Source organism: Pseudomonas sp. Ag1 (assembly GCF_000278565.1).
Taxonomy (GTDB): domain Bacteria; phylum Pseudomonadota; class Gammaproteobacteria; order Pseudomonadales; family Pseudomonadaceae; genus Aquipseudomonas.
In genome coordinates this window covers 113,575-168,154 of record NZ_AKVH01000101.1, presented here as the reverse complement: position 1 = coordinate 168,154, position 54,580 = coordinate 113,575, and the positions used below count along the sequence as shown (strand labels likewise).

At 61.6% G+C, this 54,580-nt stretch carries 50 protein-coding genes (1 of these 50 cut by a window edge); 21 read left to right on the top strand and 29 right to left on the bottom strand.

The genetic code is table 11. The annotated features are described in order from the left end of the window. Positions 1-188: 188 nt before the first annotated feature. The 7 genes from A462_RS14110 to A462_RS14140 all read left to right on the top strand — a co-directional run bounded on the left by A462_RS14110 (position 189) and on the right by A462_RS14140 (position 6,203). A complete protein-coding gene (locus tag A462_RS14110; RefSeq protein ID WP_003211820.1) occupies positions 189-770 on the top strand; it encodes an alpha/beta hydrolase in 582 nt (193 codons plus the stop codon). A gap of 48 nt (positions 771-818) precedes the next feature. Beyond that, a complete protein-coding gene (locus A462_RS14115; protein ID WP_003211821.1) occupies positions 819-1,739 on the top strand; it encodes a sigma 54-interacting transcriptional regulator in 921 nt (306 codons plus the stop codon). Between the two features lie 232 nt (positions 1,740-1,971). Beyond that, positions 1,972-2,754 (top strand): MetQ/NlpA family ABC transporter substrate-binding protein, encoded by a 783-nt coding sequence (locus tag A462_RS14120; protein WP_003211822.1) that lies wholly within the window; start codon positions 1,972-1,974, stop codon positions 2,752-2,754. 498 nt (positions 2,755-3,252) lie between these two features. Next, positions 3,253-3,918 (top strand): amino acid ABC transporter permease, encoded by a 666-nt coding sequence (locus A462_RS14125; protein ID WP_003211825.1) that lies wholly within the window; start codon positions 3,253-3,255, stop codon positions 3,916-3,918. After that, on the top strand, positions 3,899-4,558 hold the full coding sequence (locus A462_RS14130; protein WP_008435829.1) for an amino acid ABC transporter permease: 660 nt from the start codon (positions 3,899-3,901) through the stop codon (positions 4,556-4,558). The genes A462_RS14125 and A462_RS14130 overlap by 20 nt, the downstream gene beginning before the upstream one ends. After that, a complete protein-coding gene (locus tag A462_RS14135; RefSeq protein WP_003211829.1) occupies positions 4,555-5,331 on the top strand; it encodes an amino acid ABC transporter ATP-binding protein in 777 nt (258 codons plus the stop codon). Before A462_RS14130 ends, A462_RS14135 begins: the two co-directional genes overlap by 4 nt. Beyond that, entirely contained in the window at positions 5,328-6,203 is an 876-nt protein-coding gene (locus A462_RS14140; RefSeq protein WP_008435828.1) for a transporter substrate-binding domain-containing protein, read from the top strand. The genes A462_RS14135 and A462_RS14140 overlap by 4 nt, the downstream gene beginning before the upstream one ends. A 117-nt stretch (positions 6,204-6,320) precedes the next feature. Here the strand turns inward: A462_RS14140 and A462_RS14145 are convergent, their stop codons facing one another. Then, the gene (locus tag A462_RS14145) at positions 6,321-7,481 is read right to left on the bottom strand and encodes an AAA family ATPase (RefSeq protein ID WP_008435827.1); all 1,161 of its coding nucleotides are present in this window, start codon (positions 7,479-7,481) and stop codon (positions 6,321-6,323) included. A 165-nt stretch (positions 7,482-7,646) separates the two neighbouring features. Here A462_RS14145 and A462_RS14150 point away from each other — a divergent pair, with 165 nt between their 5' ends. The 4 genes from A462_RS14150 to A462_RS14165 all read left to right on the top strand — a co-directional run bounded on the left by A462_RS14150 (position 7,647) and on the right by A462_RS14165 (position 15,172). After that, positions 7,647-8,750, top strand: a complete 1,104-nt coding sequence (locus tag A462_RS14150) for an efflux RND transporter periplasmic adaptor subunit (RefSeq protein ID WP_003211832.1) — start codon at positions 7,647-7,649, stop codon at positions 8,748-8,750. Then, positions 8,747-9,817: an efflux RND transporter periplasmic adaptor subunit gene (locus tag A462_RS14155; protein ID WP_008435826.1), complete on the top strand. Its 1,071-nt coding sequence runs from the start codon at positions 8,747-8,749 to the stop codon at positions 9,815-9,817. The genes A462_RS14150 and A462_RS14155 overlap by 4 nt, the downstream gene beginning before the upstream one ends. After that, positions 9,814-12,867, top strand: coding sequence for an efflux RND transporter permease subunit (locus A462_RS14160; RefSeq protein WP_003211834.1), 3,054 nt, complete (start codon positions 9,814-9,816; stop codon positions 12,865-12,867). The genes A462_RS14155 and A462_RS14160 overlap by 4 nt, the downstream gene beginning before the upstream one ends. Before the next feature lie 121 nt (positions 12,868-12,988). Then, positions 12,989-15,172: a glycoside hydrolase gene (locus A462_RS14165; protein ID WP_008435825.1), complete on the top strand. Its 2,184-nt coding sequence runs from the start codon at positions 12,989-12,991 to the stop codon at positions 15,170-15,172. 94 nt (positions 15,173-15,266) lie between these two features. Here A462_RS14165 and A462_RS14170 read toward each other — a convergent pair whose 3' ends face one another. The 12 genes from A462_RS14170 to A462_RS14225 form a co-directional block, all read right to left on the bottom strand. After that, positions 15,267-15,893, bottom strand: a complete 627-nt coding sequence (locus tag A462_RS14170; protein ID WP_008435824.1) for a class I SAM-dependent methyltransferase — start codon at positions 15,891-15,893, stop codon at positions 15,267-15,269. A gap of 39 nt (positions 15,894-15,932) precedes the next feature. Continuing rightward, positions 15,933-16,577 (bottom strand): methionine ABC transporter permease, encoded by a 645-nt coding sequence (locus A462_RS14175; RefSeq protein ID WP_003211840.1) that lies wholly within the window; start codon positions 16,575-16,577, stop codon positions 15,933-15,935. Further along, entirely contained in the window at positions 16,567-17,685 is a 1,119-nt protein-coding gene (locus tag A462_RS14180) for a methionine ABC transporter ATP-binding protein (protein WP_008435822.1), read from the bottom strand. Before A462_RS14180 ends, A462_RS14175 begins: the two co-directional genes overlap by 11 nt. Continuing rightward, the gene (locus A462_RS14185; protein WP_003211844.1) at positions 17,682-18,497 is read right to left on the bottom strand and encodes a MetQ/NlpA family ABC transporter substrate-binding protein; all 816 of its coding nucleotides are present in this window, start codon (positions 18,495-18,497) and stop codon (positions 17,682-17,684) included. Before A462_RS14185 ends, A462_RS14180 begins: the two co-directional genes overlap by 4 nt. A gap of 143 nt (positions 18,498-18,640) precedes the next feature. Beyond that, the gene (locus tag A462_RS14190) at positions 18,641-19,993 is read right to left on the bottom strand and encodes an LLM class flavin-dependent oxidoreductase (protein WP_008435821.1); all 1,353 of its coding nucleotides are present in this window, start codon (positions 19,991-19,993) and stop codon (positions 18,641-18,643) included. Continuing rightward, complete coding sequence (locus tag A462_RS14195) at positions 19,993-21,186, bottom strand: SfnB family sulfur acquisition oxidoreductase (protein WP_008435819.1); 1,194 nt, start codon at positions 21,184-21,186, stop codon at positions 19,993-19,995. The genes A462_RS14190 and A462_RS14195 overlap by 1 nt, the downstream gene beginning before the upstream one ends. Positions 21,187-21,211: 25 nt before the next feature. Then, positions 21,212-22,453, bottom strand: a complete 1,242-nt coding sequence (locus A462_RS14200; RefSeq protein WP_008435817.1) for an SfnB family sulfur acquisition oxidoreductase — start codon at positions 22,451-22,453, stop codon at positions 21,212-21,214. 184 nt (positions 22,454-22,637) lie between these two features. Then, a complete protein-coding gene (locus A462_RS14205; RefSeq protein WP_003211852.1) occupies positions 22,638-23,423 on the bottom strand; it encodes a hypothetical protein in 786 nt (261 codons plus the stop codon). A gap of 337 nt (positions 23,424-23,760) precedes the next feature. Further along, positions 23,761-24,507 carry an L-cystine ABC transporter ATP-binding protein TcyN gene (gene tcyN / locus A462_RS14210; protein WP_008435814.1) on the bottom strand — a complete coding sequence of 249 codons (747 nt, stop codon included), beginning with the start codon at positions 24,505-24,507 and terminating at the stop codon, positions 23,761-23,763. A 3-nt stretch (positions 24,508-24,510) separates the two neighbouring features. Then, positions 24,511-25,176: a cystine ABC transporter permease gene (gene tcyL / locus A462_RS14215; RefSeq protein WP_003211857.1), complete on the bottom strand. Its 666-nt coding sequence runs from the start codon at positions 25,174-25,176 to the stop codon at positions 24,511-24,513. Beyond that, positions 25,176-25,970 (bottom strand): cystine ABC transporter substrate-binding protein, encoded by a 795-nt coding sequence (tcyJ, locus tag A462_RS14220; protein WP_003211859.1) that lies wholly within the window; start codon positions 25,968-25,970, stop codon positions 25,176-25,178. The genes tcyL and tcyJ overlap by 1 nt, the downstream gene beginning before the upstream one ends. Positions 25,971-26,201: 231 nt before the next feature. Further along, positions 26,202-27,194 (bottom strand): D-cysteine desulfhydrase, encoded by a 993-nt coding sequence (locus tag A462_RS14225; protein ID WP_008435811.1) that lies wholly within the window; start codon positions 27,192-27,194, stop codon positions 26,202-26,204. 166 nt (positions 27,195-27,360) lie between these two features. On the opposite strand from A462_RS14225, the gene epsC reads away from it, so the two are divergent. Continuing rightward, a complete protein-coding gene (gene epsC, locus A462_RS14230; protein ID WP_008435810.1) occupies positions 27,361-28,287 on the top strand; it encodes a serine O-acetyltransferase EpsC in 927 nt (308 codons plus the stop codon). Between the two features lie 449 nt (positions 28,288-28,736). Beyond that, positions 28,737-30,698 (top strand): choline transporter BetT, encoded by a 1,962-nt coding sequence (gene betT, locus A462_RS14235; protein ID WP_177325575.1) that lies wholly within the window; start codon positions 28,737-28,739, stop codon positions 30,696-30,698. A gap of 3 nt (positions 30,699-30,701) precedes the next feature. Here the strand turns inward: betT and A462_RS14240 are convergent, their stop codons facing one another. Further along, positions 30,702-30,950 (bottom strand): hypothetical protein, encoded by a 249-nt coding sequence (locus tag A462_RS14240; RefSeq protein ID WP_008435808.1) that lies wholly within the window; start codon positions 30,948-30,950, stop codon positions 30,702-30,704. A gap of 177 nt (positions 30,951-31,127) precedes the next feature. Further along, positions 31,128-31,859 carry an SDR family oxidoreductase gene (locus A462_RS14245; protein WP_008435807.1) on the bottom strand — a complete coding sequence of 244 codons (732 nt, stop codon included), beginning with the start codon at positions 31,857-31,859 and terminating at the stop codon, positions 31,128-31,130. 119 nt (positions 31,860-31,978) lie between these two features. On the opposite strand from A462_RS14245, the gene A462_RS14250 reads away from it, so the two are divergent. From A462_RS14250 to mgrA, 3 genes are all read left to right on the top strand, one after another. Beyond that, positions 31,979-32,869 carry a LysR family transcriptional regulator gene (locus A462_RS14250; RefSeq protein WP_008435806.1) on the top strand — a complete coding sequence of 297 codons (891 nt, stop codon included), beginning with the start codon at positions 31,979-31,981 and terminating at the stop codon, positions 32,867-32,869. Between the two features lie 161 nt (positions 32,870-33,030). Then, entirely contained in the window at positions 33,031-34,359 is a 1,329-nt protein-coding gene (locus A462_RS14255; RefSeq protein ID WP_008435805.1) for an OprD family outer membrane porin, read from the top strand. A 109-nt stretch (positions 34,360-34,468) separates the two neighbouring features. Then, positions 34,469-35,506 carry an L-glyceraldehyde 3-phosphate reductase gene (mgrA, locus tag A462_RS14260; RefSeq protein WP_003211877.1) on the top strand — a complete coding sequence of 346 codons (1,038 nt, stop codon included), beginning with the start codon at positions 34,469-34,471 and terminating at the stop codon, positions 35,504-35,506. Between the two features lie 147 nt (positions 35,507-35,653). Here mgrA and tauD read toward each other — a convergent pair whose 3' ends face one another. From tauD to A462_RS14295, 7 genes are all read right to left on the bottom strand, one after another. After that, complete coding sequence (gene tauD, locus A462_RS14265) at positions 35,654-36,490, bottom strand: taurine dioxygenase (RefSeq protein ID WP_008435804.1); 837 nt, start codon at positions 36,488-36,490, stop codon at positions 35,654-35,656. Between the two features lie 21 nt (positions 36,491-36,511). Continuing rightward, positions 36,512-37,348: a taurine ABC transporter permease TauC gene (tauC, locus tag A462_RS14270; RefSeq protein ID WP_003213163.1), complete on the bottom strand. Its 837-nt coding sequence runs from the start codon at positions 37,346-37,348 to the stop codon at positions 36,512-36,514. Continuing rightward, positions 37,345-38,124, bottom strand: a complete 780-nt coding sequence (gene tauB / locus A462_RS14275; protein ID WP_023659332.1) for a taurine ABC transporter ATP-binding subunit — start codon at positions 38,122-38,124, stop codon at positions 37,345-37,347. The genes tauC and tauB overlap by 4 nt, the downstream gene beginning before the upstream one ends. An 18-nt stretch (positions 38,125-38,142) precedes the next feature. Next, positions 38,143-39,120, bottom strand: a complete 978-nt coding sequence (gene tauA, locus A462_RS14280; RefSeq protein ID WP_003213167.1) for a taurine ABC transporter substrate-binding protein — start codon at positions 39,118-39,120, stop codon at positions 38,143-38,145. 246 nt (positions 39,121-39,366) lie between these two features. Further along, positions 39,367-40,950 (bottom strand): glutamate--cysteine ligase, encoded by a 1,584-nt coding sequence (gene gshA / locus A462_RS14285; RefSeq protein ID WP_008435798.1) that lies wholly within the window; start codon positions 40,948-40,950, stop codon positions 39,367-39,369. A gap of 214 nt (positions 40,951-41,164) precedes the next feature. Beyond that, entirely contained in the window at positions 41,165-41,548 is a 384-nt protein-coding gene (locus A462_RS14290) for a PaaI family thioesterase (protein ID WP_008435797.1), read from the bottom strand. Continuing rightward, positions 41,548-43,872, bottom strand: coding sequence for a Tex family protein (locus A462_RS14295; RefSeq protein ID WP_008435796.1), 2,325 nt, complete (start codon positions 43,870-43,872; stop codon positions 41,548-41,550). Before A462_RS14295 ends, A462_RS14290 begins: the two co-directional genes overlap by 1 nt. Before the next feature lie 357 nt (positions 43,873-44,229). Between A462_RS14295 and ompR the strand changes: the two genes are divergently transcribed. After that, positions 44,230-44,970, top strand: a complete 741-nt coding sequence (gene ompR / locus A462_RS14300; RefSeq protein WP_003213175.1) for an osmolarity response regulator transcription factor OmpR — start codon at positions 44,230-44,232, stop codon at positions 44,968-44,970. 116 nt (positions 44,971-45,086) lie between these two features. Further along, a complete protein-coding gene (locus A462_RS14305) occupies positions 45,087-46,400 on the top strand; it encodes an ATP-binding protein (RefSeq protein ID WP_003213176.1) in 1,314 nt (437 codons plus the stop codon). 124 nt (positions 46,401-46,524) lie between these two features. On the opposite strand, the gene rimK is transcribed toward A462_RS14305, so the two are convergent. Genes rimK through rimA form a run of 3 tightly spaced genes read right to left on the bottom strand, consistent with a single transcriptional unit; the run spans position 46,525 to position 48,705 of the window. Further along, on the bottom strand, positions 46,525-47,430 hold the full coding sequence (rimK, locus tag A462_RS14310) for a 30S ribosomal protein S6--L-glutamate ligase (RefSeq protein WP_003213178.1): 906 nt from the start codon (positions 47,428-47,430) through the stop codon (positions 46,525-46,527). Beyond that, entirely contained in the window at positions 47,427-47,909 is a 483-nt protein-coding gene (gene rimB, locus A462_RS14315) for a retropepsin-like aspartic endopeptidase RimB (RefSeq protein WP_003213181.1), read from the bottom strand. The genes rimK and rimB overlap by 4 nt, the downstream gene beginning before the upstream one ends. A gap of 16 nt (positions 47,910-47,925) precedes the next feature. Then, entirely contained in the window at positions 47,926-48,705 is a 780-nt protein-coding gene (rimA, locus tag A462_RS14320) for a S6 modification regulatory phosphodiesterase RimA (protein WP_003213183.1), read from the bottom strand. Positions 48,706-48,821: 116 nt separating this feature from the next. Here rimA and A462_RS14325 point away from each other — a divergent pair, with 116 nt between their 5' ends. Continuing rightward, complete coding sequence (locus A462_RS14325) at positions 48,822-49,229, top strand: RNA-binding S4 domain-containing protein (protein WP_003213184.1); 408 nt, start codon at positions 48,822-48,824, stop codon at positions 49,227-49,229. A gap of 42 nt (positions 49,230-49,271) precedes the next feature. Here A462_RS14325 and A462_RS14330 read toward each other — a convergent pair whose 3' ends face one another. Then, entirely contained in the window at positions 49,272-50,072 is an 801-nt protein-coding gene (locus A462_RS14330) for a phosphatase PAP2 family protein (RefSeq protein WP_008435795.1), read from the bottom strand. A 125-nt stretch (positions 50,073-50,197) separates the two neighbouring features. Here A462_RS14330 and hslO point away from each other — a divergent pair, with 125 nt between their 5' ends. Together hslO and A462_RS14340 are read left to right on the top strand one after the other, a co-directional pair. Then, positions 50,198-51,100 (top strand): Hsp33 family molecular chaperone HslO, encoded by a 903-nt coding sequence (hslO, locus tag A462_RS14335; RefSeq protein ID WP_003213189.1) that lies wholly within the window; start codon positions 50,198-50,200, stop codon positions 51,098-51,100. A gap of 179 nt (positions 51,101-51,279) precedes the next feature. After that, entirely contained in the window at positions 51,280-52,821 is a 1,542-nt protein-coding gene (locus A462_RS14340; RefSeq protein ID WP_003213191.1) for a phosphoenolpyruvate carboxykinase, read from the top strand. 57 nt (positions 52,822-52,878) lie between these two features. Here the strand turns inward: A462_RS14340 and A462_RS14345 are convergent, their stop codons facing one another. The 3 genes from A462_RS14345 to A462_RS34280 form a co-directional block, all read right to left on the bottom strand. Beyond that, a complete protein-coding gene (locus A462_RS14345) occupies positions 52,879-53,730 on the bottom strand; it encodes a DMT family transporter (protein WP_008435784.1) in 852 nt (283 codons plus the stop codon). A 114-nt stretch (positions 53,731-53,844) separates the two neighbouring features. Further along, entirely contained in the window at positions 53,845-54,222 is a 378-nt protein-coding gene (locus A462_RS14350) for a DUF1493 family protein (protein ID WP_008435783.1), read from the bottom strand. Positions 54,223-54,390: 168 nt separating this feature from the next. Continuing rightward, positions 54,391-54,580: the 3' portion of a hypothetical protein gene (locus A462_RS34280; RefSeq protein ID WP_102650689.1), read on the bottom strand. 5 nt of this gene lie beyond the right edge of the window; the window shows 190 of its 195 coding nt (coding positions 6-195); its start codon lies off the right edge, out of view; it ends in the stop codon at positions 54,391-54,393.

Sequence of the window (54,580 nt, the reverse complement as noted above, 5' to 3'; positions counted from 1 at the left end):
TACCGAGTTGTCTGCATCGCAGGCAAGCCAGCTCCCACAGAAAAGCAGCTCTGCTTTCGCTCTGGTTTTTGATTTGGCTTTTAACACTCGATTTTTGGTTATTAATAAATAGCTTCTTATTCCTTAACGAATATATACCCCGTGCCTATACTGACCCACAACGTTAAACGCTGCAGGAGGGCACACCCATGCACAGCGAGTCGATTCGTTATCTGATCGTGCCGGGCTGGCAAGGATCGCCAGAAGATCATTGGCAAAGTCATTGGCAGAACAGCCTGCCCAACAGCGCGCGCGTGGAGCAGGCCGACTGGCTCACCCCACGCCGCGAAGACTGGGTGGCAGCCCTGGCCGAAGCCATCGCCGCCGACAGCACCCCGGTGATTTTGATCGCCCACAGCCTGGGCTGCATCACCGTCGCCCATTGGGCGGCCACCGCACCGGTGCAATTCCTGCGTCAGGTACGCGGCGCCCTGCTGGTGGCCCCGGCCGATGTCGAACGCCCTGCCTGCGCACCCGCCCTGCGTAACTTTGCGCCAATCCCCAGCCACCTGTTGCCCTTCCCAAGCCAGGTCGTCAGCTCCGACAACGACAGCGCCGTCAGCGCCACCCGCGCCTTGGAACTGGCACGTAACTGGGGCGCCGAAGCGGGAATTCTCGCGGGCGCCGGGCACATCAACGTGAAGTCCGGCCATCAACGCTGGGAACAGGGTTTCGCCTACCTCTATCGTCTGCAAAATCGCCTGGAACATCACTCCCGGCGCCGTGCATAAAATTTTTTAAACGCCCCTTCCCCTTCGTGGATGGGGCGGGAGCCTGCCATGAGCCTGCATGAAACCTTCGGTCAGCCCCTGCTGACCTTCCCCGACGCCGAAAAAAGCCCCCTGAGCATTCGTGCCAAGGCGCTGGTGTTTGTCGACCCGCGTTCGCGGCAACTGCGCGAAGACCTCGAAAACCTCGCCCCCCGTGCCTTGCCCGTGTTGATCCGCGGCGAAACCGGCAGCGGCAAGGAGTTGCTCGCCCGGCATATCCACCGTGGCAGCGACCGCACCGGCCTGTTTGTCTCGGTGAATTGCGGCGCCATCAGCCCGACATACGCCGACGCCGAACTGTTCGGCTACGCCGCAGGCAGCCACAGCGGCGCAGCCAGCAGCCGCGCCGGCTGGTTTGGCTCGGCCAACGGCGGCACGTTGTACCTGGATGAAATCGGCGACTTGCCGCTGCCAATCCAGGTCAAGCTGCTGGCGGCGCTGGAAAACCACGAAGTCACTCGCGTCGGCGCCCATCAGCCAAGCCCGGTGGATGTGCGGCTGGTGGCGGCCACCAGCATCGACCTCGCCCAGGCCGTGGCGGCCGGCAAGTTTCATGAGCGCCTGTTCCATTACCTCAGCGAAGGCCAACTGGAGCTGCCCGCACTGCGCGAGCGGGTGGGCGACATCCTGTCACTGGCCGAATATTTCCTCGGCATCTACAGCCAGCGCCTCGACCTGCCGGTGCCGCTGATCAGCGACGAAGCCCAGCGCGTGCTGGAGCATCACAGCTGGCCGGGCAACACCCGGGAGTTGGAGAACGTGATTCACTTTGCCTTGCTGGTCAGCAGTGGCGACGAGATTCTGCCTGAGCATTTGAACCTGCCCGTGGCGGGTTCGCCTGTGGAGCAGGTGCGGCGAATTCTTGGCCACGCCAGCGCCGCCGAGGTTGAAGCCCTGAAAAGCTATCTGAAAGAACACGCTGTTTTGTAGGAGCCCGGCTTGCCGGCGATGGCGTCCTCAGGAGCATCGCAAGGCTCAAGACCGCCATCGCCGGTAAGCCGGGCTCCTGCATGAACAAAATGGAATATCAAAGTGAATAAAAAGTATTGTTCTGGAATAAAAAACCTCGGTATTGTCCGCTCCACGCCGCGATAGCACTTCGCTGGCATCCACTAAAAAAGCGGCCGTCCCAGACGACCCGGATTTTCGATAAGGACACTGCATGAAAAAGGTTCTGTTGTTTACCGCACTGGCGGCTGCCCTGACCGCAAGCTTCGCCCAGGCCAACGAGAAACTGGTGGTAGCCGCTACCCCGATCCCGCACGCCGAGATCCTTGAGCTGGTCAAGCCGACCCTGGCCAAAGAAGGCGTGGACCTGGAAATCAAAGTCTTCACCGACTACGTACAACCGAACGTACAGGTGGCCGAGAAGCGTCTGGACGCCAACTACTTCCAGACCCTGCCGTACCTGGAAAACTTCAACAAGGGTAAAGGCACCAACCTGGTCACCGTAGTGGGTGTGCACGTTGAACCCTTCGGCGGCTACTCGAAAAAGATCAAAAACATCTCTGAGCTCAAAGATGGCGCCACCGTGGCGATCCCGAACGAAGGCAGCAACTCCGGCCGTGCCCTGCTGCTGCTGCAAAAGGCTGGCGTGATCACTCTGAAAGACCCGACCAACGCCCTGGCCACGCCGAAAGACATCGCCAGCAACCCGAAACACCTGAAATTCAAAGAGCTGGAATCGGCGCTGCTGCCACGCGTCCTGGACCAGGTTGACCTGGACCTGATCAACACCAACTACGCCCTGGAAGCCGGCCTGAACCCGGCCAAGGACGCGTTGATCATCGAAGACGCCAAGTCGCCGTACGTGAACTTCCTGGTTGCCCGCCCGGACAACAAGGACAGCGACGCGATCCAGAAGCTGGCCAAAGCCCTGACCAGCCCTGAAGTGAAAGCTTTCATCGAGAAGAAATACAACGGCGCGGTCGTGCCGGCGTTCTGATCGAACCCAAAAACCTCCTTCAAGGTTTAAACGCCGACGGCTTCTACAGCGTCGGCGTTTTTTATGGCTGGAACACAATCGAAATGTGGGAGCGAGCAAGCCCGCTCCCACATTTGGGACTGTGTCAGCTCAGATATTTCGACTGTTAATGGCCCTGCGTAGCGCCACCAGCCACTTCACCAGTTCCTGCGGATCAATCGGTTTTGCCTCGTTCATCGCTCATTCCCTCGCCTGTTGGTTGGCCGTCAGTCTGGCCACGCGCTGCCTATCCCTGAAGTGCAGCTCCGATAAAAAGACCCTTCCTACTTCCCCGGGAACAGTAGCTGTCATCCATCTGCACCGCGAATCCGCAGGTTATCTATTTGGGTGATATCAATATGCTATTTCGGTATTTAAATTTTGCTTTTTATACCTTTAAAGTCGGCGTTACCCGGCGTTACCCACGCTGGACCGGACCGCACCAACGCCGCTTTACCCCTGCGGCGTCAGGGATTTCAGATGACCTTCGATTACGCATTTATCCTCAGCACGCTGCCGGCGTTTCTCAAGGCCGTGGGCGTTACCCTGCAAGTCGGCCTGATCGCCATTGGCACCTCCATGCTGGTGGCCTTGATCAACGCCGCGCTGCTGGTGTTTCGCACGCCCTACGTGTGGCGCCTGGTGGCGCTGTACGTGGAGTTGGCGCGCAACACACCGCTGCTGATCCAACTGTTTTTCGTCTATTTCGCGTTGCCGGCCCTGGGGCTGAATATCTCCGGGTTCTGGGCGGCAATCATCACCATGACCTTTCTCGGCGGCGCCTACCTCACGGAAGTGTTGCGCGCCGGTGTCGAGGCGGTGCCGCTGGCACAGATCGAATCGGGCAAGTCCATCGGGCTGTCCCACTGGCAACTGCTGCGCCATGTGATCCTGCCCCAGGCCGGGATCCTCAGCCTGCCGGCGCTGTTTGCGAACTTTATTTTCCTGCTCAAGGAAACCACGATCGTGTCGGCGGTGGCGGTGCCGGAGATTCTCTACACCACCAAAAGCTATATCGCCCTCTACTACAAAACCTACGAAATGCTCGCGGTGCTCACGTTGATCTGCGTGCTGTTATTCCTGCCGCTGTCGCTGCTGCTCAGCCGCCTTGAAAGGAGGCTCCAGCATGGCCAGTTCGGGTCTTGAATTACTCTGGGTGTCCTTGCCGCAACTGGGCAAGGGCGCGGCGCAAACCCTGTCGATCTCGTTCTTGAGCATCGCCTTCAGCACCGTCGGCGGCGTGGTGTATGGCGTACTGCGCACGTTGAATTCGAAAGCGATCAACCTGGTGCTGCGGATTTACCTGGAGCTGTTCCGCGCCATTCCGGTGTTGGTGTGGTTGTACTTGCTGTTCTTCGGCCTGCCGATTTTCTTTGGCCTGAGCATTCCGAGCTTCTGGTGCGCCGTGCTGGTGTTGTCGCTGTGGGGTGCCAGTGAAGTCGGCGAAGTGGTGCGCGGTGCGTTGCATTCGTTGCCCCGTGGCCAGCGTGAAGCCGGCCTGTCGATTGGCCTGTCGGACCCGCAACTGTACGGCTACGTGCTGTTGCCCCAGGCCCTGAAACGCATGACCCCGCCGACCATCAACGTCTACACCCGCATCATCAAGACCAGCTCCCTGGCGGTGCTGATCGGTGTGGTGGACGTGATCAAGGTCGGCCAGCAAATCATCGAGCGCACCTACGAGTCGGTGTTGATCTACGGCGCGCTGTTCCTGTTTTTCTTCTTTATCTGCTACCCGTTGTCGGCCGCCTCCAAGGTGCTGGAACGGCGCTGGGCCCAAGCATGAGCGCATTGATCGAGTTCCAGGGTTTCAACAAGTTTTTCGGCGACCAGCAGGTGCTCGACGGCATCGACCTGAGTGTGCAAAGCGGCGAAGTGGTGGTGATCCTCGGCCCCAGCGGTTGCGGCAAAAGCACCTTGCTGCGGTGCCTCAATGGCCTGGAAGTGGCCCACAGCGGCAGCCTGCGTTTTGCCGGCAAGGAGCTGCTGGACAAGGCCACCGACTGGCGCCAGGTGCGCCAGGACGTGGGCATGGTGTTCCAGAGTTATCACCTGTTCCCGCACATGAGCGTGCTCGACAACCTCCTGCTCGGCCCGCTGAAAGTGCAAAAACGCGAACCCCGCGAAGCCCGGGCCCAGGCTGAAAAACTGCTGGAACGGGTGGGCCTCTCCGACAAACGCGACGCCTACCCGCGCCAGCTGTCGGGCGGCCAGCAGCAACGCATCGCCATCGTCCGCTCGTTGTGCATGAACCCGCAGGTCATGCTGTTTGACGAAGTCACCGCCGCCCTCGACCCGGAGATGGTCAAGGAAGTACTGGAAGTGATCCAGGGCCTGGCCCGGGACGGCATGACGCTGCTGATCGTCACCCATGAAATGGCCTTCGCCCGCGCCGTCGCCGACCGCGTGGTGTTCATGGAGGCCGGCCGCATCCTCGAACAAAACACCCCCGAGGCATTCTTTACGAACCCGCAAACCGCACGCGCGCAGCAGTTCCTGGAGAAGTTCTCCTTCGTTTCAACACTGCCCAAAAGAACCAAGGAACTGGAGCTGTCATGAAAACTGCCAAGTTGTTATTCCCCCTGTTCGGCCTCGCTTTGCTGGCCGGCTGCAATAAATCCGAAGAGCCCGCCAAGACGGCTGCCGCTGCCACCCCGGCACCCGCTGCGGTGAGCTACATCGACAAGATCAAGGCGCGGGACAAGCTGATCGTCGGCGTATTCACCGACAAGCCGCCGTTTGGTTTCGTGGATGAGTCCGGCCGTTATGTCGGCTTCGATACCGACATCGGCCGCCGTTTCGCCAAGGACCTGCTGGGCGACGAGAACAAGGTTGAATTCGTCGCCGTAGAGCCGGCGAGCCGCATTCCGTTCCTGCAAAGCGACAAGGTCGACCTGATCCTCGCCAACATGACGGTGACGCCGGAGCGCAAGGAAGCGGTGGACTTCACCAACCCGAACCTGAAAGTCGCGGTGCAGGCCCTGGTGCCGCAGGACAGCTCGGTGAAGAGCCTGGACGACCTGGCGACCCGCACCACCATCGTCACCACCGGCACCACCGCGGATATCTGGCTGACCAAGAACCACCCGGACTGGAAACTGCTGAAGTTCGAGAAAAATTCCGAGTCGCTGCAAGCGTTGTCGGCGGGCCGTGGTGATGCCTATGCCCAGGACAACCTGGTGTTGTTCAGCTGGGCCAAGCAGAACCCGGGCTATCGCGTGCTGGAGCAGAAACTGGGGGATGAAGCGCCGATTGCGCCGGCGGTGAAGAAGGGCAACATCGAATTGCGGGATTGGGTGAATGCCGAGCTGGCGAAGTTGGGCGAAGAGAAGTATCTGCTCAAGCTGTATGACCAGTATGTTCGCAAGGAACTGAGCGATGACACCAAGCCGGAAAGCGTGATTGTTGAAGGCGGGAAGTGGCAGGGTTGACCCGTCAATGATCGTTCCCACGCTCCGCGTGGGAATGCCGCCTTGGACGCTCCGCGTCTGCTGCTGGGACGCGGAGCGTCCCGTGATGCGTTCCCACGCAGAGCGTGGGAACGATCATCAGCTGGGCCAATGCCACGCCGGCTCATCCAGCACCCGCTGCCCCACCACCTGCGTCTGCCCCATCACCTTCTCCAGCACGATCGAATTACACCCTTCATCCTGCTGCAACGCCGCAATCAAGCGGCTGGCATGGGACACCACCCACACCTGACACTGCTGCGACACCTGAATGATCAGCCGCGCCAACGCCGGCAAAAGATCCGGGTGCAAGCTGGTTTCCGGTTCGTTCAATACCATCATCGTCGGTGGCCTCGGCGTCAGCAGCGCCGCCACCAGCAGCAAGTAGCGCAAGGTCCCGTCCGACAACTCTGCTGCCGACAAGGGCCGCAGCAACCCTTCCTGATAAAACTCGATGGCAAAACGGCCGCCCTGCAATGGCTCGATATTCAACCGCGCGCCGGGAAACGCATCGCTGATCGCCCGCTGCAAGGCGTCCGGGTCGCCAATCTCGCGAATGGTCTGCAACGCCGCTGCCAAATCCCGACCGTCGTGATGCAACACCGGCGTACGCGTGCCCAGTTGCGGCTGGCGCACCGGGGCGTCGACGTCGCTGCGAAAGTGGTCATAAAAGCGCCAGCCGCGAATGCTTTCGCGCAGCAGCAACACCTCCGGCGAACCCCGCAGGCTGCCGACCTGATCGAACAGGCTGTGGTAGTTCGGCGTGTGCTGGGCCAGTACATCCCAGGCGCGGCCATCGCGGGCACGTACCATCGGGCCGGAGCGCTGCACCAGCAGGCTCGCCGGACGGTACACGTGGCCGGCCCAGATGCATTCTTTCTTGATCTCCGGGTCCAGGGAAAAATAGGACAAGGTCTTCTCGGGCAACCCCAGGGAAATCGCATAGCTGAAATCCTCTGCGGCAAACCCCAGGCGCAGGCGTTTGGCGCCCTGGCGCGCGATGGGCTCTACCGGGACTTCACCACTGAGCATGCGCCGACTGATGCTTTCCGGCCCGGCCCAGAAGGTCGAATCCAGCCCGCCTTCACGGGCCAGTGCGTTGATTACGCCGCCCTGGGCCGTCTCCGCCAGTAGCCGCAGGGCGCGGTACAGGTTGGACTTGCCGCTGCCATTGGGACCGGTGATCAGGTTCAACCGATCCAGCGGCACCACCAATTTGTTGATCGAGCGGTAATTGGCCACCGCGAGGGTTTTGAGCATGAGAGGATGTTCGCGATTATGTGGATCCGCATATTACCTGCGTCGGCTGGCGGAGATGTGTCGCGAGCGTCCTGATTTCCTGTAAGTCAATGCCTACGACGCGGAACCCTGAACTACGCTAACAGTCGCATAATCACCGACGCGTCAATCAAGCAAGGAGCCTGCATGGGCGGTCCCAAACTCACATTTATCCTCGGCCTTGGCCTGCTGGCGCTGCTGAGCGGTTGCGGCCAGGAAAAAGCCGAACCCAAGGAACATTCCCGGGTGTTTGTGCAGACGGTGAAGTCCACCGACTTTGCCGCCGCCGTGACTTTGACCGGCGATATCCAGGCGCGGGTGCAGACCGATCTGTCGTTCCGCGTCGGCGGCAAGATCATCCAGCGCATGGTGGATGTCGGCGACCGCGTCAGCGCCAAGCAGGTGCTGGCCAAGCTCGATCCGAAAGATTTGCAGACCAACGTCGACTCCGCCCAGGCCCAGGTGGTCGCCGAGCAGGCGCGGGTCAAGCAGACCGCCGCCGCGTTTGTGCGCCAGGAAAAACTCTTGCCCAAGGGCTACACCAGCCGCAGCGAATACGACTCCGCCCAGGCCGCGTTGCGCAGCAGCCAGAGCGCGCTGACCGCGGCCCAGGCGCAGTTGGCCAATGCCCGCGAGCAGTTGGGCTACACCTCGCTGGTCGCCGACGCGCCGGGCATCATCACCGCCCGCCAGGCCGAGGTGGGCCAGGTGGTGCAGGCCACCGTGCCGATTTTCAGCCTGGCCCGGGATGGCGAGCGCGACGCGGTGTTCAACGTCTATGAGTCACTGCTGGTAGAGCCGCCGCCGGACAAACCGATTACCGTCAGCCTGCTGGAAAACCCGCAGATCACCGCCGTGGGCAAGGTGCGCGAAGTCACCCCGGCCGTTGCCGCCAATACCGGCACGGTGCAAGTCAAAATCGCCCTCGACGCACTGCCCAAGGGCATGCAACTGGGTTCGGTGGTCAGCGCCACCGCCAACGGGCCGGCCAAGGCCAGCATCGAATTGCCGTGGGCTGCCTTGACCAAAGACATCAGTGCGCCGGCTGTCTGGCTGGTGGACGACGACGGCAAGGCGCAACTGCACAAGGTCACGGTCGCGCGTTACCTGACCGGCAAGGTGATCATCAGCGACGGCCTCAAGGGTGGCGAAAAAGTCGTGGTGGCCGGCGGGCAATTGCTGCACCCCGGCATGATCGTGGAAATCGCCCAGCCGCCGGATCAGGCCCAGGCCCAGGGAGTGCAGCCATGAAGCAGTTGACGTGTGTGCTCGCCGCCAGCCTGCTGTTGATGGCGTGTTCCAAGGAAGAACCGGCACCGGAACCGGTGCGCCCGGTGCTGTCGATTGAAGTGAAAGCCGAGGACCAGGAAAACCTCGGCCGCTTCGCCGGCACGATCCAGGCCCGCTACGAAAGCAATCTCGGTTTCCGTGTGCCAGGCCGTATCGCCCGGCGCGCGGTCGACGTGGGCGCTGAAGTGCAGCAGGGCGCGTTGTTGGCCGTGCTCGACCCCACCGATCAACAGAACCAGTTGCGCGCCGCCCAGGGCGACCTGGCCCGGGTCCAGGCACAGTGGATCAACGCCCAGGCCAATGCCCGCCGCCAGCAGGAACTGTTCAGCCGTGGCGTCGGCGCCCAGGCCCAACTGGACATCGCCCAGACCGACTTGAAAACCACCCAGGCTTCCCTGGATCAGGCCAGGGCCTCGGTCAACCAGGCCAAGGACCAGCTCAACTACGCCGAACTGCGCACCGACCATGCAGGCATCGTCACCGCCTGGAATGCCGAGGCCGGCCAGGTGGTCAGCGCCGGGCAGCAAGTGGTGACCCTGGCACGACCGGACATCAAGGAAGCCGTCATCGACTTGCCCGCCGGCCTCGCCGAGCGCCTGCCGCCGGATGTGGTGTTCCTGGTCGCCGGGCAGATGGACCCCACGGTCAGCACCACCGCCACCGTGCGCGAGATCGAACCCCAGGCCCAAAGCGCCACGCGCACCCGTCGCGCCCGCCTGACCCTGGCCGAAACGCCGCCCGCGTTTCGCCTCGGCACCGCCATCAGCGTGACCCTGAGTTCAGCCATCGCGCCGCGTATCGAACTGCCCCTCAGCGCCTTGCAGGAAGCCGACGGCAAGACCCGCATCTGGGTCATCGACACCCAAAGCCAGACCGTACAGCCCCGTGACGTCAGCATCGTCAGCCGTGACGCCGACAGCGCCTTGCTCAACGCCGGCGTCAAACCCGGCGAGCGGGTGGTGAGTGCCGGCGTGAACAGCCTGAAGCCCGGGCAAAAAGTCAAAATCGACGAGGACAGCCCGCGATGAAAGGGAGCTTCAACTTATCCGACTGGGCCCTCAAGCATCAGTCCTTCGTCTGGTACCTGATGTTCGTCGCGCTGCTGATGGGCGTGTTCTCGTACATGAACCTCGGTCGCGAGGAAGACCCGTCGTTCACCATCAAGACCATGGTGATCCAGACCCGCTGGCCGGGCGCGACCCAGGAAGAAACCCTCAAGCAGGTCACCGACCGCATCGAGAAAAAACTCGAAGAGCTGGACTCCCTCGACTACGTGAAGAGCTACACCCGGCCCGGCGAGTCCACGGTGTTCGTGTTCCTGCGGGACACCACCAGCGCCAAGGACATCCCGCAAATCTGGTACCAGGTCCGCAAGAAGATCGACGATATTCGCGGCAGCTTCCCCCAAGGCTTGCAGGGGCCGGCGTTCAACGACGAGTTCGGGGATGTGTTCGGCTCGGTGTACGCGTTTACCGCCGACGGCCTGTCGATGCGCCAGCTGCGCGATTACGTGGAGCAGGTGCGCGCCGAAATTCGTTCGGTACCGGGGCTGGGCAAGGTCGAGATGATCGGCCAGCAGGACGAAGTGATTTACCTGAATTTCTCCACTCGCAAACTCGCAGCGCTGGGGATCGATCAGCGCCAGGTGGTGCAGAGCCTGCAATCGCAGAACGCCGTGACCCCGGCTGGGGTGATCGAGGCCGGGCCGGAGCGGATTTCGGTGCGCACCTCCGGGCAGTTCGCCTCGGAGAAGGACCTGGCCAACGTCAACCTGCGGCTCAATGACCGTTTCTATCGGCTGGCCGACGTGGCGGAAATCACCCGTGGCTATGTCGACCCGTCGACGCCGATGTTCCGCTTCAACGGCAAACCCGCCATCGGCTTGGCCATCGCCATGCAGAAGGGCGGCAACATCCAGGATTTCGGCAAGGCCCTGCACAAACGCATGGACGACCTGACCGCCGACCTGCCGGTGGGTGTGGGCGTGCACAAGGTTTCCGACCAGGCCGAAGTGGTGGAGGAGGCCGTTGGCGGCTTTACCAGCGCGTTGTTCGAGGCGGTGATCATCGTGCTGGTGGTGAGCTTTATCAGCCTCGGCGTGCGTGCCGGGTTGGTGGTGGCGTGCTCGATCCCGCTGGTGCTGGCGCTGGTGTTCGTGTTCATGGAGTACAGCGGCATCACCATGCAGCGGGTGTCGCTGGGCGCGTTGATCATCGCCCTCGGCCTGTTGGTGGACGACGCGATGATCACCGTGGAGATGATGATCACGCGCCTGGAAAAAGGCGAGACCAAGGAGCAGGCGGCGACGTTCGCCTACACCTCCACCGCGTTCCCGATGTTGACCGGCACGCTGGTGACCGTCGCCGGGTTTGTGCCGATTGGCCTCAACGCCAGTTCGGCGGGGGAGTACACCTTCACGCTGTTCGCGGTGATTGCCGTGGCGATGCTGGTGTCGTGGGTGGTCGCGGTATTGTTCGCGCCGGTGCTGGGCGTGCACATCCTCAGCAGCAAGGTAAAACCCCACAATGCCGAGCCCGGCCGGGTGGGCCGGGCGTTCAATGGCGGCATGCTCTGGGCCATGCGCAATCGCTGGTGGGCCATCGGCATTACGGTGCTGTTGTTTGTGGCGTCGGTGTTTTCCATGCAGTTTGTGCAGAACCAGTTTTTCCCGTCCTCGGACCGTCCGGAAATTCTCGTCGACCTCAACCTGCCGCAAAACGCCTCGATCAACGAGACCCGCAAGGCCGTCGACCGTCTTGAGGCGATCATCAAGGACGACCCGGACATCGCCCGCTGGAGCACCTACATCGGCCAGGGCGCGATCCGTTTCTACCTGCCGCTGGACCAGCAACTGGAGAACCCGTACTACGCGCAACTGGTGATCGTCAGCAAGGGCCTGGAAGAGCGCGGCGCCTTGATTGCGCGCCTGCAAAAACGCCTGCGGGAAGATTTTGTCGGCGTGGGCAGCTTCGTGCAGCCACTGGAAATGGGCCCGCCGGTGGGGCGTCCGATCCAGTACCGGGTGTCTGGCAAGGACATCGACCAGGTGCGCAAACACGCGATCGAACTGGCGACCATGCTTGATAAAAATACCCACATGGGCGAGATCATCTACGACTGGAACGAGCCTGGCAAAGTCCTGCGGGTGGACATCGCCCAGGACAAGGCGCGGCAACTGGGGCTGTCGTCGGAAGACGTGGCGCAGTTGATGAACAGCGTGGTCAGCGGTGCGTCGGTGACCCAGGTGCATGACGATATCTACCTGATCAACGTGGTCGGCCGCGCCGAAGATGCCGAACGCGGTACGCCGGAAACCTTGCAGAACCTGCAGATCGTCACGCCCAACGGCACCTCGATTCCGCTGCTGGCGTTTGCCACCGTGCGTTATGAGCTGGAACAGCCGTTGGTATGGCGTCGCGACCGCAAGCCGACCATCACCATCAAGGCGGCGGTGCGCGACGACATGCAGCCGACCGACCTGGTGAAACAGCTCAAGCCGGACATCGACAAGTTCAGTGCTGGGTTGCCGGTGGGCTACAAGGTCGCCACCGGCGGCACCGTGGAAGAAAGCGGCAAGGCCCAGGGCCCGATTGCCAGGGTAGTGCCGTTGATGTTGTTCCTGATGGCGACCTTCCTGATGATCCAGCTGCACAGCGTGCAGAAGATGTTCCTGGTGGCCAGCGTGGCGCCGCTGGGGCTGATTGGCGTGGTGTTGGCGCTGATTCCCACGGGCACGCCCATGGGCTTTGTGGCGATTCTCGGGATCCTTGCGCTGATCGGCATCATCATCCGTAACTCGGTGATCCTGGTGACGCAGATCGACGCCTACGAGCGCGACGGCTACACGCCGTGGGACGCGGTGGTGGAAGCCACCGAACACCGGCGCCGGCCGATCCTGCTGACCGCAGCAGCGGCCAGCCTGGGCATGATCCCTATCGCCCGTGAAGTGTTCTGGGGCCCGATGGCCTACGCGATGATCGGCGGGATCATCATCGCCACCTTGCTGACGCTGCTGTTCCTGCCGGCGCTGTATGTGGCCTGGTACAAGATTCGCGAGCCGAAGAAAGAACAAGCCTGACAGCCACAGCGGTGACATTCCTACACGGACGTGGGAATGTTCCCTGAAACATTTTTTTGCCCTTCACACCCGATCAATTGTTTTACCCTCCGGGCCTGATCCTTTTGCCAAGGCCTGCCCCATGCGTTGTTTCCTGCTGGTTTGTAGCTTGTTACTGTCGCCCGTGGCCCTTGCCGGCACGGTGCTGGAGAACGCCCTGTGGCGGGTTGAGATCGACCCGGCGACCCTTGCGATCCACGTTTTCCCCAGCGACAAGACCGCCGTGCAGGCTTCAAGCGGAGGCCCTGCGCACAGGGTCAACCAGCTCTCCCAAAGCACCCGTCAGGCCAGTTGGCAATGGGACGATGGCGCCTATCGCCTGAGCGCCACCCTCGAGCAACGGGATCTTGCCCTGACGATTACCGCCCGTGATGCCGGTGAGTTGGCGATCCTGCGCCAACCCGCCAGCGCCATGGGCAAGGGCCTGATCTGGCCCCTGGCCGAAGGGCATTACGTGCCGGCGGGCAATGGTGTGTGGCAGGACTTCCTGCTGGAACAGGGCGACGTCAACACCACCCAGGACCTCAGCTTGCCGCTGTGGGGCGTGGATCACGGCGCGTTTACCCTCAACTGGCTGATGACCAATCCTTACAACAACCGTCTGCACTGGCAGGCCGACGGCAAAGGACTGGCGTTGTCCGCCTTCCATGAATTCACCACGCTGGACCCCGCGGCACCGATGACCGTTCTGTTGCACCTGGGCGAAAGCGACCCGCTGGCCGGCGCCAAGCGTTATCACCAGTGGCTGGTGGAGCAGGGGCTGTTTGAACCGTTGGCGGACAAGTTGCGGCAAACCCCGGAAGCGGAAAAGCTGCTGGGCGCCAGCCATATCTACCTGTGGGGCAATGATCTGCTGGCTCCGGGGGATGTGCGCGACTGGCCGCAACTGCTCAAGCTGCTACGCAGCGGCAAAGGCTTGGCGGCTGAATTGAATGGCTTGCTGGACAAAGAGGCTGCGCAGGTTCGGCAGGTCAAGCAACCGTATGAGCAGGCTGTCCTGCTGCGCGGCCTGAACGCGGCGATCAACACAAAGGCCCGGCAAAGCTGGCAGCCCTCCACCGAGCCGAATATGACCCAACTCGCTGATGGCTATGGTGCGTTGCGTCGCGAGTTGGCCGTGGCTTTTGCGGGTGCCTTGAGCGCCACGCCTGAGACTTGGGGCAACACCTTGTCCGTCACCAACGCGCTGAAAGGCGCCGGTCTCAAGCGCCTGCTGGTGACCCAGGGCGAAGGCTGGGAAGGCGGGCTGTGGCATCCTGAGGCGGTGAAGACCGGGGTCGACGCCGGTTACCTGATGGCGCCCTACGACTCTTATGAAACGGCACTGTCGGCCACTGAAAATCCCGACTGGACCACCGCGCACCTGGGCAGCAAGGCCTATGGCGAGTGCGCGATCGTGTTGAAGGGCGGCCAGCTCAAGACAGGCTTCCAGAAGTCCGGCCACTACACCGACCCGCGCTGCGTGCGGCCGTTGCTGGAGGCGCGGATCAAGGCGGTGCAGGCCAAGTCCGGGTTCAACGCCTGGTTCCTCGACGCCTATGCCACCAGTATGTTGTTCGACAGCTATCGCACGGGTGCGAGCATGACCCAGGCACAAAATGCCGAAGGCAATATCGATGCGGCCCGCTGGATCAATACGGCGCTGAAGTTGCCGGCAGGTTCCGAGGACGGCAACGCGATCACCGCCCGAGGCATCCTGTTTGCCCACGGCATGCAAACGCCGGTGCTGGGCTGGGGTGATCGTGAGATGACCAAGGACAAGCAGTCGCCGTATTACGTCGGGGCTTGGTACCCGCCGGAACAGCCGGCGGTGTTCTTCAAGTCGGTGCCGTTGAAAGAGCCGTTTCGCACGGTCTACTTTGACCCGACGATGCGCCTGCCGCTGTATCAGGCGGTGTTCCATGGCTCGGTGATCACCACCCACCATTGGCTGTTCGACAGCCTGAAACTGAGCAACGTGCGGGCCGAAAGCGAGCTGACGCAACTGCTCTACAACGTGCCGCCGCTGTATCACCTGAGTGCGGCGACGGTGAAGCAGCGCTTGCCGGTGATTCAGCGCCAGGACGCGTTCTTCCGGCCGCTGCATGAGCGGTTGGCGACTCAGGCGATGACCGATTTTCGCTGGCTGACGGAAGATAAACAGGTGCAGCAGACCACGTTTGCCGATGGAACGCGGTTGGTGGCGAATTTTGCTGAGGGGCGTATTACGGCTTTTGTGCCTGGCGCCCAGGCTGTGGTGTATCAGGTGGATGAGTGGCGGCTGTGAGTCCTTCGCGAGCAAGCCCGCTCCCACAGGGGAATGCATTCCAAAATGTGGGAGCGGGCTTGCTCGCGAAGGCGTAAGCCCAAACAACAAAGACCTACAGCTTGCGCCACACACTTGCCAGCCACGGCTGTTGTTCCCGAGGCAATCCCGCTGGCCGGTAGTAATGCTCCAACTCCATAAACCCCGCAGCCGTCAGCAATTCCTGCCAGGCCTGCAAGTCGTGATACGAGCCATACCGCGGCCCATTCCAGCCCTCCTGGTTTTCACCCCGAGGGTTTGAGCTGAACAACACTCCACCGACCTTCAACGCCCCATGCAACTGCCCAAGAATGCGCGGCAATTCCTGCTTGGGAATATGAAACAGCACCGCATTGGCGAAGATCCCGTCGAAACGGCCGGCCGGCAAATCCAGCTTCAGGAAGTCCTGTTGCAGCACTTCACAGCCGCTGTCTTCCCGGGCCATCTGTGCAAAGCGCTCCGAACCATCGAGCCCCACCGCGATGTGGCCCATGCGGGTAAACGTCTGCAAATCCCGCCCCGGCCCGCAGCCGAAATCCAGCACGGTAAACGGTGCGTCGCCCTGGATATGCCGCAGCAACGCATCAATGTTCTGGCTCACATCGTGATCGCGGGTGCCTTCACGAAAATCCTCGGCCACTTTGTTGTAGTGGCCAAGGGTGGTGGAGGTGATCTGGTCGAGGTCGTCGGGGGCAAGTTTCATGGCAGGTTATACCGGGCGCTGAGATGGCCCGACTATACCTCACCTCTTGTTCAGAACCCTGGCCAACCGATCGCCGCCCAACTGAATCACGGCTACCAGGATCACCAGCAGCACAATCACGGTGAGCATGATCTGCGTGTCAAAACGCTGATAGCCATAGCGATAGGCAATATCCCCCAGCCCACCGGCGCCAATTGCCCCGGCCATGGCCGAGGAGTTGATCATCGTCACCAGGGTAATCGTGAACCCGCCGACAATCCCCGGCAGCGCCTCCGGCAGCAGCACATGCCAGACGATATGCCAGCGCCGGCAACCCATGGCCTGCGCCGCCTCGATCAAGCCGTGGTCGACTTCGCGCAAGCTGACTTCGGCGATCCGCGCGAAGAACGGCGTGGCCGCGATGGTCAACGGCACCACCGCCGCCCACACGCCATAGGTGGTGCCGACGATCAACCGGGTGAACGGAATCAGCGCCACCATCAAAATCAAAAACGGGATCGAGCGGAACAGGTTAACGAACGCCCCCAGCACCCGATTCAAGGCAGGCGCCTGATAGATGCCGCCCTTGTCGCTGGTCACCAGGAACACCGCCAGCGGAATCCCCACCAGCAATGCAATCAACGACGACACTCCGACCATCAACAGTGTGTCGATGGCGCCCTGCAATAAACGATCAAACCACATAGCCCAGCACCTCCACCTGTTGTGCCCAGCGCCCGGCGCGGCTGCGCAGTTCTTCGGCGGTCAGGGACGAGCCGCTCACCGCCAGCAGCAATTGCCCCAAGGCGTGGCCCTGGATGCGTTCCACACCGCCTTGCAGCAAGCGCACGCGCCCGCCGAGGGCGCTGAACAACGCAGCAAGATCGGGTTCGTCTTCGGCACTGCCAGTCAGTTGCAAGCGCAGCACCACGGCGGCGTCCTTTGAGGTCGGATTGGCCTGCAGGCGGCTTTGCAACTCTTCAGGCAGGCCATGTTGCAGCGGCGCCAGCAGGGTTTTACTGACCTCATGCTGCGGGTTGCCGAACACTTCCCACACCGGACCTTGCTCGACCACATGGCCGTGTTCCAGCACCACCACGCGGTCGCAGATTTCGCGAATCACGGCCATTTCGTGGGTGATCAGCACGATGGTCAAGCCCAGGCGTTTGTTGATCTCCTGCAGCAGGCCGAGGATGGATTGCGTGGTCTCAGGGTCGAGCGCTGAAGTGGCTTCGTCGCACAACAGAATCTGTGGGTCATGCACCAGTGAGCGGGCGATGCCCACCCGCTGTTTCTGCCCGCCGGACAGCTGCGCCGGGTAAGCCTTGTGCTTATCCTGCAAGCCGACCAATTCCAGCAGTTCACGCACCTTCTTCTCGCGCTGCTCCTTGGGCACGCCTGCGACTTTCAACGGCAGTTCGACGTTCTGCCACACGGTCTTGGCCGACATCAGGTTGAAGTGCTGGAAGATCATGCCGATGCGTCGGCGCAGGGCGACCAGGCGGTCTTCGTCGAAGTCGCCGATGTCCACCTGGTCAATCAATACCCGGCCGCTGCTCGGTTGCTCCAGGCGGTTGATGGTGCGGATCAGCGACGACTTGCCGGCGCCGCTGCGGCCGATGATGCCGAAGACTTCGCCGCGCTGGATCGCCAGGTCGATGCCTTGCAGGGCGGGCACGGATTGGCCGTCATAGGTCTTGCCCAGGTTGATAAAGCGCACGTGCGCGCGGTTCAGGTCCGGGTGCAGTTCTGTCTGCTCGGCGTCCCTGGGCGGCAGGCCCAGGTCGCGCAGTTGAGAGTGGGCGGCGGTCATTTTTTATCTTCCCAGCCCACTTGGTAGAGCTTGCCAAGGGATTTATCCAACGCGGCGCGCACCACCGGCGAGTGCTGGTAGATGTCGACGAACTTGATCACCCGCGGGTCGGTTTTGCTCTTGGGCTGGACCACGAACTGGATCACGTATTCCGGATGGTCGAGGCCGTCGAACAGCAGCGCCGACTCGGCATCGAAGGTCTTGGACAGGCGGATATACGCCGGGTAGCCCTGCACCAGGTCGGCGTCGTCATAAGCGCGCACCAGTTGCACCGCCTCCACTTGCAGGATCTTGATCTTCTTCGGGTTGGTGACGATGTCTTCTTCAGTGGCCTTGTAGCCCACGCCCGGCTTGAGCGTGATCAAGCCGGCCTTGGCCAGCAGTTGCAGGCCGCGACCACTGTTGATCGGGTCGTTGGCAATCGCCACGCTGGCGCCCTGGGGCAGGTCGTTGATGCTTTTGTACTTCTTCGAATACAGCCCGACGTTATTGATGATGCCCGGCGCGTACGGCACCAGGTCAAAGCCTGCAGCGGCCTTGGCGTTTTCCAAAAACGGGATGTGCTGGAAGTAGTTCACGTCGATATCGCCGGCTGCCAGGCTGACGTTGGGTGCGATCCAGTCGGTGAATTCCACCAGTTCGACTTTCAAACCCTGTTTGCCGGCCTCTTCGACGGCGGCTTCCAGGGGAATGGCGAAGGCGGCGGTGGTGCCGACTTTCAACGGTGCGTCAGCGGCGAATACCGCCGAGCTGAACAATCCGAGGGCGAGAGCCAGTGCTTTGACTGGGTGGCTGAGCAATGTTTTTTTCATAGTGGATTTCCAGTCATAAGGTGTGAGTGCAAACAACTCGGTCAACTGTGGGAGCGGGCTTGCTCGCGAAAGCGGTGTGTCAGTGAATGCATCCGGCGACTGATACAGCGCTTTCGCGAGCAAGCCCGCTCCCACATTTTGGTTCAGTGGCGGTAGGTGGAGCCGGTGTGTTGTTCAGGCAGGTGCGCCGAGTGGTGGAAGACTTTCTCCCGCAACGTCCCGGTCTCATACGCGGTCTTGTACGAGCCCCGGCGCTGCAGCTCCGGCACCACCAGTTCGATGAAGTCGACGTAGCTTTCCGGGGTGACGATGCGCGTCAGGTTGAAGCCATCCAGGCCGGTTTCGCTGATCCATGACTCAAGTTCATCCGCCACCTGTGCCGGCGAACCCACCAGGGTGATGTAGCGCCCGCCCAGGGCGTGCTGCTCAAGCAACTTGCGCCGGGTCCAGTCATTGTTCTGCAGGTTCTTGGTCGCGGACTGGATGGCGTTGCTCTTCACGTACTGGATCGGTTCGTCGATTTCGTACTGTGAAAAATCAATCGCCGTGGATGCCGAGAAATGCGCCACGCCGGCTTCCGCACTGGCGTAGCTCAGGTACTCGGCGTGCTTGGCCCACGCAGCTTCTTCGGTGGCGCCGACAATCACGTTCAGGCCCATGAACACCTTGATATCGTCCGGGTTGCGCCCGGCTTCCACGGCGCTGGCGCGCACCTTGTCCACCTGGATCTTGGTCGAGGCCTTGTTCTGCCCGCTGATGAACACGCACTCGGCGTGACGCCCGGCAAACAGCAGTCCACGGTCGGAGCTGCCCGCCTGGAACAGCACTGGCGTGCGTTGCGGCGACGGCTCGCACAGGTGATAACCCTCCACCTGATAGAACTCGCCCTTGTGCTCGACCTTGTGCACTTTTTCCGGCTGGGCATACACCCGCGCCTGCGGATCGTTGATCACCGCGTCGTTTTCCCAGCTGCCTTCCCAGAGTTTGTAGAGCACCTCCAGGTATTCGTCGGCCTGGTCGTAGCGCCGGTCGTGCTCGACCTGCTCGGTCAGGCCCATGGCCTTGGCGGCGCTGTCGAGGTAGCCGGTGACGATGTTCCAGCCCACCCGGCCACGGCTCAGGTGGTCGAGGGTCGACATGCGCCGGGCGAACAGATACGGCGGTTCGTAGGTGAGGTTGGCGGTCAGGCCGAAGCCAAGGTTTTTGGTCACCGCCGCCATGGCCGAGACCAGCAGCAACGGGTCGTTGAGCGGCAGCTGGATCGCTTCCTTGAGCGGCACGTCCACCGAGTTCTGGTAGACGTCATACACGCCGACGATGTCGGCGATGAACAGCCCGTCGAACAGTCCGCGTTCCAGCAATTGCGCCAGTTCGGTCCAGTACTCGATGGTTTTGTACTGGGTCGAGTTGTCCCGTGGATGGGTCCACAGGCCGTGGTTGATGTGCCCGATGCAGTTCATGTTGAAGGCATTGAGCAGGATCTTTTTCTTCGCCATCAGATAGTCCCCCGCAGTGGCGGGTTTTCATCGTTGAGGTAGTAATTGCCCACAGCAAAGTACTTCCAGCGCACCGGGTCGTGCAGGGTGTGTACCCGGGCGTTGCGCCAGTGGCGGTCCAGGCCGTGTTCGGCGAGGGTCGCCTGGCTTCCGGCAAGTTCGAACAGGGTACTGCCGGCCGCCAGGGAAATCTCGGTGCTGAGGGCGCGCACTTCGGCGACCGCGATGGATGCGGCCGCGACGGTGTCGGCATTGCTGTCGGCCTGGGCGCGGTCGAGGAATTCGCCTGAGCGTTCCAGCAGGGCTTCGGTGGCGTGCAGGCGGATGCTCAAGTGGCCGAAGCTTTTCAGGGTCAGCGGATCTTCGGTGGCCTTGTCGCTGGTGGCGTCGATCCACGGCCGGGTCTTGGTGCGCACGAAGTGCAGCGCATCCTCATAGGCAGCGCGGGCGATACCGGTGTCGATGGCGGCGTGAAGGATCTGCGCCAGCGGGCCGACAGTGGTCGGGCGTTCGAAGGCACTCTGGAACGGGATCACGTCCTGGGCCGCGACCCACACGTTATCGAACACCACCGAACCGCTGCCGGTGGTGCGCTGGCCGAAGCCGCTCCAGTCGTCGATCACGCTCAGGCCCTCGCTGTCACGGGTGACAAAGGCCAGTTGCTGCACACCGTTTTCGTCCACCACGGAAGTGGGAATACGTTGGGCGTAGATCGCGCCGGTCGAGTAGAACTTGCGGCCGGTGATACGGAAACCGTCACCGTCGCGGGTGATCTTGGTGATGCGGTCGTGGGCGGTCTTGGTGCCCAGTTCTGCCAGCGCATTGCCGAAGCGCTGGCCGGCGAGCACTTCGGCGTACAGGCGTTTTTGCTGCGCCGGGCTGCCGTTCACCCGCAGCACTTCGAGGGCATAAAAATGGTTTTGCGGGATCTGCCCCAGGGACGCATCCGCCTGGGCAATCAGTGCCGTGACCTTGGCCAGGGTGACGTTGGAAACGCCGGCACCGCCGAACTCCTTGGGTACGCTGATGCCCCACAGGCCGGAGCGGGAAAACACGTCCAGCTCAGGCAAGGGCAGGCGGCGTTCACGGTCACGCAAGGCGCTGTCGCGGCGGAAGTCTTCGGCCAGGTCGCTGGCGACAATGAGGGCTTGTTCATCGCTGGTAATAACCGCGACGTGATGAGAAAGGGTCATGCGTATTCTCCAGAGGTCTGGTCGGTTAAATCCAGGAATGTCGGGCAGGCAAAGTGCCGTTGAGGTGGTAAGCGCCCACCGCGTGGTACTTCCAGCGCACCGGGTCGTGCAGGGTGTGCACCCGGGCGTTGCGCCAGTGGCGGTCGAGGTTGAATTCGGCGAGGGTCGCGCGGCTGCCGGCCAGCTCGAACAGCTTTTCGCTGGCGAGCAGGGAAATCTCGGTGGTCAGCACCTTGGCTTCGGCCACGGCAATCGACGCGCGTGCGGCGGACTGCGCGGTGATCGGTGCGGCGCTGACTTGGTCCAGTACCTGGCCGGCCTTGCGCAGCAGGGCTTCAGCGGCGTGCAGTTCGATCTTCAGCTTGCCGATATCGGCGATCACATACAGGTCATCGCTGGCCCGTTCGACCTTGGCGTCGATCCATGGCCGCGAGCGTTCGCGTACAAAGCTGATGGTGTCGTCGATCGCGCCACGGGCGATGCCGGCATCGATGGCCGCCTGGATCAATTGCGAGACTGCTCCCTGGATGCCCGGTGTTTCGCCGAGTCGCCAGGTTTCCACCACCAGTTCGGCGTCCACCGCCACTTGATCCAGCAGCACTGTGCCGCTGGCGGTGGTGCGTTGGCCAAAGCCGGACCAGTCATCGACGATGCGCAGGCCTTCGGTGCCACGGCGCACGAACGCCATGACGACTTTGCCGTCATCGTTCAAGGCCTTGACCGCCACCCAATGGGCGAACAGCGCGCCAGTGGAGTAGAACTTCTGGCCACTGACGACGTAGCCGTCACCTTCGGCGGTGATGCGTGACTTGAGGTCCAGGGTGTTTTTGGTACCGCGTTCCGGGCCGCCGTTGCCGATGCGCCAGCCGTCCAGCACGCTCTGGAACAGCTGCTTTTTCTGGCGCTCGCTGGCCGCACCTTGCAGCACGTGCAGGATGCCGAAATGGTTCTGCGGGATTTGCCCCAGCGCCGGGTCGGCCGCGCTGATGATCGCGAACACCTCGGCCAGGGTCACGAAGGACACCTGCGGGCCGCCGTACTCACGGGGAATGGAAATACTGCCCAGGCCGCTGCGGGTGAAGTGTTCGATTTCAGCCCAGGGCAGTTTGCGTTGCTGATCGCGCCTGGCCGCTTGCAGGCGCGCGGCCTGTGCCAGCTCGTGGGCGGCGCTCAGGGCCTCGGCGTCGTTGCGCAGCACTTTGGCGGGCAACAACAGCGGGGCAACGTCCAGATCACTCTGGGGGGGTGTTTGTGCCAAGTTAGACATCAGCGCCGCTCCTTGGCTGCACGCAATGCCCTGGCGTTACGCACCGGGGTAATTTTGACCATACCTACCTCACATCCGTTGAAAAGATAAAAAAATCAGGAATGTCCGGTGGTCCGGTGCATATACCCTAAGCGTGTTAAATTTTTTAATAAACTAACTTTTAGGAATATGCATAGAAGGTCTGTCACCCCGGTTCACAAGGCGAGCCGGGGCGACGGGGTTGGTAGGCCAGCGGGGCCCTGGCGGGGCTGGTCGGGGCCTGGGGAGCGAGCGCGGCGATGCGCAGGATGCGGGCTGGCGCCCAGCTTGAATTGTTGCCGACCCGGTCGAGAATGCAGTAGGTCACTTCGAGGCGATGGTCGTCCCCAGCCTCGACAATGATGGCCGACGGCACCCACACCTGCACCGCCTTGCCCACATCGCCAGCCTGGATGCTCGGCAGGTCCAGGCGCACGTCACCCCAGCGCAGGGTGATCTCGTCATCGGTCGCCATGTTCAGGTACGGCTCGATGGTCAGGGGCACGCCACGGCGGATCTGGCTGCTGTTGACGCCATGGCGACGGATGGTCTCGGGCAGGCTGACGGCGGCCAGGTTCTGGTTTTCATCAAGGCTCAGTGCCGAGGGCATGCCGCCGGGGTAGTCGGTCTTGACCTGCACCCGGGTGATGGCCGAGCGCGCCGGGCCGTGGCCGACCTGCATGACCCGGTAATGAATCCGTGCCGGGCCATTTTGCACAAAGCTCTCCGGCACTCGCAGGCTGGTGGGCATGCCGATCTTGCCGGCGGTGATGCGCCGGGAGGCGGCAAAGCAGTTGTTCCAGAACAACTCGATCAGGTCGCCCTCGTCCATGCCGCAGTAAGGCGCGATATCGACCTGCAGGTTTGTCGCAGCGAGGGCATTGATGCCTTCTCGATGGGCCTGGGGCAAGGTCGGGGCAGTGAGCAGCGCCTGGGTGGAAATACGCTTCATAAATAATCTCCTTGGTGCAGCCAGCAGCAATCGTTCCGGACATCAGGCGCGGGCAGGCGACGTAGTCCGAAAGAAACGATTTAATAAAAAACCAGAATGGATCCAATCCTCTGGGCGTTAGATAAGAGGCTTGGTTAGTTGGCGTCAAGAGGCTGGGCGGGGCAAACAGGGGGTTATGGAATATTCAGAAGGGTCTTACTGGGAGGGCGCTGCAAGTGCGTGCTTCAGGGTGACTTTTACCCAATGAATAAAGGGTGTTTCCCCAAAAACACTAAAGAGGCGAGTTGCCTTTCGGCAACTCTATAAAGCGAAGCTTCTTACAATGAATCGGCGCAAGTTAGTTGTTGATGAACTTGCTGAGAAACTGCCGGGTACGTTCTTCTTTCGGGTTGGCAAACAGCGCCTTGGCTTCGCCTTGTTCAACAATGACGCCCTTGTCGAAGAAGATCACCCGGTTGGCCACATCCCGGGCGAAACTCATTTCGTGGGTCACGATGACCATGGTGCGGTTTTCTTCCGCGAGGCTGCGAATGGTCGCCAGTACTTCGCCTACCAGCTCCGGGTCCAGGGCCGAAGTCGGCTCATCGAACAGGATCACCTCCGGCTCCATCGCCAGGGCCCGGGCAATGGCCACCCGTTGCTGCTGCCCACCGGAGAGGCGGCGTGGGTAGGCGTCTTCCTTGCCTGCCAGGCCGACCCGGGCCAATAGCTTGCGGCCCAGGGCATCTGCGGCGGGCCGGGGCATCTTCTTGACCACGATCGGGCCTTCGATGACGTTCTCCAGGGCCGTGCGGTGCGGGAACAGGTTGAAGTTCTGGAACACAAAACCCACGTGCTGGCGCAGGCGCCGCACCAGGCTTTGCTGTTGGTTGAGCGGGCGGCTGCTGTCGATCTCGATGTCACCGACCTTGATTCGGCCACTGGTGGGTTCTTCGAGGAAATTCAGGCAGCGCAGCAAGGTGGTCTTGCCGGAACCGCTGGGGCCGATGATGGCGACGACTTCGCCTTCCTTGACCTCAAGGTCGATCCCGTTAAGCACCACCTGACCCTTGAATTGTTTGGTCAGTTTTTCAACCACGATCATGCTTCAAGACTCCAGGTCATGCCGGTTGACTCGTGCTTCCAGGCGGTTTTGCACGTGCGCCAGGACGCTGGCAAGAATCCAGTAGATCAAGGCGGCGGACAGATACATGGTGAAAATTTCGAAGGTACGGGCCGAGACCAATTGCGCCTGGCGGAACAGCTCCGGCACCTGGATGGTGGCGGCCAGGGCGGTGTCCTTGACCAGGGAAATAAAGCTGTTGCCCAGCGGCGGCAAGGCCGTGCGCATGGCCTGCGGCAGGATGGCCCGGCGCAGGGTCTGCGCACGGGTCATGCCGATACTGGCCGCAGCTTCCCACTGGCCGCGCTCGATGGAACCGATGGCGGCACGCAGGATTTCACAGGCGTAAGCAGCCATGTTCAGCGAAAAGCCGATCATGGCCGCCGGGATCGGATCCAGCTCGATGCCCACTTGCGGCAAGCCGTAGTAGATCAGGAACAGCTGTACCAGCAAGGGCGTGCCGCGAAAGAACGACACGTAGACGCGGGCGGTCCAGCTCAACAGCTTGAAGCGCGACAGGCGCATCAAGGCCAGGCCGAAGCCCAGCAGCAAGCCGAAAAACATCCCGCCGAGGCTAAGGATGACCGTGAAGTACGCGCCCTTGAGCAGAAAGGGCGCGGAGTCCAGCGCGAGTTGGAAACCTGCTTCCATTATTGAGTAACGTCAGCGTTGAAGTACTTCTCGGACAGCTTCTTCAAGGTACCGTCGGCGCGCAGTTCGTCCAGAGCCTTGTTCACCGCGGCCAGCAGTTCAGGCTCGCCTTTGCGCAGGGCAATACCGGCTTCCTGACGGGAGAACGCAGCACCTGCAGCGGCGGTGTCCTTGGCTTTCTTGGCGTATTCCAGCGCGGCGAGGCGGTCGATCAGGATGGCGTCGACACGGCCGATGCGCAGGTCCTGGAACTTGGTTGGGTCATCGTTGTAGGTTTTGACGATGGCTTTCGGTTGGTTTTCCTTGAGCCATTGTTCGTAGTTGGTGCCCAGGCCCACACCGATTTTCTTGCCGGCCAGGTCGTCGGCGGTCTTGATGGTGTCGACGTTCTTCGCCAGGGTCAGCGCCTGGATCCCGGAGACGGTGTAAGGCTTGGAGAAGTCATACTTTTCCTTGCGCGCATCGGAGATGGTCACCTGGTTGACGACCGCGTCCAGGCGCTTGGATTCCAGGGCGGCGAGGATGCCATCCCACGGCGTGGCTTGCAGCTTGACCTTGACGCCCAGCTTCTTGGCCAGCGCTTCGGACAACTCGACCTCGAAACCGCTGAGCTTGCCGCTTTCATCGACGAAGCTGAACGGCGGGTAGGTGCCTTCCAGGCCAATCTTGATTTCGCCGGCTTTCTTGATGTTGTCCAACTGCTCGCCGGCAACTGCCTGACCGAGCCACCCGGCGCCAAGCGCCAGCCCCAATGTGCCAACCAGTAACGTGCGACGGAATACGGAAATAGTCATGAAGAGCCCCTGTGTTTTTTATGTTGAGCGATGCAGGTGACGCGGTAGTCGTATCCTGCCTTAAAAGCGCGGTGTGTGGGAGCCGGGCTTGCCCGCGATTGCATCAACTCGGTGTTTTGGATCTGCCCAGTCATGCGTATCGCCATCAAGCTCGCCTACGGCGCGACTATAAAGCCGGGTTTTAAGACTTGAAAATAATATAAAATCAGATTGATATTTCTTTATTGAATATCAAAAGCTCGAATCATAAGCAAACAACGCCGGTGCGCCACCCGTGTGCAGGAAGATGATCGGCCCCTCTTCAAAGCGCTGGCGTCCAATGCCATCCAGCAACCCGGCCATGGCCTTGCCCGTGTAGACCGGGTCCAGCAGCAGGCCTTCCTGGCTCGCTACCAGCTTGATCGCCGCCAGCGTGCCGGCACTCGGCTCGCCATAACGGGGGGCGAAGTACTCGTCCCACAGGATCACCTTGAACGCGTCCGGCAGCGGCACGCCGAGCAGTTCGGCGGTACGTTCGGCCAGGCCCTGCACCTTGGGGCGCTGGGCTTCGTCGGTACGGGACACCGTGATGCCAATCACTTGCAGCTCGGGCAGCACTTCGGCCAGCGCCAGGGCCAGGCCGCTGTGGGTGCCGGCGCTGCCGGAGGCCAGGACCACGGTGGAGAACGGGATGCCGCTGTCTTCAATCTGCCCGGCCAGTTCCAGCCCGGCGCGCACGTAACCCAGTGCGCCGAGGGCATTCGAGCCGCCGATGGGCACCAGGTACGGCTTCTTGCCGTTGCTGCGCAGGCGGTCGGCGAGGGCGTTGAGCTGGTCGTCGACGTTGTCCAGGTTCTCCACCAACTCGACCTTGGCGTCGAACAGCTCCAGCAACAGGCGGTTGCCGTTGGCCAGGTAGTTGGGGTCTTCGGTGCCCGTCGGATTTTCCAGCAGGGCAACGCAGCCCAGGCCCAGCTTGGCGGCCAGCGCAGCGGTCTGGCGTACATGGTTGGACTGGATCGCGCCGGCGGTCACCAGGGTGTCGGCACCCTGGGCCAGCGCATCGGCGGCAAGGTATTCGAGTTTGCGCAGCTTGTTGCCGCCCATCGCCAGCGGCGTGGTGTCGTCGCGTTTGACGTAGACGTCACGCCCCAGCCAGGCCGACAGCCGCTCGAGTTTTTCCAGGGCGGTGGCGCCGCCCAGCAGTTCCAGACGGTTAAAGCGGTCGAGCTGTTGTTTGATCATGGCTACGCACGGGTGGTCAGAGATGCTGGGACTATAGGCAGGCACTTTTGTGTCGGCAACCGCCAATCGCTTATGTCGGCGGGTTATTAGCATTGCACTATTGGTTCTTAAGGACGCTCAGGTTCCTTGCCGTAAAGTGATGGGCATTTCGTCAGGAGTGAAGACCGTGAGTGAGCGTTCCAGTCATTGGCAATTACAGACCATCGTCAGCCAGCTGCGCAGCGCCCGGGACCAGTGGCGCACCCGCAACGGCCGGGTCAGCGGCGAGCAGGGCGGGCGCGAGCTGCCTTCACGGGAAGCCGTGGCGCAGATTCTCGAGGCGTTGTGTGGTGCGCTGTTCCCCATGCGTCTGGGGCCGGTGGACCTGCGTGAAGAAAGTGAAGACTTCTACGTCGGCCACACCCTGGATGTGGCGCTGAATGCATTGCTCGCCCAGGCGCGCCTGGAGCTGCGATATGCCGCGCGGCAAGGTGGCGAGGATGACAGTGAAGTCGACGCCCATGCCATCCACCTGATCCAGGATTTCGCCCTGGCGTTGCCAGGCTTGCGCAGCCTGTTGGACACCGACGTGCTCGCCGCCTACCACGGCGACCCGGCGGCGCGCAGCGTGGATGAAGTGCTGTTGTGCTACCCGGGGATTTTGGCGGTCATTCACCATCGCCTGGCGCACCACTTGTATCGGGCAGGCTTGCCTTTGCTGGCGCGCATCAGCGCGGAAATCGCGCATTCGGCGACCGGGATTGATATTCACCCGGGCGCGCAGATCGGCCCGAGCTTCTTTATCGACCACGGGACGGGTGTGGTGATTGGCGAGACGGCGATCATCGGCGAGCGGGTACGGATCTACCAGGCCGTGACATTGGGCGCCAAGCGTTTCCCGGCGGATGAGGATGGGCAATTGCAGAAAGGCCATCCGCGGCATCCGATTGTCGAGGATGATGTGGTGATCTATGCCGGGGCGACGATCCTGGGGCGGATTACGATTGGCAAGGGCTCGACCATTGGCGGCAATGTGTGGCTGACGCGCAGTGTGCCGGCGGGGGCGAACCTGACCCAGGCGAATCTGCAGCATGATGATGGGACGCAGAAATAGAACAGCGCCCTCTCTAACGATCACACAGATCCAATGTGGGAGCGGGCTTGCTCGCGAATGCGGTGTATCAGTCGCCAGAAGTGTTGGCTGCCACGCCGCATTCGCGAGCAAGCCCGCTCCCACATTTTGTCTGCATTCCAAATTTGAACCGCACTACCCAAATTCGAGCCGTATTTCACTCAGCAATCGCTGAACGTTTCGTCATCCCCATACGTCATACCTTTCCTTGAGCTAGTGTAGGAAACACCTACCACTCGGCCCTGCGATTAGTCCTCAAACCCCTATCCATGTTTAACTTGACTGTTCGTTCAAGTTAAATCGGTGGTTCGCTGCCCGCTCACAACAGGAGGCTTACCTTTGCTGAGTCCGTTTTTCACAGCCACATCCCACATCCTTGAGGTGCGCCCTACATGAGTGCATCGTCCACACCTTCCAGCGGTCTGGTCCGCATGAATCCGCCGGTGTTTTACTTCGCCGCGAGCTTCATCCTGCTGTTCGGCCTGACCGTCATCGCGATTCCCGAACAAGCCGGCGCCTGGCTGCTGGCCGCACAAAACTGGGCGGCCAACACGATCGGCTGGTACTACATGCTGGCGATGACCCTGTATCTGGTCTTCGTGGTGGTCACCGCGTTATCGGGCTACGGCAAGATCAAACTCGGTGCCGACCACGACGAGCCCGAATTCAGTTACCTGTCCTGGGCCGGCATGCTGTTCGCCGCCGGGATCAGCATCACGCTGTTTTTCTTCTGCGTGTCCGAACCCCTGACTCACCTGGTGCAACCGCCCCAGGGCGAGGCCCTGAACGGTGACGCGGCGCGCCAGGCCATGCAGATCCTGTTTCTGCACTGGGGCCTGCATGGCTGGGGCGTGTTCGCCTTCGTCGGCATGGCCCTGGCGTACTTCGCCTACCGGCATAACCTGCCGCTGGCGTTGCGCTCGGCGCTGTATCCGCTGATCGGCAAGCGCATCAACGGCCCCATCGGTTATGCGGTGGACGGCTTCGGCATCATCGCCACGGTGTTCGGCCTCGGCGCCGACATGGGCTTTGGCGTATTGCACCTCAACTCCGGGCTCGATTACCTGTTCGGCGTGGCCCACACCCAGTGGATCCAGGTCGGCCTCATCACCTTGATGATGGGCGCGGCGATCCTGGTGGCGGTCTCCGGCGTCGACAAGGGCGTGCGGGTGATGTCCGACATCAACATGCTGCTGGCCTGTGCGCTGCTGCTGTTCGTGTTGTTCGCCGGCCCTACCCAACACTTGCTCAACACCCTGATCCAGAACATCGGCGACTACCTCGGCGCCTTGCCGACCAAGAGTTTCGACCTCTACGCCTACGACAAACCGAGCGACTGGCTGGGCGGCTGGACCGTGTTCTATTGGGCCTGGTGGATCGCATGGTCGCCGTTCGTAGGCCTGTTTATCGCGCGCATTTCCCGCGGTCGTACCATCCGTGAATTCGTGTTCGGCGTGCTGTTGATCCCGCTGGGCTTCACCCTGGCGTGGATGTCGATCTTCGGCAATAGCGCCATCGACCAGGTGCTCAACCACGGCCTTACGGCGCTGGGACAGTCGGCCATTGATGACCCGTCGATGAGCCTCTACCTGCTGCTGGAAACCTACCCGTGGAGCAAGACGGTGATCGCGGTCACGGTGTTTATCAGCTTCGTGTTCTTCGTCACCTCGGCCGACTCCGGCACGGTGGTGCTCTCGACCTTGTCGGCCAAAGGCGGCAACGCCGATGAAGACGGGCCGAAGTGGCTGCGGGTGTTCTGGGGCGCGATGACCGCGTTGGTGACCAGCGCGCTGCTGTTTGCCGGCAGCATCGACTCGCTCAAGTCGGCCGTGGTCCTGACCTCGTTACCGTTCTCGATGATCCTGCTGCTGATGATGTGGGGGCTGCACAAGGCGTTCTACCTTGAGTCGCAGAAGCAGATTGCGCAGATGCATTCCCTCGCGCCGGTATCGGGGTCACGCAAGGGCACGGGCGGTTGGCGCCAGCGCCTGAGCCAGGCGGTGCATTTCCCGTCACGGGATGAGGTGTACCGTTTCCTCGAGACCACGGTGCGTCCGGCCATCGAAGAAGTGACGGCGGTGTTTGTCGAAAAAGGCCTCAACGTCGTCACCCAGCCTGACCCGGCCAACGACAGCGTCAGCCTGGAGATCGGCCACGGCGAGCAGCACCCGTTTGTGTATCAGGTGCAGATGCGCGGCTATTTCACCCCGTCATTCGCACGGGGCGGCATGGGTTCCAAGCAGCTCAACAACCGCCGCTACTACCGGGCGGAAGTGCACTTGAGCGAGGGCAGTCAGGACTACGATCTGGTGGGCTACACCAAGGAGCAGATCATCAACGACATCCTCGACCAGTACGAACGGCACATGCAGTTCCTGCACCTGGTTCGTTAAGGCTCAGGCCCTGATAAACAGGGCCAGTGCCACCAACGGCGCACCGAATACCCCGCTGCCGATCACCAGCTCCGAGACCAGGGGCTGGCCGGCAGTGACCACACCTACCGCGCCGTTCACCACCGACACCACCAGCCAGATCCCGACAAAGCTGTAGGCCAGAATGTGCCGGCTGACGCCCAGCTTTTGGCCGATGAACAGCATCAGCTCGAGGAGGATCAGGCCGGCGGTGATGACGAGGGCGGTGTGCATATCTGAAGTCTCCTGATACCCGCTGATTTTCCGTGAACAGCAAACCTGTGGCGAGGGAGCTTGCTCCCGCTGGGCTGCACAGCGGCCCCAAAAAAGATGGGAGCGCTGCGCACTCCAGCGGGAGCAAGCTCCCTCGCCACAATATTAGTGCGTCGTAGAGTGAGTGCTGCGTGGCCTTCAGACCAAACCACCATTGGCCCGCAGGATTTGCCCGTTCACCCAACCACCGGCCGGGCTCACCAGGAACGCCACCACGCGGGCGATATCTTCCGGTTGGCCCAGGCGTTCCAGGGGTGCCATCTTGGCCAGGCCCTGGATCTGCTCTTCGCTTTTGCCATGCAGGAACAGTTCGGTCGCCACCGGCCCCGGGGCAACGGCGTTGACGGTGATGCGCCGGCCGCGCATTTCCTTGGCGAACACCTGGGTCAGGGATTCCACCGCTGCCTTGCTGGCGATGTACACCGCATAACCGGGGAAGTTGAGGCCGACGGTGCTGCTGGAGAAATTGACGATGCGCCCGCCGTCGTTCAGGCGGGTGGCGGCTTCACGCAGGGCGTTGAAGGTGCCGCGGGTATGGATGTCGAAGTTCTGGTTGTAGAGCTCATCGCTGTGTTGGGCCAGCGGCAGCACCTTGAGGATCCCGGCGTTGTTGATCAGCACATCAACCTTGCCCAGCTGGGCTTCGGTCTCGTCGAACAGGCGCTTGACGTCGGCGGCGCTGGCCACGTCGCCCTGGATCGCTATGGCTTGGTGGCCGGCCTGGCGCAACTCCACTACCAGCCTTGACGCTTCGGTGGCGCTGTTGGCGTAGTTGATGGCGACGGCATAACCGTCGGCGGCCAGTTGTCTGGCAACCACGGCGCCGATGCCGCGTGAGGCGCCGGTAACGATAGCAACTTGGGTAGTCATGATCGGGTTTCCTTGGGGCAGTGGTTGGGTGTGGAAGCAGATTCACATGTTTACCCAGGCCGATAAATGCGCCAGAGTTGCCTTGACTGTTCAAGAATCGCCAACAATGGAGACGCGCCGTGGACCAGGTCAAAGCGATGAAAGTGTTCGTGAGGATTTACGAACGCAGCAGCTTCACGCTGGCGGCCGATGACCTGAACCTGCCGCGCGCCACCCTGACCCACACCCTCAACCAGTTCGAGGCCTGGCTCGGCACGCGGTTGCTTGAGCGCAGCACCCGCCGCGTCCGCCCCACGCTGGATGGCGAGGCCTATTACCTGCGCTGTGTGCAACTGCTGGCGGAGCTGGAAGAGGCGGAACTGGCCTTCCGTTCGGTGGCCCCCAAGGGCCGCCTGCGGGTGGATTTGCACGGCACCCTGGCCAAGTACTTCGTGATCCCGGCGCTGCCGCAATTCATGGCGCGCTACCCGGAAATCGAGCTGTCCATCAGCGAGGCGGACCGCTTCGTCGACCTGATCGCCGAAGGCGTGGATTGTGTGCTGCGGGCGGGCACCCTGGGGGATTCGGCATTGATCGGTCGCCGGGTTGCGACGCTGCGCCAGGTGACCTGCGCGAGCCCGGCCTACCTGCGCAAATACGGCGAGCCGAAGCGCCTCGCCGACCTGGGCGAGCACCGTGCGGTGAACTATGTTTCACGCACCACCGCGAAGCTGTTCCCCTTCGAATTCATGGTCGACGGCCAGGTGCAGGAAGTGACGATCGAGGGGGCGCTGTCGGTGTTCGGCGCAGAGATTTATGCCGCCAGCGCAGTCGCCGGACTGGGCATTATCCAGTGCCCGCACTACCGCATCGCCGAGCTGATCAACCAGGGCGTGATGCAGGAAATCCTCATTGATACACCACCGCCGCCCATGCCGGTTTCGGTGCTCTACCCGCAAAACCGACACATGTCGCCGAGGGTGCGAGTGTTCGTCGATTGGCTCGCCGAAATCTTCGCCACTGCCCGCTAACCCGCGTCTTTACTGGGTTTCTTAAATTTAATTTCATCCGGGTAAAGGGTGTTTTGACTCCGAACTGTCACATGGCCATCGCCTAATTGTGTGAAGCGTTTGACGCTTTCATTTCAGAACAGTGACGGAGACCGGTACCAATGAAGACGTTATTAAGCCCCATGGTGGGTGCCGCCATGGCGAGCTTTATGCTGTCCGCCCACGCCGATTTTATCGATGACAGCCACGCCGACGTGACCCTGCTCAACCGCTACCTCAATCAGCAGGGGCGCGATGTGGTGAACAGCAATAACAAGGCCCACAGCATCCGCGATTGGGGCCAGGGTTTTGAGTTCAACTTCAAGTCCGGCTACACCGATGGGCCGGTGGGCTTTGGCCTGGACCTGCAGGCGTTCTACGGTTTGAAACTGGACTCCGGCGGCGACCTCAATGACAAGGATCACCAGGGCCGCTACCCCGGCAGCATGTTCCCGCTGGATAACGGCAAGTCGGCCGACCAGTTCGGCGTGCTCAGCCCGACCTTCAAGATGCGCTTCGCCCAGGATGAATTGCGCGTCGGTACGCTATACGGCAACAACCCGGTGCTGGCCAACACCGACGGCCGCCTGTACCAGCAGACCAACACCGGCGTGCAGTTGGTTTCCAAGGACTTGACCGACTTCACCTTTACCGCCGGTGACATCCTCAAGACCAAGATCCGCAACGAAACCGGCGACCAGGGCATGATCACCGCCGGCGGCACCAAAGAGAGCGATCGCTTCCTGTACGGCGGTGCGGACTACAAAGGTTTGCCGGACACCACCGTCAGCCTGTGGTACTCCAACCTTGAGGATTACTACCAGCAGTTCTTCCTCGGTGCCAAGCGCCATGACGCCTTGTCTGTCGGCGCGATCGACACCGACGTGCGCCTGTACCGCAGCCTGGGTGTGGGTGAAAACGCCGCGGGCGACAAAGACTATTCCGCTGCGGGTCTCTACGGCGATGGCACCTCCAAGGGCCGCATCAACCAGTCCACCGTCAGCCTGTTGGAAAGCTACAGCCTGGACGGCCATACCGTCGGCCTGGGCATCCAGAAAAACAGCGGCGACAGCGACTTCCCGTACCTGGATTCCGGCCTGAACAGCGGTGCCAGCAACCAGGGCCCGGGCTCGGGCGCCGACACCCCGGCACTCACCAACATGCAACTGAACAAATTCCAGCATGCCGGCGAGCGCACCTGGCTGGCGCAGTACAAATATGACTTCGGCAAACTCGGCCTTAACGGCCTGACCTTCGCCACGTCCTACGCACACGGTGATGACATCCGCACCACCCAAGGCACTACCAGTGAATGGGAACGTAACGTCACCGTGGCTTACCAGGTGCCCACCGGCACCCTCAAAGGCCTCGGCGTAACCTGGCGAAATGCCCACGCCAGCCCGGATATCACCGGTGCCACGGTGCAAGATGAAAACCGCTTCTATGTAAGCTACGTCGTTCCACTCTGGTAGGACTTTGCTGTAAAAGGGATAGGCAGACTTAAGCGATTCAGCTGCTTAAAAGGCCCGGGAATATGCTTATTCCCGGGCCTTATTTGCCCCAAGTCCAAGAGAGGATTCGATGACTTACATTGCTGCCGAAAACCGCTATGAATCTATTCCTTACCGCCGCGTAGGTCGCAGCGGACTGGTGCTGCCGGCACTGTCCCTGGGGCTGTGGCACAACTTTGGCGACAGCACCCCGATCGACACCCAGCGCGCCTTGCTGCGCACCGCGTTCGACCTGGGTATCAACCACTTCGACCTGGCCAACAACTACGGCCCTCCATACGGCAGCGCCGAGATCAACTTCGGTCGTTTGCTGCGGGAAGACTTCAAGCATTACCGCGATGAACTGATCATCTCCAGCAAGGCGGGCTGGGACATGTGGCCGGGCCCTTATGGCCAGGGCGGCGGTTCGCGCAAGTACGTGCTGGCGAGCCTCGACCAGAGCCTGCAACGCCTGGGCGTCGATTACGTGGATATCTTCTATTCCCACCGTTTTGATGCCGACACCCCGCTGGAAGAAACCGCCAGCGCACTGGCCACCGCCGTGCAACAGGGCAAGGCGTTGTACATCGGGATCTCGTCCTACTCCGGCGTGAAAACCCGGGAAATTGCGGCGCTGCTCCAGGAGTGGAAAGTCCCGCTGCTGATCCACCAGCCGGCCTACAACCTGCTCAACCGCTGGGTGGAAAAAGACCTGCTGGACGTCACCGAAGAACTCGGTGCCGGGGTGATCGCGTTCACGCCATTGGCCCAGGGCCTGCTGACCGACAAATACCTCAACGGCGTACCGGCGGATGCGCGGGTCAATCGTCCGGGGGGTGGTTCGTTGCAGGCCAAGCACTTGTCCGAGGCCAACATCGCCCACGCCCGCGCGCTGAATGAAATTGCCAAGCGCCGTGGCCAGAGCCTGGCGCAGATGGCGTTGGCGTGGACGTTGCGTGATCCACGGGTCACCAGCGCCCTGATCGGCGCGAGCCGGCCGGAGCAGATCATTGAAAACGTCGGTGCGTTGCAGAACCTGAGCTTCAGCGCGCAGGAACTGGCGGAGATTGATCGGTTTGCCCAGGAAGGCGGGATTAACTTGTGGGAGAAGCCGTCTACGGCTGAATAAGCGGTAGAGCCCGATTCCGGCATCAACCTCTACCCAATGTGGGAGCGGGCTTGCTCGCGAAAGCGGAGTGTCAGTCACTGGATATGTCGACTGATTCACCGCTTTCGCGAGCAAGCCCGCTCCCACATTTGATTTGTGGTGTGCCTGCTAGAACGGCACATCTCCAAGAATCGTCGCCCGATGCATCACCCGCCGCTGCGGCCGGTAATCATCCACCGCGTAATGCTGGGTCACGCGGTTATCCCAGAACGCCACGTCATTTTCCTGCCAACGCCAGCGAATGGTGAATTCCGGCCGTGTCGCATGGGCAAACAGCAGCTTCAACACCACGTCGCTTTCCGCCGGCTCCAGTTCGTTGATCTTGCTGGTGAACCCCTCGCTGACGAACAGCGACTTACGCCCGCTCACCGGGTGTGTACGAATCACCGGGTGAGACAGCGGCGGGTTCTTGCGCCGGGCTTCTTCCCAGCGCGCCAAATCTTCCGGCGTGTTGCCATAACGCTCCAGCGGGAAGGAGCGGGTGAAGTCATGGGTTGCCGTCAAACCGTCCAACAGTTTCTTGAACGGCTCGGACAACGCCTCATACGCGGCAATCCCGCTGGCCCACAACGTATCGCCACCAAACTCCGGCAGCAGCTTGGCGCTCAGTACCGCACCGAGGGCCGGGGTCGGGAGGAAGGTCACGTCGGTGTGCCAGATGGCGTTGTCGCGCACGTCGGTCACGGCGGTGTCGAGGATCAGCACTTCTGGCTGCTCCGGCACGTTGGGGTAGATCGGGTGAATGTGCAGGTCGCCGAAATTCGCCGCGAACCGCGCCTGTTGCTGCGGGTTGATCGGCTGGTTGCGGAAGAACAGTACCGAATGCTTGAGCAGCGCCTGTTCGATGGCGTCGCGGTCTTCACTGTTCAACGGTTGGGTGATGTCGACGCCACTGATCTGGGCGCCAAGGGCGGTGCTGAGAGGTGTTACGGTCAGGCTGCTCATGGGATTCTCGTCGAAAATTTTTCAGTGTGCCTGGCCATGCCACGGCACCAATTTGCGCTGCAGGGCACGCAAGCCCATTTCCATGGCGAAGGCGATCAGCGCGATCACCAGAATCCCCAGCACCACCACGTCGGTGACCAGGAATTGCGCGGCGGACTGCACCATGAAGCCCAGGCCGCTGGTGGCCGCGATCAATTCTGCGGCTACCAGGGTCGACCAACCCACGCCCAGGCCAATCCGCACGCCGGTGAGGATGTCGGGCAGGGCGCTCGGCAGGATCACATGGCGAATCAGTTGTGCCCGGGTAGCGCCCAACGACTGCGCGGCGCGCAGTTTGGCCGGGTCGACGGTACGTACGCCGGTGGCGGTCGCGATGGCAATCGGCGCAAAAATCGCCAGGTAGATCAGCAGTACTTTGGACAGCTCGCCGATGCCGCACCAGATCACGATCAGCGGCAGGTAGGCCAGTGGTGGAATCGGCCGGTAGAACTCGATCAGCGGGTCGAGAATGCCCCGGGCGATGCGGTTGGAGCCGATGGCAATCCCCACCGGCACGGCGGTCAGCACGGCAAAGCCGAGGCCCAGGCCGATGCGCTTGAGGCTCGCGCCCAGGTGCTGCCACAGGGTGGAGTCCATGTAGCCGGTGGTCGCCAGCAGCCAGCCTTTTTGCAGCACGGCCGAAGGCGGTGGCAGGAACAGCGGCTCGATCAGCCCGCTGGCGGTCACGGCCCACCAGATGGCAACCAGGGTCACCAGGGTCAGCACGCTGATCCAGCGGGTGCTCAGGCTGCGGCGTACGGGCACGACGGGTTTGCTCGCCGGCTTGGTGGCCGTGGCCGGTAATTCGTAACTGCTCATGCGGACACCTGCCGTTGGGAGAACACCTTGCCCAGCACGTGTTCGCGGGTTTCGATAAAGCGCGGGTCGGACTTGATCGCGCGTGCCGACTCACCGGCGGCGTAGCGCTGGCCGAAGTCCAGGCTCAGGCGCTCGACGATCTGGCCGGGGTTGGGCGCCAGCAGAATCAAATCCGTGGCGAGGAACACCGCTTCTTCGATGTCATGGGTAATCAGGAATACCGGTTTGGCCGTGCGCCGCCAGACTTGCAGCAACAGCTCCTGCATCTGTTCGCGGGTGAAGGCATCAAGGGCGCCGAAGGGTTCGTCCATCAGCAGTACGCGGGGGTCGGCAGCCAATGCACGGGCCAGTCCGACACGTTGCTTCTGGCCACCGGAGAGTTGCCAGATACGGCGGCTGTCGAAACCGGCGAGGTCCACCAGGGCGAGCATTTCCCGGGCGCGGATTTCCCGCTGGTCCTTGGGCACGCCTGCCAACTCCAGGCCGAAGCCGACGTTGGCCAGCACGTCCTGCCAGGGCAGCAGGGCGTCGTCCTGGAACACCACGCCGCGTTCGGCGCTCGGTCCTTTTACCGGCACACCGTCAAGGGTGATGCGCCCGGCGCTGGGTTCGACAAAGCCGGCAATCAGGTTCAACAGCGAAGTCTTGCCACTGCCGGAAGGGCCGAGGGCCACCAGCAATTGCTGGGGCCCAAGGCTCAGGGAAATATCTGCCAGTACTGGCTCCGGGCTGCCTGGGTACTGTGCGCTGATGCGCTCCAGTTGTAGCAAGGCCATCGCGGTTAACTCCTGGTATCAGTTAGTGATGAACTTCGGGCTGACGTACGGGGCGTAGTCCGGCAGTACGGCGTCGACCTTGCCTTGTTCCTTGAGGAACGCGGCGGTATCGGTGACAGCCTTGGTGGTCGGTGCGCCGAGCAGGGTGACCTGGTCAGCCGCCAGCGGGTAGACGTTGCCTTGCAGCAGCAGCGGAATGTCGCTGGCCTTGGCCCCGGAGAGCTTCACCAGTTTGTCGACGTTGCCTTTGTCAGCCAGCCAGGCTTGTGGGTCTTTGCGGTAAGCGGCGTAGGCATCCAGGGTGACCTTGGCAAAAGCCGTGACGATTTCCGGGTGCTTCTCGGCGAAATCCTTACGCACGATCCAGGCATCGAAGGTCGGCGCGCCGAACTTGGCCAGTTCGCCGGAGGTGATCAGCACCTTGCCGTTTTCCTTGGCTACGCCAAGCGCTGGGTCCCACACGTAGGTGGCGTCGATATCACCACGTTTCCAGGCGGCGATGATGGCCGGCGGGGCGAGGTTGAGGATGGTCACTTTGGACGGGTCGATGTTCCAGTGCTTCAACGCGGCCAGCAGGCTGTAGTGGCCGGTGGAAACGAATGGCACGGCGACTTTCTTGCCGATCAGGTCCTGCGGGCTGTTGATCCCGGAACCGTTGCGGGCCACCAGGGCCTCGGCCCCGCCGATCTGGGTGGCGATCAGGAAGGTTTCCACCGGAACCTTGCGGGTCACGGCAGCGGTCAGCGGGCTGGAACCGAGGTAGCCGATCTGCACGTCACCGGAAGCGATGGCGGCGATGATGTCGGCACCGTTGTCGAATTTGCGCCAGTCGATCTTGGCGTTGGTGGCTTTTTCGTAAGCGCCGTCGGCCTGAGCGACTTTCGCCGGGTCAACGGTGGTCTGGTAAGCGATGGTCACGTCGGCGGCCTGGGCAAACAGGCTGGCACCGGCCAGGGACAACGCCGCCAAGAGGCGAAGGGGGAAGTGCAGTTTCAAGGGGGAAGTCCTCATCAGGCGGCCGGAGGTCGGCGTGTGAGAAGACTAAATGATCTAAGAATCCGAAAATAAATAACATTTTCGAATTAGCTTATGAGGAGAAACTCGCGCGCCAGGCTAGAAGGCGCATAGGCCAAATGTGGGAGCGGGCTTGCTCGCGAAAGCGGTGAATCAGTCACCGAATACATCGACTGATACAACGCTTTCGCGAGCAAGCCCGCTCCCACAGGGGTCTGTGTCAGGCTTTTAGTTGCTGATGGCGAGGATGCTCGCCTGGTACGACCCGACAAACACGTCAAAATCACCCACTTCGTTCTGCTCAAGCTCCGCCTGCTGCGCCAGCGAACTGCGCGCCAGCTCCTCAAAACGTGCCTGTTCCTCAGCCTTCAACGGCTCGCTGCGGAAGTACTCCGCATGCACCTGGCTCTGATGCAGCGAGAACTGCGCAAAGCTCTCTTTACGCTCGCTCATCGCCGCCAGCACCTGGGCCGACGGGGTCAGGGACGAATCCTTGACCTTCGCCAGCTGCGCGTCCAGCGCCTGGCTGTGTTCATTGATGCCCTGGCTCTGGTCCAGCATCGCCGCCAGCGGAGCAATCTGCTCCAGCAGCTCTGCCGCCCATTCCTTCATGTCCACCGATTCGCCACGGCGCTGCAATTGCAGGCCCGGACGGCGGCCTTCCTTGACCACGCTGAGGAAGTTGGAGGTGGCGTTGCCGCACTCATTGTCGGCGAACAGCGGGCTGTCATTCAGCGCGCAATACAGCAGGAACGCATCGAGGAAGCGCGACTCTTGCAAGTCGATGCCCATCGGCAGGAACGGGTTGATGTCCAGGCAACGCACTTCGATGTACTGGATGCCACGGGCCATCAGCGCCTGGATCGGCCGTTCGCCGGTGTAGGTCACGCGCTTGGGCCGGATGTTGGAGTAGTACTCGTTTTCGATCTGCAGGATGTTGGTGTTGAGCTGAACCCACTCACCGTCCTTATGGGTACCGACTTCGACGTACGGTGCGTAGGGTGTTGCCACAGCTTCGCGCAGGCTGTCGGTGTAGCTCGCCAGGTCGTTGTAGCACGGCGTCAGGCCGGCCTGGGCGTTGCTCTGGTAACCCAGGTCGCTCATGCGCAGGCTGGTGGCGTACGGCAGGTACAGGGTGTCGGCGTCCAGCACTTCGAGCTGGTGCGAACGACCGCGCAGGAAACCCGCGTCCAGGGCCGGCGAGGCGCCGAACAGGTACATCAGCAGCCAGCTGTAGCGGCGGAAGTTGCGGATCAGCGCGATATAGGCCGTGGACTGGTAATCCCGGTCGGTGCCCACGAAGCCTTCGGCTTCCTTGAGCAACGGCCAGAGGTCTTCCGGCAGGGAAAAGTTGTAGTGGATCCCGGCGATGCACTGCATGGTCTTGCCGTACCGCAGGGCCAGGCCCTTGCGATACACGTACTTGAGCTGTCCGATGTTGGAGGTGCCGTAGTAGGCAATCGGAATATCTTCCTCGGCCGGCAACGGGCACGGCATCGATGGACTCCACAGGTACTCGCTGCCGAGCTTGCTGTAGGCAAAACGGTGGATCTTGTCGAGGCTGCTCAGGGTATCGGCCGGGTTGGGCAACGCCGGCGTGATGAACTCAAGCAGCGACTCGGAATAGTCGGTGGTGATCTGTTCGTGGGTCAGTGCAGCGCCCAGGGCCTCGGGATGCGGCGTTTGTGCCAGTCGGCCTTCACCGGTGACGCGCAGGCATTCGCGCTCGATGCCGTGCAGGCATTGCTCGAGCAAAGAGAGGTGTTCGTGCTTGCCGAGCAGGGCCAGGCGGCGGTTGAGAAGTTCGCTCAAGTTGGATTCCTTCACGCGTCAGTCGCCCCAATATGGGGGTGGTCAGGACGGTCTACAAGGGTGAAGTGGAAACTGGCGTTATCGCCTGGTTTTTGAGCCGGATTGACCCACTCTGAAAGAGCCGCCCTCGTCCCTGAATCTGGCTATCGCGCACGAGGAAAAGTTCGGCGCAACTTTCGAAGCGCCGAAATTAACTCAAATCGATGACAGGGAGCTATAGGACAGCGAAGGTGCCTTGTGCTTTTGCGACCAGTTTTTCGTCCTGGTACACGTCCGCCTCGACCACCAGCGTGCGCCGGCCCGGGTGAATCACCCGGGCGGTGCACAGCACATCGCCGTCGGAAACGGCGCGGATGTAGTTGATCTTGCATTCGATGGTCGCGCTCTGCTGGTCGAAACCATGGGAGCTGGAACACGCCAGCCCCATGGCAATGTCCACCAGGCTGAAGATCGCCCCGCCATGGAGCTTGCCAGCGCGGTTGCGCAACTGCGGTTCCAGGGTCATGGCCACCTCGGCAACACCGGTTTCCAGGCGCTGCAGGCGGCAGCCAATGAGTTCGCTGAAAGCGCTGTGGGTCAAGCCGGCTGGCAGTTCCATTAACGTTTCTTCAGTTGTTTGGCGTTGGCGAACAGCGAAGCCATGGCGTTGTTGGCCGGGGCTGGCGCAGCGGTTTCCTTGCGGGGGGCGGCGCCTTGGGACTGGCGTGGCGCCGAGCCCGGGCGTGCGCCGCGGGCACCGTCGATTTTCTCGCCCGGGGTGTCGCTCATGCGCATCGACAGGCCGACGCGTTTGCGCGGGATGTCGACTTCCATGACCTTGACCTTGACCACATCACCGGCTTTCACCGCTTCACGCGGGTCCTTGATGAACTTCTCCGAAAGCGCAGAGATGTGCACCAAACCGTCCTGATGCACGCCGATATCCACAAACGCGCCGAAGTTGGTTACGTTGGTCACCACGCCTTCGAGGATCATCCCCAGTTGCAGGTCCTTGAGGTCTTCGACGCCTTCCTGGAATTCGGCGGTCTTGAACTCGGGACGCGGGTCGCGGCCAGGTTTTTCCAGCTCTTGCAGGATGTCGGTGATGGTCGGCACGCCGAAGGTTTCGTCGGTGTACTTCTTCGGGTCCAGGCGCTTGAGGAACGCGGCGTCGCCGATCAGCGAGCGGATGTCGCGGTCGGTTTCAGCGGCGATGCGTTGTACCAGCGGGTAGGCTTCCGGATGGACAGCCGAGGAGTCCAGCGGGTTGTCACCGTTCATGACGCGCAGGAAGCCGGCGGCTTGCTCGAAGGTTTTTTCGCCAAGGCGTGCGACTTTTTTCAGTGCTGCACGGGTCTTGAACGCACCGTTTTCGTCGCGGTGGGTCACGATGTTCTGCGCCAGGGTGGCGTTGAGGCCGGAGATGCGGGCCAGCAGCGCAACCGAAGCGGTGTTTACGTCCACGCCCACGGCGTTCACGCAGTCTTCAACCACGGCGTCCAGGCCGCGAGCCAGTTTCAGCTGCGACACGTCGTGCTGGTACTGGCCGACGCCGATGGATTTCGGGTCGATCTTCACCAGCTCGGCCAGTGGGTCCTGCAGGCGGCGAGCAATGGACACGGCGCCACGGATCGACACGTCGAGGTCCGGGAATTCCTTGGAAGCCAGTTCAGACGCGGAGTACACCGAAGCGCCGGCCTCGGAGACCATCACCTTGGTCATCTGCATGCCTGGGTATTTTTTGATCAGCTCGGCGGCCAGCTTGTCGGTTTCACGGCTGGCGGTGCCGTTGCCGATGGCGATCAGGTCCACCGAGTGCTTGGCGCACAGGGCGGCCAGGATGGCGATGGTCTGGTCCCACTTGTTGTGTGGCACGTGGGGGTAAACCGTGGCGTGATCCAGCAGCTTGCCGGTGGCGTCGACCACGGCAACCTTGCAGCCGGTGCGCAGGCCCGGGTCGAGGCCCAGGGTTGCGCGTGGGCCGGCGGGTGCGGCCAGCAGCAGGTCGTGCAGGTTGTGGGCGAATACGCTGATGGCTTCGGTTTCGGCGCCGTCGCGCAACTCGCCCAGCAGGTCGGTTTCCAGGTGGGTGTAGAGCTTGACCTTCCAGGTCCAGCGCACGACCTCACTGAGCCACTTGTCCGCAGGACGATTCTGATTCTGGATGCCGAACTGTTGACCGATCATGCCTTCGCACGGGTGCATGGCGCCTGGCAGCTCGTCGCCGACTTTCAGCGCGGAGCTCAGGATGCCTTCGTTGCGGCCGCGGAAAATCGCCAGTGCACGGTGGGACGGCATGCTTTTCAGCGGCTCGTCGTGTTCGAAGTAATCGCGGAACTTGGCGCCTTCCTCTTCCTTGCCGGCGATTACGCGGGCACTGAGGGTGGCTTCCTGCTTCAGGTAGTTGCGCAGTTTTTCCAGCAGGTTGGCGTCTTCGGCGAAGCGCTCCATGAGGATGTACTTGGCGCCTTCGAGGGCGGCCTTGACGTCGGCCACGCCTTTTTCGGCATCGACAAAGCGTGCAGCTTCGGTTTCCGGGGCCAGGGACGGGTCGTTGAACAGGCCGTCGGCTAGCTCGCCGAGGCCGGCTTCCAGGGCGATCTGGCCCTTGGTGCGGCGCTTCTGCTTGTACGGCAGGTACAAGTCTTCGAGGCGGGTCTTGGTGTCGGCGAGCTTGATGTCGCGTTCCAGCTGCGGGGTCAGCTTGCCTTGCTCTTCGATGCTGGCGAGGATGCTGATACGCCGTTCGTCGAGTTCTCGCAGGTAGCGCAGGCGCTCTTCCAGATGCCGCAACTGGATATCATCGAGGCTGCCGGTGACTTCTTTACGGTAACGGGCGATGAAGGGCACTGTGGAGCCTTCATCCAGTAGAGCGACGGCCGCTTCGACCTGTTGTGGGCGTACGCCGAGTTCCTCGGCGATGCGGCTGTTGATGCTGTCCATAAAACCACCTGAAATTCTGAAAGCAGGCTCGCAGGCCCGGAAAACAAGGCTCGCGAGGCTGGTTGAGCGGCCCGTCTGGCGCCGCTGCCTGGGTCAAGAGGCAGCCTATTGACCCTCGAAATCGAAAAAATCACTACAAGCGGGTGAAAAAAATCCCCTGGCAGTAAACGGTAACGAACTGACGTTGCCCTGCACAAAGGCGCCGCATTATAACCAGCGTTCTGCCCTTGGGGGGATTGCCGCCAAGGTTGTAGGGCGCGGGTTCGCTGGCGGTAGAGGAAAAATCTGCTAACAATGCACACGGTGCGTATAACGGCAGCTACGCCATAATGCGCGCCGAGATAAGAGGAGCATCTAATGAGCAGCACTGCACAAACTGCTGAAGGCGAAAAAATTCTCATCGTTGATGACGATCCGGGGCTGAGCAGCCTGCTGGAGCGTTTCTTCAACTCCAAGGGCTACCGTGCCCGCGCGGTGCCAAACACCGAACAGATGGACCGCCTGTTGGGACGTGAAGTCTTCAACCTGGTGGTGCTGGACCTGATGCTGCCCGGCGAAGACGGCCTGACCGCCTGCAAACGCCTGCGCGGCGCCAACAATCAGATCCCGATCATCATGCTGACCGCCAAGGGCGATGAGCTGAGCCGCATCAAGGGCCTGGAACTGGGCGCCGACGATTACCTGGCCAAGCCGTTCAACCCGGACGAGCTGATGGCACGGGTCAAGGCCGTACTGCGTCGCCAGGCCGCCCCGGTACCGGGCGCTCCAGGCAGCGAAGACGAAAGCGTGACCTTCGGCGACTACGAGTTGTCGCTGGCCACCCGTGAGCTCAAGCGTGGCGATGAAGTGCACATGCTGACCACCGGCGAATTCGCCGTGCTCAAGGCACTGGTGATGAACGCTCGCCAGCCGCTGACCCGCGACAAGCTGATGAACCTGGCCCGTGGCCGTGAGTGGGACGCCCTCGAGCGCTCCATCGACGTACAGATCTCCCGTCTGCGCCGGATGATCGAGCCCGATCCATCCAAGCCGCGTTATATCCAGACGGTGTGGGGTGTGGGTTACGTGTTTGTGCCGGATGGCACTGCAACCAAGTGACCGATGATTTGCAGAGGCGGGCGTGCCGGTGATGACTCGATAAGAGTCAGCCGGTTGCCCGGCGTTTGCAATTCTGCGAGCTTGGCTCGCTCCTGCAAGGTGTCCAGCTGTCTTTTATGAAAACCCCGTTGTGGTTCCCGCAGAGTTTCTTCTCACGCACCCTTTGGCTGGTGCTCATCGTCGTACTGTTTTCCAAGGCCCTGACACTGGTTTATCTGTTGATGAACGAAGACGTGCTGGTGGACCGGCAGTACAGCCACGGTGTCGCGCTGACCTTGCGCGCCTATTGGGCCGCAGACCCCGAGAACCGCGAGAAGATTGCCAAGGCCGCTACCCTGGTCCGGGTCGCGGGCGCTGGCGTGCCCGAGGGCGAGCAACATTGGCCCTACAGCGAAATCTACCAGCGCCAGATGCAGGCCGAACTGGGTGAAGACACCGAGGTGCGGTTGCGCATGCATGTGTCGCCGGCGCTGTGGGTGCGAGCGCCGAGCCTGGGGGAGGACTGGCTGAAAGTGCCGCTGTATCCGCATCCACTGCGGGGGCAGAAGATCTGGAACGTGCTGGGCTGGTTCCTGGCGATTGGCTTGCTTTCCACCGCGTCTGCCTGGATTTTCGTGCGCCAGCTCAACCAGCCGCTCAAACGCCTGGTGTTTGCCGCACGCCAGCTGGGCCAGGGCCGCAGTGTGCGCCTGCCCATCAGCGATACGCCGAGTGAAATGACCGAGGTGTACAGCGCGTTCAACCAGATGGCCGAGGATGTCGAACAGGCGGGGCGCGAGCGCGAGCTGATGCTGGCGGGGGTGTCCCATGACCTGCGCACGCCGCTGACGCGATTGCGGCTTTCCCTGGAACTGATGGGTAACCACACCGACCTTACCGACGACATGGTTCGAGACATCGAGGACATGGACGCGATTCTCGACCAGTTCCTGGCGTTTATCCGCGATGGCCGGGACGAGGTGGTGGAAGAGGTCGACCTGACGGACCTGGTTCGCGAGGTGGTTGCGCCCTACAACCAGAATGGCGAGCAGGTGCGCATGCGCCTGGAGCCGATCCAGCCGTTCGCGTTGCGTCGGGTTTCGATGAAGCGCCTGCTGAATAACCTGATTGGTAACGCGCTGCATCACGCTGGTTCCGATGTGGAAGTAGCAGCCTACGTTTCCGGGGATACCAGTGCGCCTTACGTGGTGCTGAGTGTCATGGACCGTGGGGCCGGCATCGATCCGGCGGAACTGGAAGGTATCTTCAACCCGTTCACCCGCGGCGACCGTGCCCGGGGTGGCAAAGGCACGGGCCTGGGGCTGGCGATTGTGCGGCGGATTGCTTCAATGCATGGCGGCAATGTCGAATTGCGCAACCGGCCGGATGGCGGCCTGGAAGCGCGAGTGCGCTTGCCGTTGGGGCTGATGTTGCCCAGGGACGCGGTCTAAATGTGGGAGCGGGCTTGCTCGCGAAGGCGGTGGGTCAGTCCATAGAAATGTCGACTGATCCACCGCCTTCGCGAGCAAGCCCGCTCCCACACTGGTTTTGCGGTGCTTTATAGGTCGGGTGTATTCAGCCCTTGCCTTTGGTGCGCGTCATATTCGGCCCACCACTCTTCTCCAGATGCTGAATGATGATCCCCGCCACATCCTTGCCGGTGGTGGTCTCAATTCCTTCCAGGCCCGGTGACGAGTTCACCTCCATCACCAGCGGCCCGTGGTTGGAGCGCAATATATCCACACCCGCCACGCTCAACCCCATGACCTTGGCTGCCCGCAGTGCGGTCATGCGTTCTTCCGGGGTGATCTTGATCAGGCTGGCACTGCCGCCACGGTGCAGGTTGGACCGAAACTCACCCGGCTTGGCCTGGCGCTTCATCGCGGCAATCACCTTGTCGCCCACCACGAAGCAGCGGATATCCGCACCGCCGGCTTCCTTGATGTACTCCTGCACCATGATGTTCTGTTTGAGGCCCATGAACGCCTCGATCACCGACTCGGCCGCAGTCGCGGTTTCACACAGCACCACGCCGATGCCCTGGGTGCCTTCCAGCACCTTGATCACCAGCGGCGCGCCGTTGACCATCTCGATCAGGTCGGGAATGTCATCCGGGGAGTGCGCAAAGCCGGTGACCGGCAAGCCAATGCCACGGCGCGACAGCAACTGCAGCGAGCGCAGCTTGTCCCGCGAACGGGCGATAGCCACCGATTCATTGAGGGGAGACACCCCCATCATTTCAAACTGGCGCAGTACCGCGCAGCCATAGAACGTCACGGAAGCACCGATACGCGGGATCACCGCATCGAAGCCTTCCAGCGGTTTGCCCCGGTAGTGGATCTGCGGCTTATGACTGGCAATGTTCATATAGGCGCGCAACGTATCGATCACCACCATCTCATGGCCACGTTCGGTGCCGGCCTCGACCAGGCGACGGGTGGAATACAGACGCGGGTTACGCGACAGCACAGCGATCTTCATGCAGCACCTGTGGCAGAGGTAGTAGAGACCGGGAACACCGGCTTGTCTTGAACGTATTTGACGCCGGGACTGACCACCAGTTGGCCGTCAATCAGGGCCTTGGAGCCCAGCAACAGGCGGTAACGCATGGCCTTGCGGCAGGCGAGGGTGAATTCCACCCGCCATACCCGATCGCCCAGGGCCAGGGTGGTGCTGATCACATACCGCACCTGGGCCTGGCCGTTGGAGCTTTTAATGGTTTTCATCGCCACCAGCGGTGCTTCGCAGCGCCGGTGACGCAGTTGCACCACGCTGCCCAGGTGCGCGGTGAAGCGCACCCACTTTGCACCGTCGCGCTCAAATGGCTCGATCTCGGTGGCATGCAGGCTTGAGGTACTGGCGCCGGTGTCGATCTTGGCGCGCAGGCCTGCCACTCCCAAGTCGGGAAGTGCCACCCACTCACGCAGACCCACAACGGTCAAATGGTCAAATGTCTTCAATATGAATAACCGGCAATTAATTCGCCCAAGCGGCGGGTGATACCTCGGCCAGGGCTTTGAATGCAGGCTTGGCGAACCAGTAGCCCTGCATCAGAAATATTCCACAGTCGGCGAGAAAGTCCCGCTCGCCGGCACTTTCGATGCCCTCGGCGATGACAGTAACGCCCAACTGCTCACAGATTGTGACAATCCCCCGGACGATCACCTGACGGACACGATCACGGTCGACATCGCGGATCAGCGCCATGTCGAGTTTGATCAGGTCAGGTTGGAAATCGGCCAGCAGATTCAGCCCCGAATAGCCCGCCCCGAAATCGTCGATGGCGGTCTTGAAGCCGAATTCGCGGTATTCACGCAGAATATTCGTCAAATGGCGATAGTTATCTACATGCTCGCTTTCCAGGGTCTCGAAAATCAGCCGATCCAACGGAAAATTATGCGCCCGGGCCGCCTCCAGGGTGCTGCGAATGCACAGTTCTGGTCGATAGACCGCATTGGGCATGAAGTTGATTGAAAGGTGCGTCTGCATGTTGAGTGTCGAAGCGGTGGCGATCGCGCGGGTGCGGCATTGCTGGTCGAAACGGTAGCGATTGCTGTCGTTGACCTGATCCAGCACCGTCAACGCGCCCTCACCGTTGACGCCGCGCACCAAGGCTTCATGGGCAAAGACCGACTGGTCACGCAGGTCCACGATAGGCTGATACGCAAAGGCAAACTCAAAGCCCAGCGGCTCACTTTGCTGGCAGCCCGCACAGGCTTGTTTGGGCGAGGTCAGTGAAATGGGAAAGTCGGTCACACGTTAACCTCGCGAAAACAGGATGCTACCTGGCGTATCTTAGGTGAGCTCAAGGGTTTATGCGTTGAAGGGTTTCAACGGTAAAGTTGCGACATTTTTCAGAGCGAGGAATTCAAGTGGCTCAGAAGCAGGAAGAGGAAGAAAAAGTCCGCTTGGACAAGTGGTTGTGGGCGGCGCGTTTCTTCAAGACCCGTGCCTTGGCCAAGGCGGCGATCGAGAGTGGCAAGGTGCATTGGCGCGGCGAGCGTTGCAAGCCCGGCAAGGAGCCGCGCATCGGCGATGAGTTCCAGATCCGTGCCGGGTTTGATGAACGAACCGTCGTGGTCCAGGCGCTTTCAATTGTGCGAAGGGGCGCTCCCGAGGCGCAGGCGTTGTATACCGAGACCGAAGCCAGCATCGCCAAGCGCGAAAACGCGGCGGCCATGCGCAAGGCCGGCTCCCTGGGCATGACCACCGACGGCAAGCCAAGCAAGAAACAGCGGCGCGACCTGTTCAAGTTTCGCGGCAGTGGCAATGATGATTAATCGGCAGACCGCAGGAGCCAGGTCGGCTCCTGCTATTTCAACTCAAACGCTGCGAATCACGCTCAAGCGATTAACCAGCGGTACTCGCCGAAACAACTCAAACACCGGGCCCGTCACTCGCACCAGCCCCCGCGAAACCTTCGCTGCAAAGGGCGTGTAGTAACCCCAGCCCAACGCCAACAGCGCCAGCAACACCCCACCGATATAATCGTCCTGCCCCCAATGCGCACCGGCTACCAGCCGCGGCATCATGAACAGCAGCGCCAAGCCCCAGATCACCAGCACCTGCCCGATCCGCTTGGCAAACACGGTCATGAACATGCCCCAGATCAGCAATACCGATGCATGATCCCCCGGGAAGCTCTGGCTGGAGCGGTCCTTCAACTCCCATGTCTTCTCCAGGCCCGGGAAATAGTCGCTCATCTGAATCGCGCCGCTGATCACCATCGACGGGCTATGGTGTTGCCAGCCCATCTGCGCCGCCAGCTTGGAAAACAGCATGCGGATAAACAGCAACAGCAGCAGAATGCCCAGGAAGCCGAAAAACGCCTGGCGCACTTCAATCGCCTTGAACACCCACTCGCCGCGGACCAACAGCGTCAGCAGAATCACCCCGACCACCGCGTCAAACGGCCGCAAACTGGCCACCGCCCACACATGCAGCCACGCCGAGCTGCTTGCCAGCGGGTCATTGAGCAGATGAAACAGCCACTCGTCGAAAACCGTGCAGAGCGCCTGGCCCGCCGGCCAGAGCCAGAAACACAACAGCCCCACAGCGAGTAAATTACACAGGGCCAAGCGCCCGAGGTTCCACTTGGCTTGGAACAGACCCGGATTGTTCATAAACTGTTTCCTCTTTGCTTTAAAGCGCTTCGTTTTCCCGCAGAAGGCCGCACCAAAACGGTGCTAAAGCGTGTAATTTTATAAACGTTGTCATCATTTTGTCATCAATTCAGATACCCAGACCTATGACTGATCTACCGGATACCGACTTCACCCAACGCTTCATCTTCGACGACAGCGACGCCCGCGGCGAACTGGTCGCCCTGGAGCGCAGCTATGCCGAAGTCCTCGCCAAGCACCCCTATCCGGAGCCGGTTGCACAATTGCTCGGCGAACTGATGGCGGCCGCCTCGCTGCTGGTAGGCACCCTGAAGTTCGACGGCTTGCTGATCCTGCAGGCCCGCTCCGAAGGCCCGATCCCGCTATTGATGATCGAATGTTCCAGCGAGCGCGAGATCCGTGGCCTGGCCCGATACGACGCCGACCGGATTGCCCCCGACGCGACCCTGGCCGACCTGATGCCTGACGGCGTGCTGGCGTTGACTGTCGACCCGACGGTTGGCCAGCGCTACCAAGGCATCGTCGACCTCGACGGCGAAACCCTGTCCGACTGCTTCACCAACTATTTCGTGATGTCCCAGCAAGTGGGCACCCGCTTCTGGCTCAACGCCGACGGCAAGCGCGCCCGTGGCCTGCTGCTGCAACAACTGCCGGCCGACCGCATCAAGGACGAAGAAGACCGCGCCGACAGCTGGGCCCACATCACCGCCCTGGCCGGCACCCTGAAAGCCGAAGAGTTGCTGGGCCTGGATAACGAAACCATCCTGCACCGCCTCTACCACGAAGAGGCCGTGCGCCTGTTCGACGTGCAGTCCCTGCGCTTCCACTGCAGCTGCTCCCGCGAGCGCTCGGCCACTGCCCTGGTCAGCCTGGGCCTGGAAGATGCGCAGGACCTGGTGGTGGAACACGGTGGCAACATCGAGATCGACTGCCAGTTCTGTAACCAGCGCTACCTGTTCGACGCCGCCGATATTGCTCAATTATTCGCCGGCGCGGGCGTAGACACCCCTTCAGGCACCCGCCACTAAAACGTTTAAGCACAGGTAAATCACCTGACAAACGCCGGATTTCCGCCGTTCTGACCGGAGGGCCCTACTCTTTTTGGGCTTTTCTGGCATAATCCGGCCCACTTTTTTCGCGGTAGTAGTGCGCAACTTTCTACTACAAAACGTTTGGAGCACTCGGCCACTGGCCGACGGGGAACCTCATGACGCAAGCCAATAACGCCGTATACACCGATCTGAGTGTTGACGATCTGGTCAAAGAAGCCCTGCAGCGCGGTGAAGGCGTGCTTGCCGATACCGGTGCGCTGGTCGTAGAAACCGGTCATCGTACCGGCCGTTCGCCAGTTGACCGCTTCATCGTTGAAGAGCCTTCCACCCAGGCTGCCATTGCCTGGGGCCCGATCAACCGCAAGTTCCCGGCCGACAAGTTCGATGCCCTGTGGGCTCGCGTCGAGGCTTTCAACAACGCGCAAGAGCATTTCGTTTCCCACGTTCACGTAGGGGCTGCAGAAGACCACTACCTGGCCGTGAAAATGACCACCCAGACTGCCTGGCAGAACCTGTTCGGTCGTTGCCTGTTCATCAACCCGGCCCAGTACAACCCGGCCGGTCGTGAAGAGTGGCAAGTGCTCAACGTGGCCAACTTCGAATGCGTGCCAGAGCGTGACGGCACCAACTCCGACGGTTGCGTGATCCTCAACTTCGCCCAGAAAAAAGTCCTGATCGCCGGCATGCGTTACGCCGGTGAGATGAAAAAAGCCATGTTCTCGGTGCAGAACTTCCTGCTGCCGGCCTCCGACGTGCTGCCGATGCACTGCGCAGCCAACATCGGCGAAGCCGGCGACGTGACCCTGTTCTTCGGTCTGTCGGGCACCGGTAAAACCACCCTGTCCGCCGACGAAAGCCGCTACCTGATCGGCGACGACGAACACGGCTGGGGCGAAGGTGTGGTGTTCAACATCGAAGGCGGTTGCTATGCCAAGTGCATCGACCTGTCCGAGAAGAACGAGCCGGTGATCTGGAAAGCCATCAAGCACGGCACCGTGCTCGAAAACGTGGTGATCGACGATGCCAAGCACGCCGACTACACCAACGTCAGCCTGACCCAGAACAGCCGCGCCGCCTACCCGCTGGAGCACGTGGCCAAGCGTTCCGAGAAAAACCTCGGTGGCGAGCCAAACGCTGTGATCTTCCTGACCTGCGACCTGACCGGCGTACTGCCGCCCGTGTCGATCCTCAGCGAAGAACAAGCGGCCTACCACTTCCTGTCCGGCTACACCGCTCTGGTGGGCTCGACCGAAATGGGTTCGGGCGGCGGCATCAAGTCGACCTTCTCCACCTGCTTCGGCGCGCCATTCTTCCCACGCCCGGCTGGTGAATACGCAGAACTGCTGATCAAGCGCGTGCGCGGCTTCGGCTCCAAGGTCTACCTGGTCAACACCGGCTGGACCGGCGGCGGCTACGGCGTTGGCAAGCGCTTCAACATCCCGACCACCCGTGGCGTGATTGCAGCGATCCAGAGCGGTGCGTTGATTGGTGCCGAGACCGAGCACCTGGACACCATCAACCTGGACGTGCCATTGGCCGTACCGGGCGTCGAGACTGGCCTGTTGAACCCACGTAACACCTGGGCTGACAAGGCTGCCTACGATGAAGCGGCGAAAGCGCTGGCGGGTCTGTTCATCGAGAACTTCAAGAAGTTTGAAGTGAGCGATGCGATCAAGGCTGCGGGTCCGAAGTTGTAAGATTCGGCCGTTATGAAAAAGCCGCCCCTAGTGGGCGGCTTTTTTGTGGGCGAAGGATCAGTCGACGAGGTGCAGAACCACGGCTCCCACTAACACCAGCACCACACCGGTCACTTGCACCGCTGACACCCGCTCCTTGAAAAACACAAACCCCAGAATCGCGGCGATCCCACCGGACAGGGTGCTGATCACCGTCACCACGGAAACCGACCCCGCCATTGCACCCCACGAGAACGCCGAGAACCCACCCAGGTTCATCAGGCTCGCGCTGGTCAGCGTTGCGCAGTTTTTCAGCGGTGGGATTTTCAGGCCGTCTTTGATCTTAAGCACCATCAACACCAGGACGCACAGGCCAACCAAATACCCAAGCCAAAGCATCGTGACCGGGCCAAGCGTCGGCAGGGTGTAGCGGCCCTGTACCCAAAAGCTTGTGCCGTAGAGCAACGCTGCGAGCATCGCGTAGGCGATTGAGCGGCTGGAACTGTTGTGAGGGACGCCATTGTCCTTGTGAATGCTGGACAGGATCACGCCAATTACGCAGAGAGCGATGCAGCCGAGCTGGATCAGGCTGATGTGTTCGCCGCTGGCCCATGACAGCAAAGTAGTCACGACACCGTAGGACGTCACCAGCGGCGCGACAATGGCCGCTTTGCCCAGCGAGAAGGCCTTGGACAGCGCAAGGGCGCCGGAGACGGTCAGCAGGGCTGCTGCGGCTCCCAGGAGCCACACACTCAAAGGCGCCGCGAGGGATTTGACGAGGAAGGCCGGGAATATGACCAGCAGCAGGGTCATGATCAGGAAGCCCAGCGCCTGGCCGAAGTACACCGCGCGTTTGACGCCGACAGCTCGGGCGTTGAGGCCCACGAGGAAGTCCGTGCCGCCCCAGAGCAGGGCGGCCAGCAGGCCCATTAGTACGTCCATGTAAGGTCCTTGTTATTTTTTGAAGGCTGCGGTGTATTGGCTTATAGGTGTGCTGACTGTCCGGGCCTCATCGCGGGCAAGCCCGGCTCCCACAGTTGATCTTCAGCGTGTTTGGGGTTTGTGTTCGCTCAGGTTTTCCAGGGTTTGGGTGTCCCAGCGTTGGGTCTTGATCGCGAGGTATAGCATGCCGATGGTCAGCGGGATTTTGTCGCCGCGGCCTTTGGCACGGTGTTTCAGGAAGACGTCGAAGGCGGGAGGTTGGAAGTAACGATAAGCGTCGTAGTCGTTCAGGTCGACGGCGAAGCCTTGTTCCAGCGCTTCCATCAATTGATTGGCTTCGGCGCCGTCGCAACCCAGGTCCAGGTTGATGGCCGTTTCAAGGCGCAGCGTCTTATGTTCAGGCAGGCCAATTTCTTCATCCAGCAGTTGCAAGAGCTGTTGCATGGCAAAGTCTTCAGGAAAGTTGGGGGCCAGGTTCATGGTGGTTACGCGTGAGTGGGCAGGGCGACAGACTTTATCGATCGAACCGTGATCCTTCAAACGAAACAGGTCAAATGTGGGAGCCGGGCTTGCCCGCGATGGCGGTGTGTCAGTGGTAGAAGTGTTTTCTGACACACCGCTATCGCAGGCAAGCCAGCTCCCACATTTCTAGCTCTGCGACTGCTCAGGTGGGGTTCGCTTTACGGCGTCGGTGGTGGTGAGTTGCATCATGCCGGTTTGGGCGGCTTCCAGTAGATCGCAACCGTCCTGGACGAGCAGGTACAGGGCGTTGGTGATGTACTGATCGTTCCCACGCTCCGCGTGGGAATGCATCCCGTGACGCTCCGCGTCACCAGTG

Bases quoted from the DNA above. Each gene is read 5' to 3' on its own strand.
- A462_RS14110 (WP_003211820.1), top strand. From the start codon at position 189: ATGCACAGCGAGTCGATTCGTTATCTGATCGTGCCGGGCTGGCAAGGA.
- A462_RS14115 (WP_003211821.1), top strand. From the start codon at position 819: ATGAGCCTGCATGAAACCTTCGGTCAGCCCCTGCTGACCTTCCCCGAC.
- A462_RS14120 (WP_003211822.1), top strand. From the start codon at position 1,972: ATGAAAAAGGTTCTGTTGTTTACCGCACTGGCGGCTGCCCTGACCGCA.
- A462_RS14125 (WP_003211825.1), top strand. From the start codon at position 3,253: ATGACCTTCGATTACGCATTTATCCTCAGCACGCTGCCGGCGTTTCTC.
- A462_RS14130 (WP_008435829.1), top strand. From the start codon at position 3,899: ATGGCCAGTTCGGGTCTTGAATTACTCTGGGTGTCCTTGCCGCAACTG.
- A462_RS14135 (WP_003211829.1), top strand. From the start codon at position 4,555: ATGAGCGCATTGATCGAGTTCCAGGGTTTCAACAAGTTTTTCGGCGAC.
- A462_RS14140 (WP_008435828.1), top strand. From the start codon at position 5,328: ATGAAAACTGCCAAGTTGTTATTCCCCCTGTTCGGCCTCGCTTTGCTG.
- A462_RS14145 (WP_008435827.1), bottom strand. From the start codon at position 7,481: ATGCTCAAAACCCTCGCGGTGGCCAATTACCGCTCGATCAACAAATTG.
- A462_RS14150 (WP_003211832.1), top strand. From the start codon at position 7,647: ATGGGCGGTCCCAAACTCACATTTATCCTCGGCCTTGGCCTGCTGGCG.
- A462_RS14155 (WP_008435826.1), top strand. From the start codon at position 8,747: ATGAAGCAGTTGACGTGTGTGCTCGCCGCCAGCCTGCTGTTGATGGCG.
- A462_RS14160 (WP_003211834.1), top strand. From the start codon at position 9,814: ATGAAAGGGAGCTTCAACTTATCCGACTGGGCCCTCAAGCATCAGTCC.
- A462_RS14165 (WP_008435825.1), top strand. From the start codon at position 12,989: ATGCGTTGTTTCCTGCTGGTTTGTAGCTTGTTACTGTCGCCCGTGGCC.
- A462_RS14170 (WP_008435824.1), bottom strand. From the start codon at position 15,893: ATGAAACTTGCCCCCGACGACCTCGACCAGATCACCTCCACCACCCTT.
- A462_RS14175 (WP_003211840.1), bottom strand. From the start codon at position 16,577: ATGTGGTTTGATCGTTTATTGCAGGGCGCCATCGACACACTGTTGATG.
- A462_RS14180 (WP_008435822.1), bottom strand. From the start codon at position 17,685: ATGACCGCCGCCCACTCTCAACTGCGCGACCTGGGCCTGCCGCCCAGG.
- A462_RS14185 (WP_003211844.1), bottom strand. From the start codon at position 18,497: ATGAAAAAAACATTGCTCAGCCACCCAGTCAAAGCACTGGCTCTCGCC.
- A462_RS14190 (WP_008435821.1), bottom strand. From the start codon at position 19,993: ATGGCGAAGAAAAAGATCCTGCTCAATGCCTTCAACATGAACTGCATC.
- A462_RS14195 (WP_008435819.1), bottom strand. From the start codon at position 21,186: ATGACCCTTTCTCATCACGTCGCGGTTATTACCAGCGATGAACAAGCC.
- A462_RS14200 (WP_008435817.1), bottom strand. From the start codon at position 22,453: ATGTCTAACTTGGCACAAACACCCCCCCAGAGTGATCTGGACGTTGCC.
- A462_RS14205 (WP_003211852.1), bottom strand. From the start codon at position 23,423: ATGAAGCGTATTTCCACCCAGGCGCTGCTCACTGCCCCGACCTTGCCC.
- tcyN (WP_008435814.1), bottom strand. From the start codon at position 24,507: ATGATCGTGGTTGAAAAACTGACCAAACAATTCAAGGGTCAGGTGGTG.
- tcyL (WP_003211857.1), bottom strand. From the start codon at position 25,176: ATGGAAGCAGGTTTCCAACTCGCGCTGGACTCCGCGCCCTTTCTGCTC.
- tcyJ (WP_003211859.1), bottom strand. From the start codon at position 25,970: ATGACTATTTCCGTATTCCGTCGCACGTTACTGGTTGGCACATTGGGG.
- A462_RS14225 (WP_008435811.1), bottom strand. From the start codon at position 27,194: ATGATCAAACAACAGCTCGACCGCTTTAACCGTCTGGAACTGCTGGGC.
- betT (WP_177325575.1), top strand. From the start codon at position 28,737: ATGAATCCGCCGGTGTTTTACTTCGCCGCGAGCTTCATCCTGCTGTTC.
- A462_RS14240 (WP_008435808.1), bottom strand. From the start codon at position 30,950: ATGCACACCGCCCTCGTCATCACCGCCGGCCTGATCCTCCTCGAGCTG.
- A462_RS14245 (WP_008435807.1), bottom strand. From the start codon at position 31,859: ATGACTACCCAAGTTGCTATCGTTACCGGCGCCTCACGCGGCATCGGC.
- A462_RS14255 (WP_008435805.1), top strand. From the start codon at position 33,031: ATGGTGGGTGCCGCCATGGCGAGCTTTATGCTGTCCGCCCACGCCGAT.
- mgrA (WP_003211877.1), top strand. From the start codon at position 34,469: ATGACTTACATTGCTGCCGAAAACCGCTATGAATCTATTCCTTACCGC.
- tauD (WP_008435804.1), bottom strand. From the start codon at position 36,490: ATGAGCAGCCTGACCGTAACACCTCTCAGCACCGCCCTTGGCGCCCAG.
- tauC (WP_003213163.1), bottom strand. From the start codon at position 37,348: ATGAGCAGTTACGAATTACCGGCCACGGCCACCAAGCCGGCGAGCAAA.
- tauB (WP_023659332.1), bottom strand. From the start codon at position 38,124: ATGGCCTTGCTACAACTGGAGCGCATCAGCGCACAGTACCCAGGCAGC.
- A462_RS14290 (WP_008435797.1), bottom strand. From the start codon at position 41,548: ATGGAACTGCCAGCCGGCTTGACCCACAGCGCTTTCAGCGAACTCATT.
- A462_RS14295 (WP_008435796.1), bottom strand. From the start codon at position 43,872: ATGGACAGCATCAACAGCCGCATCGCCGAGGAACTCGGCGTACGCCCA.
- ompR (WP_003213175.1), top strand. From the start codon at position 44,230: ATGAGCAGCACTGCACAAACTGCTGAAGGCGAAAAAATTCTCATCGTT.
- A462_RS14305 (WP_003213176.1), top strand. From the start codon at position 45,087: ATGAAAACCCCGTTGTGGTTCCCGCAGAGTTTCTTCTCACGCACCCTT.
- rimK (WP_003213178.1), bottom strand. From the start codon at position 47,430: ATGAAGATCGCTGTGCTGTCGCGTAACCCGCGTCTGTATTCCACCCGT.
- A462_RS14330 (WP_008435795.1), bottom strand. From the start codon at position 50,072: ATGAACAATCCGGGTCTGTTCCAAGCCAAGTGGAACCTCGGGCGCTTG.
- hslO (WP_003213189.1), top strand. From the start codon at position 50,198: ATGACTGATCTACCGGATACCGACTTCACCCAACGCTTCATCTTCGAC.
- A462_RS14340 (WP_003213191.1), top strand. From the start codon at position 51,280: ATGACGCAAGCCAATAACGCCGTATACACCGATCTGAGTGTTGACGAT.
- A462_RS14345 (WP_008435784.1), bottom strand. From the start codon at position 53,730: ATGGGCCTGCTGGCCGCCCTGCTCTGGGGCGGCACGGACTTCCTCGTG.
- A462_RS14350 (WP_008435783.1), bottom strand. From the start codon at position 54,222: ATGAACCTGGCCCCCAACTTTCCTGAAGACTTTGCCATGCAACAGCTC.